This is a genomic window from Neobacillus mesonae (assembly GCF_001636315.1).
In the GTDB taxonomy this organism is placed as follows: domain Bacteria; phylum Bacillota; class Bacilli; order Bacillales; family Cytobacillaceae; genus Neobacillus; species Neobacillus mesonae.
Window position 1 is genome coordinate 4,172,084 of the sequence record NZ_KV440949.1, and the last position, 57,671, is coordinate 4,229,754.

Consider the following 57,671-nt stretch of genomic DNA (forward strand, 5'->3'; position numbering starts at 1 on the left):
TTATTACGAGAAGGGAAAAAGTAATTCGTATCTTTCCAAATACCCAATCTGCCTTTCGATTGGTAGGTGCCGTTCTAATGCAATATCAGGAGGCCTACTCCATGAGGAAGACATTAATTAATAACTAATTTTGCTTTATTTTTCGACTCCACTTCCATCATGGGATGATCACATATCCGGGAAGGGCTGTCAAAGTGAAAAGCCTTTGACAGCCCTTCCCGGATATGTAGAAGAAAAACCATGGAAGTTTCGTCAAAAAAAATGAAAGGGTATGGATAGAGAATATAAAGGAAATAAGTTGAAAATAATTGCCTTTGATTTTACACAAAAATCAGGACTTGACTCATAGAGGTCCTCAATGAACACGAAATCGTGAAAAAAAGCGGAAGAAGTGATCATAGAGGTATTCAATGAACACGAAATCGTGAAAAAAATCGGAAGAAGTGACCATAGAGGTATTCAATGAACACGAAATCGTGAAAAAAAGCGGAAGAAGTGCACATAGGATTCCTTAAAGGAATACCAAAAGAAAACCGCTCAATTTGAATAATCAATGAGCGGTTTTCTTTCGATAGATCCTATTAATTTTATCTTAAGTTAAACAAAATAGCTAAATCTGCCTTTACCACAAAGACGATAGTATTTTTTTAGAATTCTAGTAATTGCTCTTCTAGACCTTACCACTTTACACCAATTATAAATCTCCGTGGTTGTCACTCTCCTCTCCGGAAACAAAATCTTAAATTCCTCCACACAACGTATTACCGCGGACTCCACACTATCCTCGAGTCCACACTTACAACACCTTAATTTCGTATCACCATCTGCCTCCATAAACTGGTGACAACAAGCGGAAAGAACCCCTTTTATCGTTCTGTCGTAGTCATAATTTGGTTTTGCCGTGAAAGGGTAATCTCCCAAATCCAGCGAAATTAACAGATCCGCCAGCTTTTCATGGCCGCTGTTTAATTTTGTCGGTATTTTATTCAATGTTTGCATAAATCGTACTATCTGGGTTGGAAAAATAATCGATGGGTTTTGTGGAGCCTGGTACATTGTAAGTTCTGAGTTTATATAAACTAGATACGCTTCAACATTGAAGTGAAATCCGAGTTCTTGGAGCAATTGGCGGAACATAGTTTCGCAACGCTGCAATTGAATATAAGGATCTTTAATAATTTTTCCGGTTTTAATATGCTTCAGATTCTTAGATTCAAATTCGTAATCACCTTCGTAATTTTTTACATCGACGAGGTAAATAGTTTTTTGAAAAATAATCAAGGTGTCAATCTAAAAAAAGTGGTTGTCTATTTTTAGCAGCAAACCGTTGATGACGATACATTCACTCTCAAGTTTCCCCGTCAACTGATCGAACTTAACTTCACCTTCAAATCCTTTCGCTAGGCTAAAATAATTCTTCCAATCTTGATCTGACAGCGTCATCCTGCTATTTAAAGACTGCAAAACAACTAATTCCAGTGGTGTTTGGCGCGACTTTCGAGGTTCTGGCACTCCCCGTCACCATCCTTAGAACATTATTAAAATCCTAAACATATTTTATAAAAAGGAGCCTAAACCTGCGTACATAATAAATGAAATTTTTGTTACGTTTTCAAAAAAATAGATATTAAACCTTCAAGATACTTAGTAAAATAATATTAAACAGGTGAGTGAGGTGCTCTATATGATAATTGTGACAACTGATGCAATACCAGGCAGGGAAATAAGAGATATAATTGGAATGGTTAAGGGAAGCACGGTTCAGTCAAAGCATATTGGCAAGGATTTTATGGCAGGCTTGAAAACGATTGTTGGCGGCGAAATTAAGGAATATACAGATATGCTGAATGAGGCCCGGGAAAAGGCAATTGAAAGAATGGTGGACGAGGCCAGAAATACCGGAGCTAATGCCATTGTGGGGATGCGGCTGCAATCAAGCTCGGTCATGCAGGGAGCATCTGAAATTATCGCTTATGGAACAGCAGTTTGGATTGATTAATTTTTTGAAAAATGGGAATTGACAATTACAAAAACTGGTGATAATCTAACAAGGTAAGAAAAAAAAGGAAATGGAGGGTTACGAAATGATGAAACTTATGAAAATGCAGCCAGCAACTGAATATGGAAACGTAACCTGTTCAGAAGAATTATCCTTTTAGGTCTTTCATGTGCTTACAATAGATGACTTAACACAGGTTGCGTTCCTTTGTGATGCGTAACGTGTGTTTTTTTGTCTCTTTTTTTAGGGTTTAAGGTGAGGCATACTGCACATTTATGGCGGTATGCCTTATTTTTTTCTATAGAAAAATAGGGGAGGAACAACAAATGACTCAAATATCCGTTATTAGATTAGCACAAAGCAATGTGGAGATAGAGGGCGGATAGTTTTTACAAAAGGGGGAATGACAGCATGTTTTCGGTATTAAAGAAATTAAATTGGTTTTTTAAAGAAAATAAGCGGCGTTATTTAATTGCCATCCCATTACTAATTTTTGTCGGCTTAATCGATATTCTGCCGCCGAAATTGATTGGTATGGCGATTGATGATATTCACATTGGCGGGATGACGGAGAATAAAATTTGGTTCTACTTGGGACTGCTTTTGGTCATCATGCTATCATCTTATGGTATTAGTTACATTTGGCAATATTTGTTATTTGGCGGAGCCTTTCTAGTGGAACGAAAACTGAGATCCCGGTTCGTTCAGCATCTGCTAAAAATGACGCCGGCCTTTTATGAAAAAAATCGTACCGGGGATTTGATGGCCCGGGCGACGAATGATTTAAAAGCAATCTCGATTACTGCTGGATTTGGGATATTAACCTTGGTGGATTCCAGCGCGTGGATGCTGACGCTGCTGTTAACAATGGGATTTTTAATCAGTTGGAAACTGACGCTGGCAGCAATTATTCCGCTGCCAATCATGGCTGTTCTGATGCAATTATATGGGAAACGAATTCACACCCGTTTCATGCAAGCCCAGGATGCCTTTGGTAAATTAAACGATAATGTACTGGAATCAGTTGCCGGCGTAAGGGTAATTCGCGCCTATGTGCAAGAAAATGCCGATAGCAGCCGCTTCCAGAAATTAACCGAAGATGTTTTTCAAAAAAATATGAAAGTGGCTGTGATTGATTCTTTATTTGATCCTACCATTAAAATTCTTGTGGGAATCAGCTATTTAATTGGTCTTGGATATGGTGCCTATCTCGTTTTCCATCAGACCATTACGTTAGGGAACCTCGTTTCGTTTAATGTTTACTTAGGGATGCTGATTTGGCCGATGTTTGCGATTGGGGAATTAATCAATGTCATGCAGCGCGGTAATGCTTCACTAGACCGCGTGAATGAAACGTTAAGCTATAAAGAGGAAGTTGCCAATCCGTCAGAACCAACATCGCTTAGTACTGCAGATAAAATTAACTATCAAAAGGTGACCTTCCGTTATCCATCCTCGAACTTTGACAATCTGATAAATGTCGATGTGACGCTTTACCAAGGGCAAACTTTGGGGATTGTCGGGAAAACAGGCAGCGGCAAGACTACATTTATCAAGCAATTATTACGTCAATATCCGCTTGGAAAAGGAGATGTTGCCATTTCGGATGTTTCGTTAGAGGAACAAACGCTTGAACAAGTGCGGAGCTGGATTGGCTATGTACCACAGGATCATGTCCTTTTTTCAAAAAGCGTAAAAGAAAATATTTTATTTGGCCATAAAGATGCAAGCGAAACTGAAATGGAGAGAGCAATCGATTTAGCGGCATTCCGAAAAGATTTGGAAATGCTTCCTGAAGGGCTGGAAACACTTGTTGGTGAAAAGGGAGTAGCTCTTTCCGGGGGACAGAAGCAGCGGATTTCGATTGCCCGTGCCTTAATCAAGAACCCGGAAATTCTGATTCTTGATGATTCCTTATCGGCGGTTGATGCCAAAACGGAGAAAAAAATCATTGATAATATCCGTCAGGTCCGCAGCGATAAAACAACAATCATAACCACTCACCGAATGTCTGCGGTTCAGCATGCAGATCATATTATCGTTCTTGATGAAGGGAAAATCATTGAGGAAGGGACACATGAACAGCTGCTTGAGCGAAGCGGCTGGTATAAGGAGCAATTTATCCGCCAGCAAATTGAAAATAAAATGGAAGAGGGGGTGTCAGTATGAAGACAGGGAGACGATTGTTTCAATATGCCTTAAATTATAAAAAGATCATAATTGCTGCATTGCTTATGTTAACAATTGCTGTTGGGACTGATTTAGCCGGCCCGTTCATTGCGAAAAATATTATCGATAAGCATATCCTTGGAATTGAATCGGTCTGGTATGAAACTTCCAGCAGTAAAAATGCTGCAAATTTAAACGGCAGCTATTATAAGCGGGAGGAATATTTTTCTCCGAATGAACAAAAAGGGAATCAGGTACGAATTCTGCAAGTCGGCACAAAATTCGTGTTTACCGAAGAAAAGATCACATTTGACGGGAAGCGGACTTTAAATAACGAAGTGCTCACGATAAGCAAAGGTTCAAAAAAAGCAACATATCATGTGCAAACCTTGAAGGGAAATGAACAGCTGCGTTTTTACCAGCCGGAGATCCCTGGGATTATTCAATTGTTATTGATCTATTTTGGTTTATTGGTCGTCTCCGCCTTTTTTCAATATGGTCAAAGGTATCTTTTGAAAAATTCGGCTAACCGGATTATTCAGAAGATGCGGGAGGATGTCTTTAATCATATCCAGAGGCTGCCAATCAACTATTTTGATAATCTGCCCGCTGGCAAGGTGGTTGCTAGAATTACTAATGATACGGAAGCGATCCGCGAATTGTACGTGACCGTTCTGGCCACATTTTTCACGAGTGCTATCTATATCACCGGTATTTACGTCGCGTTGTTCATTCTAAATCCAAAGCTTGCGGCTATTTGTTTATTACTGCTGCCGATTCTTTATGTTTGGATGCTGGTGTACCGGAAATTTGCCTCGAAGTATAATCGTGTCATTCGCTCAAGAAATAGTGACATTAATGCAATGATTAATGAATCGATTCAAGGAATGAACATTATTCAGGCGTTCAGCCGGGAAAAGGAAACGACAGCGGAATTTGAAAAGCTAAATAATGAGCATTTTACTTATCAAAATAAATTGTTAACGCTCAATTCTTTAACCTCCCATAATTTAGTGGGAATCTTACGAAACTTAATTTTTGTCGCGTTTATTTGGTATTTTGGAGGACTGTCGCTGGTTCCATCTGTAGTTATTTCACTAGGGATGCTGTATGCCTTTGTTGATTATATTAATCGTTTGTTCGAGCCTGTACAGGGTGTGGTAAACCAGCTGGCCAATTTGGAACAGGCACTAGTTGCCGGAGAACGAGTTTTCAAGCTCATGGATGAACCGGGGGAAAATGTTAGTCTAGAGCGGATTCCCCGGATGAAAGGGAATGTTTCGTTCGAAAATGTCTCATTCGGCTATAAAGAAGGCGAATATGTTTTGAAAAATATTAATTTTTCCGCTAAACAGGGGGAAACGGTTGCTCTTGTTGGTCATACCGGCTCTGGAAAAAGCTCCATCATGAACCTGCTATTTCGCTTCTATGATTGCCAAAAGGGGAAAATCATCATTGATGGCAAGGATATTGAATGTGTTCCAAGGCAGACACTGCGGAACCACATGGGAATTGTGCTGCAGGACCCGTATTTATTTACTGGTACAATTGCATCCAATGTAAGCTTAGATGACCCGTCAATTACAAGGGAAAAAGTAGAGAAGGCATTGAAGGATGTTGGGGCGGACCGTGTCTTTAAGAATTTGGAGAACGGATATGATGAGCCCGTGATTGAGAAGGGAAGTACCCTCTCAAGCGGCCAGCGCCAGTTAATTTCATTTGCCCGGGCATTGGCGTTTAATCCCGCAATTCTGATATTGGATGAAGCGACCTCAAGCATTGATACGGAAACGGAAGCTGTGATTCAGGAAGCAATGGAGGTACTCAAGAAGGGGCGTACGACCTTTATCATTGCACATCGATTGTCGACGATTCGTAATGCCGATCAAATTCTCGTGCTAGACCGCGGGGAAATTGTGGAACAAGGTACGCACGTTGAATTAATGGCATTAAAGGGAAAGTATTATCAAATGTACCAGCTGCAGAAGGGCGGTACGGAATTAGCAGGTTAATTGAAGGAGTAGTGACTTTTTTTAAAGATTCACAAAAAGTTCATTTTTCTAATTCATAAGTGTAATTTATATCACAAGAAAAAATCACCTTCCGTGATAATGTAAAAATGTTTAACATTTATCACAAATGAGGTGTATTTGAAATGACCGATTATTCAATTGTATTGGCAATTGGAAGTGTGCTAATTCTTGCTTATTTCATTGGATATACGCTTTATAATCACTAAAAAAACTGCAGACAAAACGTCTGCAGTTTTTTTAATCGAAACATTTTTTAATAAAGTGGCAGGGTTTGGGTATATATAATGGAGGGAATGTGAATTGGAGGGTGAATGAATGGATAACTTTCGGATAGAAATGGATACATTAGGTGAGGTTAAGGTGCCTGCCGACAAATTTTGGGGGGCACAGACACAAAGAAGTAAGGAAAATTTTAAAATTGGTTCGGAAAAAATCCCGCTAGAGCTCATTTATGGTTTGACCTATATAAAAAAGGCTGCCGCCAGCGTCAATTTTCAATTGGGAAAGTTAAGTGAAACAAAAAAGAAGGCTATTCAAAAGGTTTGTGATGATATTTTAAATAAGGATTTCGACCAGCATTTTCCGTTGGCGGTCTGGCAAACCGGGAGTGGTACACAGGCTAATATGAATGTGAATGAGGTTATTGCCAACCGGGCCAACCAGTGGCTGACGGAACAGAATATAAATGAGCGTTTACATCCGAATGATGATGTCAACATGTCGCAAAGTTCAAATGATACATTCCCAACGGCGATGCATATTGCTGGGTATATAAAAATCGTGGAAAATCTGCTTCCGGCAATTGAAGAACTGCGGAATACATTTCGCGAAAAAGAGCAGGCATTTGCTAAGATTGTCAAAATAGGCCGAACACATTTACAGGATGCGACGCCGTTAACACTTGGCCAGGAAATCAGCGGCTGGCGGTTTATGCTTGAGAAGAACGAAACTATGATTACGGAAGCGATGGACCATCTGCTGGATTTAGCCATTGGCGGAACGGCTGTTGGAACAGGAATTAATGCGGGACCGGAGTTTAGCACTAGGGCGGCGGAAGAAATTGCGAAACTAACTGGCTATCCGTTTCGTTCATCAGAAAATAAGTTTCATGCTTTAACTAGCCATGATGAAATTGTTCATGCACATGGGGCTTTGAAGGCTTTAGCTGCTGATTTAATGAAGATTGCCAATGATGTCCGCTGGCTGGCAAGCGGTCCAAGAAGCGGGATAGGGGAATTGACGATTCCGGCAAATGAACCGGGAAGCTCCATCATGCCCGGCAAAGTGAATCCGACCCAAAGTGAAGCGCTGACAATGGTCGTCTGTCAAATATTTGGTAATGATGCGACAATCGGTTTTGCTGCAAGCCAGGGGAATTTTGAATTAAATGTGTTTAAACCGGTTATTATTTATAATCTTATCCAATCAGTTCAGCTGCTAACTGACAGTATCAGATCCTTTAATGATCACTGTGCTGTAGGAATCGAAGCAAACACCGAGGTAATTAGCAAACTGGTGCAGCAATCTTTAATGCTGGTTACAGCACTAAATCCACATATCGGTTATGAAAAAGCTGCTGAAATTGCTAAATTGGCGTTTAAAGAAAACAGTACGTTAAAGGAAGCGGCGATTAAAACGGGGTATTTGACGGAAGAAGAGTTTGATCAATGGGTTCAGCCTGAAAAAATGGTATAAATCATAAAGTACAAGTGCCAGTTCGGCGAAGTTCCATGCTTGCGGGAACATGAAAGCCCCCTCGAAATTGAGGGGGCTAAGCCATATTATTAATTTGTTTTAAAAAGGGGTTGCTTATTAACGTTGGAATCCGCCAAGCTGAGATTCAGCCATTGATACTAAACGCTTAGTGATTTCTCCTCCAACAGATCCGTTAGCACGAGAAGTAGTGTCTGCGCCAAGATTTACACCAAACTCTTGAGCGATTTCATACTTCATTTGGTTAAGTGCTTCTTGTACTCCTGGTACTAATAGTTGATTAGAGTTGTTGTTGTTAGCCATAGTTGAATAACACTCCTCTGTTTAGTTTGGGGTTAGTATGGAATTGAACCATATTGGCTTTTAACCTTGCCCTTAAGGCCTAACCCATGATAATAAGATTTGGCTGGATGAACCGGAGTTGCACCGGTCATAACCCTAGCTTGGCTTCATCCAATGTTGTAAGTGGTTTTTTGTAATTGCTGTTTTGCTGTTTGTAATCTTTATTATGGATAAATTGGCCTTACTTATTCGAGAGTTTGCTTAGTAATTTATTCCATTACATTAGCAGGAACAAAGTGACGCAAACTATGAAAAACATTAAAAAGGGTGAAACGAATGTCAATATGCCCAGTTTGTAATGGCTTGCGGGACGTATCCTTAATTTGCTCCAATTGCGGGGAACCAATGCTGGAAAGCGGCCGGCTAATGGACTATTACGATGATTACAGCCCATACATGGAAATTGATTTAATGAAACTCGAAGATGGATATCCTGATACATATGCAGGTCACAAATGCCCTCATCTCTATCGCTGCCCACGTTGTCAACAGGATGATGTAATCTTCATCAAAGAATAAAAAAGGGTGTCAGGCCCATGTGAATTTTTCACATGGTGCCTGACACCTGTTAGGTCTATTATGGGCGAATTCTTACTTCTGAATCTGTGTCGAAGAAGTGTGCTTTATTTAAGTCGAAAGCAAGTTCAAGAGTGTCGCCTGGTTTAATGTCTGCGCGTGAGTCGAGGCGGGCTACAAAATCTTGGTCTCCAAGAGTAGAGTAGACCATTAGTTCTGCCCCTGTTAATTCAGCAACATCGATTTTGGCATTAATTTTAGTGCCTGTTGACGCAGCGATAAATACTGGCTCGTCATGGATATCCTCTGGGCGAATGCCAAGAATGATAGTTTTGCCGACATACCCTTGTTCACGAAGGAATTTCATTTTTCCTTCCGGTACGGCGATGGCTGTTTTTCCAATGACAAACCTGCCATCTTCAAGTTTACCATTAAAGAAGTTCATTGCAGGTGAACCGATAAATCCGCCTACGAAAACATTTTCCGGCTTTTCGTAAACCTCTTTCGGAGAACCAACCTGTTGAATAATTCCATCCTTCATAACGACCAATCTTGTCGCCATTGTCATCGCTTCAGTTTGGTCGTGAGTTACGTAAATTGTTGTTGTATCCAAACGGCGGTGAAGCTTTGCAATTTCAGCACGCATTTGTACACGAAGCTTTGCATCAAGGTTTGATAATGGCTCGTCCATTAAGAATACTTTTGCATCACGAACGATAGCACGTCCTAAGGCAACACGCTGGCGTTGACCGCCGGATAATGCTTTTGGTTTACGTGTTAAATAGGCTTCTAAGCCAAGGATTTTTGCTGCTTCTTTCACACGGCGGTCAATTTCATCCTTTGGAAACTTACGCAGCTTCAATCCAAATGCCATATTATCATAAACAGTCATATGCGGATATAACGCATAGTTTTGGAATACCATTGCGATATCACGATCTTTTGGTGCAACATCATTCACACGTTTACCGTCAATAAAGAAATCACCTTTAGAGATTTCTTCAAGTCCGGCAATCATCCGTAATGTCGTTGATTTTCCGCAACCAGACGGACCAACGAAGACGATAAATTCTTTGTCTTCGATATGAAGGTTAAAATCAGATACTGCGGTTACCTTATTATCATAAATTTTATAAATATGGTCTAATTTTAATTCAGCCATTTTGCATGCCTCCCGTTAAGTTGTTAATCACAGTTTAACGGAAAAGGCCCAAAAGCAATATAGACACGTTGCACAAAGATTGAAAGCGCTGTTTTGGGCATATTGTCATTTTGTCTGATATTCAAAAATAAGGCAGGCCAGGAAAACTGTAAAGGCACCGTAGAAATCCTTTAAGTTAATTCCAGTTTTTTCAGTGAATTTATCAATTCGGTATTGCAGGGTATTACGGTGAATATATAATTTTTTTGATGTCAGGCTGGCATTTAAATTATTTTCAAGAAAAATTTTGATCGTCGAAAATAACTCAGTGTCAGACTGGAAAAGCTCCAATATTTCAGTATTGATCTTTTGAATTAATTCTTCAGGCAAATGATAAGCGATATAGGCAGGGAAAATTCGTTCATAGGTGAAAATGGTTGTTTCCGTTAATTGTGCCATCCCGAATGCAAAAAATTCGCTCTCTTTTCTAAATAAGGAAGGGAGGCGGCCGGATAACGTATAGGGCTTTCCAATATAAAAGGATATTTTTGCATACAAATCTGTTTCTAATGTTTCTGACATGGAAAGCAATTCATCTTCGCTTAAAGAAATATGTTTTGTGTCTTCAATGACAATGCCTTTATTACGATTTTCCCAGATAATGTTGACTTCTTCGCTAAAAAAGCCAGTTAACGCTGCCTCAATTTCAACTTGACTGAGCTCATCAGTATGAATATAAAATTGTATAAAGCGTAATTCTGATTGTATTTTTTCTGAGGGCTTTGGCCCATCCATGAGTAAAAAATCATACCATTTTTGGGCTAAGGTTGAATTATTTACATTTTCAGTATCGATAAATGTGAATAATGATTTTAGCAATTTTATTTCCTGGTCATTTATAGTGGATTTTAAAATGCCAATCCACTCGTTTTCGGCCTCATGATAAAAAATATAATATTGATCCGATGGATTTTCAGGAAGATTGGAAAATGTAATGGAATTTGGATAATAATTCAGTAATTTTTTTAACATGATTATTTCCCCGCTATTATACTATTTCTTACAAACAAGCTTTGTTTGTTACAAAGGCGGTTTGCACTTTCCTTATTATAACAGACATAAAAAAACTGAGCCTTTTTTTGGCCCAGTAAAGGAATATTTATTCGGCTTCATGTGGAGGCTCTTCTTCTCTTAAGTCGCGGGCTTCCTCGATATTCGTGGTATCGTGGCGCATATGCACCGAGCCGCCTGACATGCCTTCATTAATCATTCTATCAATGTCCATATAGGCAACATCTCTGCCTTCATACATGGAACCTTGTTCTGTATTGTTCTCCTTATTTTCCTTCATTGCCATCATCCTTTCCTTACTGATAATGTTAGTGTATGGAAAGGTGCAAATTTCATTCAGAAAGAGTTATTCATAAACATGGTAAAGCATGAGTTCGTGGATTTGGCTTGTAAGCGACTGTAAATCTGCCGGTTCAGGTGTGCCTGTTGTCCATTCGATTTTCCCTGTTTGATGATAGATCCCCGTATATCTTTGTTTTTTAAAGTAAAAGGAAATATGCCAGCCGGGAATATTTTTATTTTCAAACAATGGTTTAAATTGAAAATGTGTAATCATGCTCATTATCCCCCTAAAGTAAACATCTATTATTAGCTTACCTTTTTAGAGGAATGATTTAAATATTATTTTTCGTGAGTTCAAGAAATAAATGACATAGACTGTCTATTTTCCCGGCTTCTATTTCCGGCTCGTCAAAGCTCATTGGTTTAGAGTTAACTTCGTAAATATAATATTTCCCCGTTTTGCTGATACCAGCATCAATCGAAAACTCACCAAAGAAACCGAAATGCTCCGATAAAATCCTGCCGATAGGGGAAATGATCGATTGAAAGAATTCTTCATGTTCAGCAGACTGTAAAAGCTCATAGGGGAGGAGCCTCCCGCCGGATGGTATATGGGTTGTAATTTCCTGTTCTTGAGATTGGCGGATGCCGACTCCTGTTATTTGATATTCATTCCCACTTGCATGAGCCAAAATCCGAAAATCAAACCGCGAGCCATTATATTCAGCAGAATCAATTGCCTCCTGAGCCAGGTATGGTTTTCTTAATAGCCTCTCTTTCCATTCTTTCCAAAATAAATTAAACGTTTCATATGATTCCTTTTTCTTTCGTCCCTCCACTTGAACCAGCAAGGAGGGACTTTCGGTCAGCCGGAAAATCCCTTTTCCCCTTGATGAACTGGCTGGTTTTAGATACACTGAATGATGTTTTTTCACCAGCCGAGTTAAGTCTTGTTTGTTCTTTATTAGGACGGTTTCTGGTAAAAAGCGGTTAATTTCCGGCTGGTCTTTGAAACATTCATAAAGCTCATATTTATCAATAAAACAAGGGTTAAAGAAAGGGATATTCTTTTCTTTTAAAACCTTAAAAAAAATTTGGACTTTTTTTTGCTGTTCTGCTGTTCGAAACGGAATTCGGTTATAGACAAGATCGGGGTAAGCAAATTGCTTCTTAACCCAGCTGTTTTTTTTAGGCAAGTATAAGTAACCTTCAATACCTTCTTCTCTAACCCCCTCGATGGTAAAAACAAAGCTTATTCCACCTAGTGAAATAAGCTTTTGCTGCAGGCTTCGAAACAACCGGCTGTTACCGGCAATGGCACCGTCAGCTTTTTGTGCGGTTAAAATTCCAATCAGCGGTTTGAATTTTTTGTTCATTTGTATAGTTCCTCTGGATGCAAGAGTGCTTTTTCGGCTAAATATACAGCGAAGGCAATGGATAATTTACGAGTTAATAAATCAAAAGCACGTAAATCAGGATGGCTGAAAATTGATCTCCCCGGTTTAGAGTTCGCTTCAAAAAGCCAAACATCTCCGTTGCGATCAATCCCTAAGTCGAAGCCGATTTCGCCGATAATTCCTTCTGTATTTAGTTCTAATGCTTCACTTAATTGAAGCGCAGCATCTTCTAGTTTTTTCGTATATTCTTGAGATAGTTCCTTGGAGAAAATTTCCTCCATTGTTTTGATTTCGCCACCGCTGCGTTTATGGGTCGTAACGCTGCCTGCTCCTGAAACCTTCGCGGCAATTGCGCTTACCCGCCAATTTCCGTCTTCATCCTTATTTGTGTGAACTCGAAAATCCACTGCACGCTGGTCAATTCGAAGTAAATGAATTCCTTGTTGGACCACCATCCGGTCAAGGGGCTGACTGGCAAATACGATTTCGAATAATTTCTCTAAGCTCGGAAATTTTCGTAAGCGATTCACATCATCTTTTTCCTGATACCTGCAATAATAATCATTTGTACGCTTATCAAATATGATTTGATGAATGCCAAGGCCGAGGCTGCCGTTTTTCGGCTTCATATATACGTGACCGTATTTTGACAGCATTGTCTCAATATGTGAGAAGCTGATAAAAGGATGTGTTTCGGGCAGATAGTTTTCTACGGAACTAACTTGCAGCAATCTTTCATATATATCGAGCTTATTAAAGAAACCAGGATTGTACCAGGGAATTAAATACTCCTTCTGCAGCCGCTCTTTGACTTTTTTTAGTTTCGGATTATTTTCACTGCGGCGGTTTGGCAGCCGGTCGTAAATAACATTAGGAAAGGGCACTTTATATTTCAGCCATTTGCTTTGATGGATGAAATACCCTTCGATTATACCTTGTTCCCAATCGATATGCTGTTCACCAAATACGAAGGTAAGCGCACCGACAGGTTTATTTACTGACAACAGCTTTGAAAAAAATAAGGTTCTCTCTCCAATTGGCTGTACTAAGGTCGAGGTAAAACCGGAAGTGAATATACCGACAAGCGGCCCAATTGTCAAAACTTCATTTTCGATAAAAGCATGCAGCGGCAAATGAAGGTTTGGGAATAGCAGTACTTTTTGAATACCGTTGCTAATGACAATTCTGTCATTTCGATCGGGATGAGGGTAGAAATCAACCGCCATGGATTTGGAACCAAAAGCAATTCTTTTTATCGCCTTATCCTTTATCAGTGACTTTGGACAAAAAACGATCATCTGGTCATTTGGAGCAACCTCAATGAGATAACGTTTTCTCATAAATGCTCTTCCTTTCATGTTTTTCCGTTCCATAAAGGTGTTTGGCATAAAAAAGTGGAGCATGATAAAGTGTTTCTTTTAATTCCGGCGATGTCTGTAATACTACCTTTCTTCCCGGCTTGGAATTGAGGTCTAGAATCCAGATGGAGCCGTTTTTTGCGATGCCAATATCAATGCCAATTTCAAATAGTGAAAGGAATTGATCTTCCAGCAGCTGCGGCAGTTTACCAAGGATATAGTCTAATTCAGAACAGATATAATCAGCTGCCTTAGGGGGGATGGCGGCGAGCCATTCGGTAAAAGTTGTTGCCGTACCGCCGGCGCTTAAGTTTGATAAAATTCCTCCAGTACTGCCAATACGGATTCCTCTGCCACGTTCACCCCAATTTCCCTGCTCGTTTTTTTGCAGAAGGATGCGGATGTCAAACGGCTGCAATTCTTGATTGAACAATTCAAGATAAGGCTGTAAAAGATATTGTTTCGATGTTATTAATGGTTTTAGCCATTTTAACAGCTTGACTTTATTGGGGAAAATTCGGGATATTATCTGCTTTTGTTTTTCAGTTTTGACATGAAAAGTTTTGTCGTTTTTCTTTATATAATAAATGCCATGGCCTTGTGACCCGTTAATCGGCTTTATAATGATTTTTTCCTTTGTCTCCAGTTCTTTAAAGATAATGTCGGGGCCGGAAACAGCTTGAGTAGGCGGCAAATACGGTGCTAGTACAGTGTCCTTTAAAGATTGGTATAATTCCAGTTTGTTCGGCAGGCCATAACCTAAAAAGGTTATGTCATTTCTGCTTTTTAGCCAAGAGACAATGGGCAGGCATTGTTTTGAATGTTCATCATCACCGTAAAAACAGCGGTCATACAGGATAGAGGGAATCGGGAACTCGTCATCCACCCATTGATTTGATTTAGGGTCAAATTTTTTGCCATACACTCGCTGTGTATGCGGGTTAATTTGTGATGGGATAAACTGGAAACACTCCATTTCAAAGGTTTTCGCCGACTTGGCAATCTCCGTAAGATAGGAAATCTCACTATCCGGGGTTAATGTCATAATTCCAAAAGCAATCATTTATCCAACCTCTCCTTCTGGATTCAAATCAAAGACAAGCGTTGTGCAGAATCGGACGATTGCTTTTGCTGAAGGCCTGATTTTTTCTTGGTTCTCTTCAAATGATTTAGAAGGTTTCGAGTTTACTTCTATTAACCATGGCTTTCCATCGATGTCCACACCGATATCGATCCCCAGTTCACCGAACATTCCATGTGTTTGGGAACTGATGGACGCGGCAATTTTTAACGCTAAATCTTTAATTTCTGATAATACTTTTTTTCCTTGCTTAGCATCAAAACATGTTCTTAATGCATCTAATGGGCGAATCAAGGTCCCGCCCCTTGCTAAGTTAGAGACAAATTCTTGATCAGCACCAATCCTCGCAACAATTGAAGTGATATCCCACATTAAAGGATGTTTTTTATGGCATAGTACCCTGAAATCCATTGTTCGAAAATCTTTAGTCATAAAGGGGATCCCTTGCTGGACGATATAAATTCTGTTTTGCAGGATTGGTTTTAGGTGCTTATATATGTCCTCAAGAGAATAATATGTTTCCGGCTGTTCATGACCGCCTGTTAATGAAGCTCGGTAAGTAAAACGGTTTTCATTATCTCTGATTAATTTAATTATATTTTTGCCTTGGCTGCCGTGGATTGGTTTGATAAACAAAGTTTCGTATTTTTGGGCAAGCTCGATTAAATTTTCCTTCGAAAAGATTTTTGTTTCGGGAATAGCCTTCTTTAGAGGACTTTCATTGTGAATCTGATCATAAACCTCCCATTTAGAAAGAAAACGGTCATTAAATAATGGGATCATCAGCAGCTCCAGATCTTGGCGAAATTCCTGAAATGAAATCTTTTTTTCTAGAATACGCGAATGGATTCGGTTATAAATGACATCAGGCAATGGAGGTTCAACTGAAATCCATTTCTCTTCCTGAAAGTAATATCCCTTCGTTAAAAAATTTTCATAGGAAAACACATAAAAAAAACCGCCATTCCCAGAAATTACGTGATGAAGCTCCTCACAGAACTTATGGACTGACCGAAAATTCGGCTCGTCATTTTCTTTTAAATGAAAATTTGTTAACAGCCCAACCACTGGCCCGAGCTTAAGAGTTTGGGAGTCAGGTTGAAAACTAGCTAGAAACCTGTAATTTTGGACTGGAAGACGAAAATTACTCATTACGTTTTCCGGTAAAATAATTTCATTTGTTGGAATATCAATGGGTTGAATATTCATGATAATGCTTGTTTTCCCAATCTCGATGGAAATATTTTTGCTATCACTAATATTTAATTGCTTCATTAGTTTCTTAGATATTTGCATAAGCTGATCATGCGGATTTGCCGTTTTCCTCATCGTAACTGTAATTGGAATTAAGGTAAGGGACATAAACATTCCTCATTTTTAAGCTTTGCCTATAGGCATTCGTTGATATAGTAATGTATGTTAAAGCAGGATAGAAGGTGATTTGAACATTCTCGCTATTTCCTGAATAATTTGTTATAGTTGTTAGGATTTCTCAATTTAAAAGGAGTGACCGATTATGGCAGTGAATTTATATGATTCCGCTTATTCATTAGAAAAAGCAATTCGTGAGAGTGATGAGTATTTACACTTAAAAAGAATGTATGACGAAGTAAATGCCGACCCGGCAGCGAAAAACATGTTTGATCAGTTCCGGCAAATTCAAATGAACCTGCAGCAAAAACAGATGATGGGCCAAAATATTTCCGAGCAGGAAGTTCAGCAAGCGCAAGCATCCGTTGTACAGGTACAGCAAAATGAAAAAATCTTCCGTCTCATGGAAGCTGAGCAGCGGATGAGCATGATTATTAATGAAATTAACCAAGTTGTCATGAAACCATTATCCGAGCTTTACGGAGAGATGCAATAATCGATTGGACTGCTATTTGTTTTTACGCGGAAACCATCATGTTGAACAAGGACTGTTCTATAAACCGGTGAAAAAACATAAAAGTGTTATATAGGAATTTCACCAAGAACAGGGGGCAGCAAGATGATTTATCGCTTACTTGCGTTAAATATTGATGGAACGCTTCTTCAAACAAACGGGAAGATCCATCGGTCCACAAAGGAAGCCATTGAATACGTTCAACAAAAAGGAATATATGTAACCCTGGTTACCTCACGCAGTTTTCCATCGGCAAAAAAGGTCGCGAAGGCATTAAAAATAAAGGCTCCGCTCGTAACCAATCAAGGGGCTTATATTGCCAGCTCCGAGGAGAAGCCAGTATTTGTAAAGCGAATTAATGAGAATCTGACATATGATACGGTTCGCTTTTTCGAAGCGCTGCCTTGTCAAATCCGCCTCGTCCACGAGCAATTCTCATTAGCTAACAAGTTCAAGATTCATAATGATCTGTTAGCTAAGACGGTATTTACTACAGGTGATCCAATGTTTTATTCGCAGCAGTTTGTCAATTCATTAAGTGAATATTTGCATGAGAATCCGGTAACTCCTTCCAAAATTGAAGTATATTTTGAGGCAGAACGAGACTTAAAAGATGCAAAAGAGGCGCTGGAAAAGATGTATACTGAAATTGAAACAATTGAGCTTGACCCATTGCGATTAGACATCGTTTCAACAGGTGCCTCCAAGCTCAATGGGTTAACGTATCTAGGCAGCCAGCTCGGTATTAAACTGCGGGAAATGGTGTATATTGGCGACGGTCTTGACGATATCCCGTTGATTGAAGCAGCGGGGCTTGGTGTCTCCATGGGTAATGCCCCATTTCCGGTGAAAAAGGCATCGGATTGGCTAACCAGATCGGAAAATGAACATGGTGTGGCCTATATGGTGATGGAGCATTTTAGAAAGCAGCAGCCAATCGAATTTTTACGGAAAATGAAAATTATAAAGCGTTAAATATATACCGGTACGACAGGCTCTAATATGCTTGTGGTACCTTTTTTTGGTGAATAATTTCCACTATATTGACCTTATTTTTACGATTCTGTACACTAAAGGAAGTTTAGTTTGAAAAGGTGATAATATTTGCGTATTTCTATACTAGGATTAGAGGATGAAAGATTTAAGCGCCCGCTTACACTGATTGCCAATTTATTTTTTGAAGAGTCGCAGCTTGTTATGTCGGTTGATGAAGCGGCGGACTTGCAGATAAAATTTGTCTTGCAGGCTGATGAGGCGGCCATTTCCGTAGCAGCTGAATTACTTGATCAAAATGAAGCTGTTTGTGTTTCGGACTATCAAAAGGAAATGCAGCCTTTCGAGTCGGAAAAAGAGCGTTTTAAACAAATTAAAAATGCCGTTTCCCATGCGTATTTAACGGTTCTGCAGGATTTTACCGGGATCACGCAGAAATGGGGCATATTGACAGGTGTCAGACCGACAAAATTGCTTCATAAGAAAATTCAGGAAGGTATTCCATTGGAGACTGCCCACCAAGAGCTGAAGGACGATTACCTGATTACTGATGAAAAAATCGAGCTGATGCAGCAAATTATCGACCGCCAATTAACAGTTGTACCTGATCTGTACTCGCTTGAGCGTGAAGTGAGCATTTATATCGGCATTCCGTTTTGCCCGACTAAATGTGCCTATTGCACCTTCCCGGCCTATGCGATTAATGGCCGGCAAGGTTCGGTGGATTCTTTCTTAGGCGGCCTTCATTACGAAATGCGAAAAATCGGCGCCTGGCTGAAGGAAAAAGGGATAAAGATTACGACGGTCTACTACGGTGGCGGGACACCGACGAGCATTACTGCTGAAGAAATGGACATGCTGTACGAGGAAATGTATGCCTCCTTCCCGGATGTTTCTGAAATTCGCGAAATTACCGTAGAAGCCGGCCGGCCTGATACGATTTCTCCGGAAAAATTGGCCGTGTTGAAAAAATGGAATATTGACCGGATTAGTATTAACCCGCAGTCCTATACACAGGAAACATTAAAAGCCATCGGTAGACATCATACCGTTGAGGAAACGATTGATAAATACCATTTGGCCCGGTCAGCGGGAATGAACAATATTAATATGGACTTGATTATCGGACTCCCTGGTGAAGGAGTAGCCGAGTTTACCCATTCATTGGCGGAGACAGAAAAGCTCATGCCGGAATCCTTAACCGTGCATACTTTGTCATTTAAGCGTGCCTCAGAAATGACGAAGAACAGGGATAAATATAAGGTGGCCGACCGTTTTGAAGTTGAACAAATGATGAACCTTGCCCAAGACTGGACAGCTTCCCACGGCTATGTCCCTTATTATTTATACCGTCAAAAGAATATTCTCGGTAATCTTGAGAATGTCGGCTATTCTATGCCAAACCAAGAAAGTATTTATAACATCATGATTATGGAGGAGCAGCAAACGATTATTGGGCTTGGCTGCGGCGCTTCAAGCAAATTTATCGACCCAGTAAGCGGAAAGATTACCCATTTCGCCAACCCGAAGGATCCCAAGTCATACAATGACAGCTTTGAAGCCTACACCGATGAAAAAATCAAAATTCTAGAAGAGCTCTTTTCAGAAAAAGGATCCCCTGCTTGATTGATGAGCGGGGGTTTTGATTTGAGATGGGAGTGGATTTTTTGCGACTGAACAAAAAAGAGAGTCCAGGGTCACATAAAAGCTTCTACGCGACCGGGCACATGAAAAAAGAGAGCGCCGAGTAGCATAAAGAGCGTCTATGCGACCGAGCCAGAGAAAAAAGAGAGCGCCGGGTAGAGTAGAGAGCGTCTATGCGACTTAGCCAGAGAAAAAAGAGAGCGCCGAGTAGCATAAAGAGCATCTATGCGACCGAGCACGAGAAAAAAGAGAGAGCCGGGTAGAATATAGAGAGCGTTTATGCGACCAAGCCCAAGAAAAAAGAGAGCGCGTGGTAGAATAGAGAACGTCTATGCCACCGAGTCCAAGAAAAAAGAGAGAGCCGGGTAGAATAGAGAACGTCTATGCGACCGAGTCCAAGAAAAAAGAGAGCGCCGAGTAGCATAAAGAGCATCTATGCGACCGAGCCAGAGAAAAAAGAGAGCGCGTGGTAGAATAGAGAGCGTCTATGCGACCAAGCCCAAGAAAAAAGAGAGAGCCGAGTAGCATAAAGAGCATCTATGCGACCGAGCACGAGAAAAAAGAGAGAGCCGAGTAGCATAAAGAGCATCTATGCGACCGAGCACGAGAAAAAAGAGAGAGCCGGGTAGCATAAAGAGTATCTATGCGACCGAGTACGAGAAAAAAGAGAGCGCCGGGTAGAGTAGAGAGCATCTATGCGACCGAGCACGAGAAAAAAGAGAGCGCCGGGTAGAGTATAGAGCGTCTATGCGACCGAGCCAGAGAAAAAAGAGAGAGCCGGGTAGAATAGAGAGCATCTATGCGACCGAGCCAGAGAAAAAAGAGAGCGCCGGGTAGAATAAAGAGCGTCTATGCGACCGAGTCTTAGAACAGCGTTTGAATAGCATCTATACGAATTTAGTAAACCTTCGATTCTACATCATAATTTACTCAAAATAAGTCCATTTACCATACCCCATTTGCTTATAATGTTGTTTTAGAATCCTACAAATCATCTTTTTCGACTTTACAATCCCGCACCACTCATAAACCAAACTAGTAGTAATCCTAATCCCCGGAAAAAGTATAATCAACTCCCGTACACTCCGCAAAACAGCGGCATCCACCAATTCCTTGTGCCCGCAAGTTTTACAAACAATAAAATTCCCCTCCACAGTAGTAGACAGTAAGTAACACAATTTACACATGATCATCTTTTTGAGCTGCTCAAATTCATAGGCCGGCAGCTTCATATTAGATGACACCGGTTTATGGAGAGAAATTAGTTTCCTTGCTAGATTCTCGTGCATTTTTGTTAATCTGGATGGTATTTCGTTTAGTTGTTTCATCAGACGATTGACTTGTGTTGGGTAAATAATGGGATAGTCTCGCGGTGCTTGCATGAGGGTAAACTCGGGGTTGATAAAGACAAGGCGGGACTCAACACGAAAATTAAATCCTAGATTTTTGAGGAGCCGTAGAAATAATGATTCACATCGCTCTCGTTGAAGCAAAGGGTCGGTAAGGATATTTCCGTTTTTACTATACAGTTTCCCATTTTCATAGTAATAGTCATTCTCATAGTTTTTAACATCAAAAAGATGTATAATTCCTTCGAATATTAAAGTCGTATCAATTTGAAATTCGCTGTCATTTACCTCAAGCAGCAGTCCTTTAATAACGATCCCATTGTTTACTAATCCATCGGTCAGCAGGTCAAACTTCAACTCACCTTCAAGACCTTTTTCAAGCTTGGCATAATTCCATTGGTCATGCTCGGATAGGTCCATTCGCGCATTTAACAATCGTAAAGTTACTAACTCACTTGATATCGGGCGAGGCATCGTAGTAATAGGCATAAGCCCACCATCCTTTTAAAAAATTTAGCTCCTATTGCCATTCTATAAAAAAACTATGGGACAATTTATGAACCTTTTGTTACATTTTCGGTACCAGCCCCTCGTCACTAAAATTGTTCTTAATAAAGGAATCATCCTCCATGATGTCGAATAATTTAATGGACTGGGCTCATAGAATACTATGAGTTTAAAACGCTTTCATTGAAGGAGTGGTTATAGCGATGATGCAAACACCTTTAACGATGACACAAATGATGAAAAGAGCAGAAATGTTTTTTCCGAAAAAACAAGTTGTTTCGAGGACAGCAAGCGGAATCCATCGTTTTTCCTACAAACAAATGGCGGAAAGGACGAGGAGGCTTGCGGACAGCCTTACAAAACTAGGAGTCGAAAAAGGCGACCGGATAGGAACGCTTGCATGGAATCATCACCGCCATTTAGAAGCATATTTTGCGATTCCTTGTATGGGTGCGGTCCTGCACACCATTAATATCCGGCTTTCACCCCAGCATATTTGCTATATCATTAACCATGCGGAAGACAAAGTTCTTCTCGTAGACCCAGACATCCTGCCGTTACTTGAAAAATGTGCATCTGAATTACATTCTGTCAAAGCATTTATCGTTATGACCGATGACAAAGAGCTCCCAGAAACTACACTCTCACCTATTTATCACTACGAACAACTTTTAACTGAATCAGATCCTAATTACAGTTTCCCAGAAGACATCAATGAAAATGATCCAGCCGGAATGTGCTATACTTCGGCTACTACTGGAAATCCAAAAGGAGTCATTTATACACATCGCGGCATTGTGCTGCACAGCCTGGCACTTGGTCTTGCGGACGGAGGCGGCATAAGTGAGAGGGATGTCGCGATGCCGGTAGTACCGATGTTCCATGTTAACGCATGGGGGATTCCTTTTGCCGCCGTATGGTTTGGGACCACTTTAGTCCTGCCTGGACCGTATTTTACGCCAAAATTATTGGCGGAATTGATAGAAACAGAAAAAGTCACCATAACCGCTGGGGTGCCGACCATCTGGCTCGGTTTATTAAAAGAGCTTGAAGCCGGCTCCTATGACTTGACCAGCTTACGAGCTGTTTTATGCGGCGGCTCGGCAGCTCCAAAAGGTATGATAAAAACCTTTGAACAAAAATATAACATTCCATTTAAGCACGCTTATGGGATGACCGAAACGAGCCCGCTTGCCCTCATCTCGACGTTAAAAAGTTACCAAGATAAGCTGGATCCAGAAGAAAAGCTGGAAATCCGATCGAAACAGGGGACACTTGTACCTGGTCTGGAGTTGAAAATAATCGGTAAAGATGGCGAAGTTGCATGGGACGGTAAGGAAATGGGAGAGCTAGCATTAAGGGGGCCATGGATTGCCTCGGAATATTATAAAGATGAACGGACACAGGATGCCTTCCATGATGGCTGGCTCTATACCGGCGATGTCGTCACGATTGATGAAGAAGGGTTTGTCAAAATTGTCGACCGTACTAAAGATTTAATTAAGAGCGGCGGTGAATGGATTTCATCTGTTGATTTGGAAAATGCCTTAATGGCCCATGAAGCGGTATTTGAAGCAGCGGTTGTAGCAGTTCCGGATGCGCAGTGGCAGGAACGCCCAATTGCCTGCGTCGTGTTAAAGGAGGGTTTTAAAGGAAAAACGACTAAGGAAGATTTAGTTGAATTTCTCAAACCGCAGTTTGCGAAATGGTGGATCCCAGACGATATTCTTTTCCTCGAAGAAATTCCAAAAACATCCGTCGGAAAATTTCTGAAGCGGACATTGCGTGAACAAGTACAAAAAGAAGTGCAAAAATAAGATGGATAGAAAGGACAAAGGCTGCCGCCTTTGTCCTATAAAACTATTATAAAATGTTTGTATGCCTGTCTTTGATATCATATATAATGGAAATGAAAAAAATAACGGGGGGGATTACGAGTGTCAATCAATTTTGTAACCGATAAGGTTATTGTGAAGGTAGACGGCCGTGTCGCGAGAGTGGAATTGAATCGACCGGAAACGTTAAACGCTATGGACGTTGATATGATCAAGGGGCTTGTTTGCAGATTGAAGGAAATTGGTGAAGCGGATGATGTCGATATTGTTGTTATATCTGGCAAGGGCAAAGCTTTTTCAGCCGGCGGCGATATTAAAACAATGCTTTCTAATTCAGACCAATCGGCGTTTTATCCAGTGATGGATTGCATCAGTGAACTTGTGTTTACCCTTTACAGCCTTCCCAAGCTGACAATTAGTGCAATCACGGGAGCAGCAGCTGGATTGGGGTTTAGTTTAGCGCTGGCAACTGATTACATTATCGCTGATAAAAACAGCAAACTGGCTATGAATTTTATTGGAATTGGTTTAATTCCTGATGGCGGGGCACATTTCTTTTTAGAGAAAAGATTAGGAGAAACAAAAGCAAAGCAAGTTATTTGGGATGGTAAAATGCTAACTTCCGAGGAAGCGCTTTCGATGGGGTTAATCCAGGAAGTCGCAGATGGGGATCTAGAGGAAGCGGTACATAAGAAAGTAACAGATTGGCTGAGCCGTCCTGTGCAGGCAATGATTAAGACGAAGAAGATTTTAGCGGAAAAGAATCGACCGCAATTATTAAAACTTCTGGAATTAGAGAAATACGGGCAGCAGAAAATGCGTGAAACACAGGATCATCAAGAGGGAATTAAGGCATTTATAGAAAAAAGAAAACCAAACTTTATTGGAAAATAATAAATGTGAAAGGGCGCATAGGGATGTATGCGCCCTTTATTTTCTATCAAAAAGCTATGGGTGAAACAGTAATAGCTTACCGCTCGGGGAAGTACAGCGGTGAGTCTTTTCCAATAAGTTTTTCTCCGTTAAAAGCTTTTCTCCTTGTGCCTTTGCTGCCTCGTCATTTTCAGCATGGAAGGATTCATCGATAATTTTTTCTCCATTTGCTTCAAATGCTGTTAGTTTATACGTTTTCATTTTTACAGCCCCTTTTGTGAAAAAATTTATTACCAATATTTTTGCATAATTCTTTAAATTGTGCAAAAGAGAAATCCAAACCATAATATGGTATATTTGTAGGTGGAAGGAAGGAGTGAGAGGATTGGTTTTAAAACTGAGGCATGTCACAAAAAGGTTCGGGCAATTTACGGCTGTTAACGACCTTTCGTTAGAAATACCGGAAAGCGAAATATTTGGATTTTTGGGGGCAAACGGGGCCGGGAAGACAACCACGTTCCGAATGATTTTAGGGCTGCTTGATCCAAGTGCCGGGGAAATCAGCTGGGATGGGCTCCCGCTTAATTACTCAACTAGCCATCTGGTGGGCTATTTGCCTGAGGAAAGAGGATTATATCCCAAATTAAAGGTTCGTGACCAAATCGTCTATTTATCGAGATTAAGAGGAATGCAAAAAAAAGAGGCTCTAAAGGAATTAAGATTCTGGCTGGAAACGTTTAAAGTCCCAGAATATGAGAATAAAAAGGTGGAGGAGCTGTCAAAGGGAAACCAGCAAAAAATCCAATTTATTGCTGCCGTAATACATAAACCACGTTTACTTATTCTTGATGAGCCGTTTAGCGGTCTTGATCCGGTAAATGTTGAACAGCTGAAAAATGCGGTATTAACATTAAAGGAGAATGGAACCACGATTGTATTTTCAAGCCATCAAATGCATCACGTTGAGGAACTCTGTGAACATCTGTGTATTATGCATAAAGGAAAACCGGTAGTCCACGGGTCGCTTAAAGAAATTAAACGGGCATTTGGGAAGAAGAATCTGCTAATCCATGCAGATTTCAATCTCGAATCATTAAAGGATTTTCCAGGTGTTGTTAAAGCAAAGCCGACAATGGAAGGAATCCTTCTGCAAATTGAGGGTGAAGAAGTGGCGGAAAAGATCTTAGAGGAAATTGTCGGAAAAGGATTCATCCGTAAATTCGCCTTGGAGGAGCCGTCTCTGAACGATATTTTTATCGAGAAAGTAGGTGCGACGTATGAATAGTTTCTGGATTATTCTATTCCATACCTACCTAAACAAACTGAAGAGCAAATCATTTATCGTCACAACGATTTTGACGGTCGTTATTGTCTTGGGACTAACAAATATCAATAATATTATTAATCTGTTTGACAAAAACGGCGGAAAGGAAACTGTTGCCGTCCTTGATGAAACAGGGAAGCTTTTTGAGCCTTTTCAGCAGCAAATTGCCGTGATTAATAAAGATATTAAACTAGAAAACTTTAAAGGCAGTGGGAAAGAGGCAGAGCAAGCGGTGAAAAACGGCGATTTTGCCGGTCTTATCGAGCTTCAATATAACCAGGAGCAGCTGCCGGAAGCCGTCTTTAAGGCAATGAGTATTGCGGATTCTTCGCTTTTTACCGACCTTCAGGCGGGGCTGCAACAGTTAAAGACAATGATTGCCGCTTCCAAATTAAATTTGACCGAGGAGCAGCTGCAAAAACTATACGAACCAGCCGCATTTGAAAAGATTGCATTAGAGAAAAATGCGAAAACAGAAGAAGAGCTGAATCAGGCTAGGGGCCTAGTATACGTGCTGCTATTTATCATTTATTTTTCGGTCATTATGTATGCCAACATGATTGCGATGGAGGTGGCAACAGAAAAGTCATCAAGGGTAATGGAGATCTTAATTTCAAGTGTCTCGCCGATTAAGCAGATGTTTGCAAAAATCTTGGGAATTGGTTTACTAAGCTTAACGCAGCTAGCGGTGTTCTTGCTTGTCGGATATTATTCGTTAACAAAAAATATGGACTCGTTAGAAGATGGCTTCTGGGGCGTTTATGGCTTTGGAGATGTGCCGCTTGCGACAATCGTTTATGCGGTTGTATTCTTTATTTTAGGTTATTTCCTTTACGCTACACTAGCGGCATTTCTTGGGTCGCTTGTCAGCCGTATTGAGGATGTCCAGCAGATGATTACCCCGATGACGTTATTAGTTGTGGCAGGATTTATGATTGCGATGTTTGGGCTCGGTAAGCCGGATGCTTCATTTATTACGATTACTTCCTATATTCCGTTTTTTACGCCAATGATTATGTTTCTAAGAGTTGGTATGCTGACCATACCTGTTTGGGAAGCAGTATTGGGAATTGCCATTTTAATTGGCACCATTATTGTACTTGCCATTTTTGGTGCGCGTGTATATCGAGGCGGAGTATTAATGTATGGAAAGTCCAACTCCTTTAAAGATATAAAAAAAGCCCTTCAATTAACGAAAAAGGAATAAATGAAGAAGCCTCTGCGAAAAGCAGAGGTTTTTTTATAAGAACGTGCATTCGTATAGGCAAAATGCTACAATATAGAAAAGAACTGATGAGAGGAATTTTTTATGAAAAAAATTTCGTTTATCCATGCTGCTGACCTGCACTTGGACAGTCCAATGATCGGCTTAAAATCATTGCCGGAAGCTATTTTTACAAGAATCAAAGAAAGCACCTTCACTGCTTTAAAACGAATTACCGCCGCTGCCATCGAACAGCAGGTGGACTTTGTCATTCTTGCCGGTGATCTTTATGATGGGGAAGACCGCAGCCTTAGGGCCCAATCTCGCTTTCGGACAGAAATGTTGAAGCTCAAAGAAAAAGGAATTCCTGTTTACGTGATACATGGGAATCACGATCATTTAAATGGTTCATGGGTTGACCTCGGGATGCCTGAAAACGTTCATGTATTTGGCGGTGAGGTAGAAACAAAGATTTTACATACGAAAGATGGTGCAGTTGTTCATCTATATGGTTTTAGCTATCCAACCCGAAATGTATTTGAGAGAAAAATAGATGAGTACCAAAAAGTAAATGGGGCTGATTTTCATATCGGCATTCTTCACGGCAATGAAGGTTCCGGAACTGAACATGATAACTATGCCCCTTTTTCCGTTAAGGACTTGAAGGCAAAGGGCTTTGATTATTGGGCGCTTGGGCATATCCATAAGCGTGCGGTTTTAGCGGAAGACCCGCCCATTATTTATCCCGGTAATATTCAAGGCAGGAATAGAAAAGAGATGGGAAGCAAGGGCTTTTATCATGTAAGTTTAAGTGATTTTGAGACCAAAATAACGTTTCTTGAATCCTCTGAAATTGTATGGGAGGAAGAGGAGCTTGACGGTGCTTCAGTAAAGACCTTTCATGAAGCCGTTCAATTATGTCAAGAAGTAATGAATAGAATTCGTAAAGAAAGAAAAGCGGCACTATTGACGATTTATATGAAAAATATTGAATTAGAGGATTACAAGAAATTAAACGGATTAAAGGAAGATCTCTTAGAGCTTTTGTTGGAAAACGAACAAGAGGAAGAATTCTTTGTCTGGCTAGTCGACTTACATATATCCGAAAGTAAGCAGTTGAATAAAGAACAATTGAAAAACGAGACAGGCTTTTATACGGAGCTTTTTCGAACTGTTGAGCAGTATGACGATGTTGATCATGCCCTGGCGCCAATCTATGGACATGCATTAGGAAGAAAGTATGCTGATATATTCTCCGAAGAAGAAGCCAAGGAGCTAATTAACCAAGCAGAGAGATTATTACTTGAATTATTAAATAAATAGAGAGGAGTGAACAGTACTTTGAAAATTATCGGACTGCATATATATGGTTACGGCAAATTAGCAGATGTGGTAATTGAAAATTTAACCGATTTTCAAGTTTTTTATGGTGAAAACGAGGCTGGTAAATCCACGATTATGGCTTTTATTCATGGGGTTTTATTCGGCTTTCCGACAAAACAGCAATCGGAACTGCGCTATGAACCGAAACACCACTCCAAGTATGGTGGTAAGATTAGAGTTTATCATGAAAAAACGGGGTATGCCGTGATCGAACGGGTAAAGGGAAGGGCTGCCGGTGATGTGACGGTTGTAATGGATAACGGGACAATCGGCGGAGAAGAATTGCTGAAAGAATTACTTCATCATTTTGATAAAAGTCTGTATCAGGCTATTTTTTCATTTAATCTGCATGGTCTGCAAAATATTCATCAAATGAAGGGTGAGGAGATCGGCAAATTTCTTTTCTCTGCCGGAACACTAGGAACAGAGCGTTTGGCAAAAACGGAAGCTATACTCCAAAAGGAGATGGAGTCCCGTTTTAAGCCAAGCGGTAAAAAACCAACTTTGAATGGGAAATTACAAGCACTTCATGAGCTGAATTCGGAATTAAAAAAATCCGCAGCCAAAAATAAGGAATACGAAGATTTAGTTAGAAAAGGCGGGATGCTGCAACAGAAAATTGACCAGCTAAATAGTAAGCTTTACGACAATCAGATTCGAAAAGAAAAGCTGAATGAATGGAACCGCATCGAAACCCTTGTGAAGGAAGAAAAAATGATAAAAAAGGAATTGAGCGATCTGGGGGAGTTTGCCGAGTTCCCAGTGAGAGGAATTGAACGGCTGGAAAAGATAAACCAGCTCATCCATCCATGCAAAGCAAGGTTAAGCAGTATTGGGGAAAGTATAGAACAGGTAAAGCAGGAGTTACCTCGTATGAACCCTGATTCCTTATTTCTTAAAGCTGAGCCAGAGCTTTTGCCGCTGCTTGATCAAATTCCTATTTATGAGCAATTGCAGCTTGAAATGCAGCAATATGAAACAAAGCTTGCCGGATTTGAGGCAGAACTTTCGATGATAAAAGAGAAACTCCATTTGAGGCTAAATGAAGAAGAGATTTGTTCAATAAATACTAATATTTATATGAAAAATCAGGTGGAAACCGTATCGCAGAGAACGAAAAAGCTCTCCGAAATAAAGGAAGAATTAGAGAAGCAATACCAAGAGGAAAAGACTTCTTTAGAACAAATTGAAAAGGAAATTAGTCAAACGAAAAGCCTTTGTCTATCAGAGCAGAAAAGAGCTCATCTAGAGGAACAGGCTGCTGTTAAATATGACAAGAAGGGCCTTGAAGAGGAATTAAAGAATACGAGGGAAAAAATTGAATTCTGTCAAATATCCCTAGATCGAGACAATAATGCAAAAAGCGGACAGAAGCTACAGTATGTTATTATATTCGCGATTCTAGCTGGCCTAATTGTTTACGGCGGGCTGACAAAACAGTGGGAAATAGTAACTATCGGATCGGCCGGTGCTGCCGTCATTGCCTTTTTCATGCTCCAAAGCAACAGGGAGGGTAAAGAAAAAAAGGGAGCGCAGTCACTTGCCAACTTGAAGGAAACAGAAAAACAAATCATGCAAAAGCTGGATTCCGCAAAATTTTTCGATTTGGCGAAGGCTGAAGAACAATTGGAACGCGACCAGGAACTAAGAGAAGAGCTAAAAATATTAACTTTTAAATGGAAACAACAGCAGGTGCAATTTGATAAGGTCATTAGCAAATTCGAAGCCTGGGAACTTGAATCCGCTGAAAATAAGAAGAACCTTGTTTCTTTAAGTAAAGAGTTAAACATTCCTGAAAATATGGCTAATTTATTTTTACTTGAAGCTTATCAGCTGATTGAACAATATAAGTCTATTGTCCGTGACAAACAACAGCTTAATCATAGGCTACAAGAAGTCAATAAGCAGCTGGTAAAAATCGAAACAGGAATAAATGCTTTTGCGGATTATCATTTAAGTGAAAAGGGCATAAGTTTGCAGCAATCGGCTTATTTATTACGAAACAAGCTCAAAATGGAACACGAAAAGCATATTAAAAGCCAGGAAAAAAAGAACAAGCTGGCCGAACTGGAGAATGATTGGAAACAAACACAGAAGGAACTTGAACACTTAAATGATGAGCATCACAAGTTAATATCTTCCGCAAATGCCAATTCGGAACAGCAATTTTATCAATTCGGGGAGATAGCAGCAAAAAATCAGAAGCTTCAGGAACAACTCGAGGCGATCCAAGGACAGCTGCAATATTCCATTTTATCCGAACAGGAACGAGATCGCTTCCTCGGCCAGCATTTGAATGAAGGGACGATGATTGAGGTAAATAGAGAAACACAGCAGATAAATCATCAATTAAATACGCTTCAGGAGGAACTGGCTGCTGTCAAATATGAGATTCAAATATTAGAAGAAGGCGGGGTATATTCCGATCTGCTGCATCAATTCAAACAGAAAATGTTTCAATTAGCGGAGGATGTAAAAGAGTGGGCGGTTTTTTCAATCGCACAGGATATTCTTATGAGGACCATTGATACGTATAAAAACGGCCATTTACCAAGAATGCTGGTTAAAGCCCAGGAGTATTTAGTTTTTCTTACAAATGGCAGATACAATCGAATCCATCTAAATCCAGCAGGGATTGGCTTTTTGGTGGAACGACAGGATCATACAATTTTTGAAGCAAATGAATTAAGCCAAGCTACAACAGAACAACTATATGTTGCGATTAGGCTTGCACTGGCGACAACATTATATGAAAAGTATCAGTTTCCGATTATTATTGATGATAGTTTTGTCAATTTTGATACAGGGAGAACAAAGAAAGTGATTGAGTTGTTAAAAAAGCTTAAAGGTAATCAAATTCTGTTCTTCACATGCCATGCACACTTGCTTCCGTTATTTGCGAAAGAAAATATCCTGCTGTTGGAAAAAGATGCTGTACAGATAATTTCATAGGCTTAAAGATCGATATGTTATACTCTAATTATGGGAAAGGGCGTGATGAGGTTGGCAAAAGGAATTGCTTATCATGAAGTTGGGGAACAAATTGAATTGTTTTTCTTAATAAAAAGCTCAACTAAGGGAATTGCCAGTAATGGGAAACCATTTTTAACCTTAATTCTCCAGGACAAGAGCGGTGAAATTGAGGCAAAACTGTGGGATGCTGGTGAAGAGGAAGAAAAGCTTTATGCGGCCCAAAATATTGTGAAAATTGTTGGTGATGTCCAGAACTATCGGGGCAAGAGCCAATTAAAGATTCGGCAGATTCGCAGGTCGGGTCCGATGGATGGTGTCAAGCTTGAGGACTTTCTTGAGACGGCGCCGCTTAGTCAGGAAGAGATGGTCGGTAAACTGACGCAATATATTTTTGAAATGAAAAATCCGAATATCCAAAGGATTACCCGTCATTTAATCAAGAAACACCAAAAAGCATTTTTGGAGTATCCTGCCGCAACTAAAAACCATCATGAGTTTGTCTCAGGATTAGCTTATCATGTCGTCAGCATGCTGGACTTGGCAAAGGCAATTGCTGGGCTGTATCCAAGCCTTGATAAGGACCTCTTGTATGCTGGAATCATTCTGCATGATATGGGCAAGGTAATGGAGCTATCAGGACCGATTTCTACAGTCTATACGCTTGAAGGGAACCTCCTTGGCCATATTACGATTATGATTAATGAAATCGGTAAAGCTGCCGAAGAATTAGGGATATCTGGTGAAGAGGTATTGATTCTGCAGCACCTGGTTCTAAGCCACCATGGGAAGGCAGAGTGGGGTAGTCCAAAGCCGCCTTTGATAAAGGAAGCGGAGATCCTTCATTATATTGATAATTTAGATGCAAAAATGAACATGCTTGACCGTGCATTAGAAAGAGTCAAGCCTGGTGAATTTTCCGAGCGAATCTTCGCCCTGGACAACCGTTCATTTTATAAACCAGCCTTCCATAAATAGAGATAACCTTTATAGGTTGTCTCTTTTTTTGCATATTTTCAATTTGTAAATCATATGATGATACAAAAATGTGGACAACCACTTTGAAAGGGGAAAAGACATTGACGCTTCCAATTTGGATATATGCAGTTGTGGTTGGTATTGTCATAAGTGCGCTGATGGCGATTAAAACAGGAAGAGAAGAAAGACAGCTTGAAATGGAAAACATCGAGCTCGAAGGAGAAATCTATATGAAACGCTTGGAACGCGAAAAAGAAATGCGCCAGGAATTAAAAGCAACCGGTGAATAATAAAAAGCGAAAGCGCCCGAATTAATGGGCGCTTCCGTCATTATTATTGACCGGCTGGAGTTGTTGTTTGTGGTTTTAAAGCATCCTTTAAGTCTTTATCCGAAATCTTCACATTTGCATCCTTGATTTCTCGTTCCATTGCCTTACTAATATCTTCATTCGTTAATTTAGAGGATTTTACGTCATATTCAATTTCTTTTTTCATTTCATCGTAAGGTTTTTTCTCAGCCTTTTCTGTTACTTGAATGATATGGTATCCGAATTGTGTTTTCACTGGAGCACTAATCTCGTTTACCTTTAAAGCATAAGCTGCTTTAATAAAGTCTTTGTCATATTGAGCCGCATTTTGGTTATTAATTACACCTAAATCACCGCCGTTTTGGGCAGAGACAGTATCAGTGGATTCTTTTTTCGCAACGTCATCAAACTTTTTGCCGGATTTCAGTTGTTTTTCTACATCGTTGGCTGTTTTTTCATCCTTGACAAGGATATGACGAACCTTAATTTCTGGCTTGTAGTTATCATAGTAATCCTTTAATTCTTTATCAGTTACTTTAATGTCTTTCATTGCCGCTTTTTCTTGCAGCATGCCAAGCTTTAAAGTGCTCTTTAGATCTTCTTCACTTTTATAGCCATATTGAGCAAGGGCTGTTTCAAAGTTGGTGCCAAGATCCTTCTTAAGCTGTTCAATTTTTTCGTTCACATCTTTATCGGTTACTTTGTACTTTTTCGAAAGAACTTTTTCGTATACAAGCTGCTGCAGCGCTTGGTCTCCGACTTTTTCCTTCATTGCATTGTAAAGTTCTTCTTGTGTCACATTTCCTGCTTTACTCTCAACTATCGTTTCAGAACCGGATTGGTTACATGCACTTAATGCTAAAACCCCTCCAGCCAAAGATAAGGCTAAAATCCATTTTTTCATGCACAAATCTCTCCTACACTGTAAATTCTATGGGCGGCTGTCCATATCCTTTACTATAACATAAATGGTAACCACTGCAAAAAATAAACCACCAAATTACGCTTATAAAAATGTTAAAAAAGTATGAATGACTTTTCCATTAAAAATAAGGAAAGTGCCTAATCGAAATGGAGACCGGATGAATAGTATATCTTAGAAAAGAAAAAGGAGGTTATAAAATGAGTGGTGGAGTTGGATATGGCGGAGGCTTTGCGTTAATCGTTGTGCTTTTCATCCTATTAATTATCGTGGGTGCTGCTTGGGTTTGGTAATGTAAAAAAGCGATGAGAACTCCTCATCGCTTGTATTTTTTTTTGGAAATTTATTATTCCCAAATCGGAAAGATTATGTATATAAAATTTCCAAATAAGAAGAAATCAAAAGAATTGTAATTAGAACATTAATGGTCCGAAAAACTTTATGCTGCCGTTCTTCCGGAATTTCCTTTTGAATACATAAGGAAGTAGTCAGTTTATTAACATAGAACAATATAAAAATGGCAAAGACTATAAAAATGGAGATCATCATGGATTCCCTCCTCGAGACATGGTATCCTTTTTAAGATACCAAATATTAAGTAAAAAAGATAGTCATAAAATATAGAAGAATAATAGGCATTTTGCTCGATGGCGATAAATACTTGATTGTTTAGGTTTACTGCCATTCAAGCTTAGTAAATAATGATATATGGGATCAAAAGTTGGAAAAGAGGGATTCGGATGTGTGAATGGAATGTCCAATTGATGATGGAAAAAATTCAACTGCTTGAATTTCACCAGGGGCTATTATTAAAGTTAATTCAAAAACCGAATTTGAAATTTTATAGGATCATTGTTGAAAACGGAATATCCAAACAGGAAATGGAAATGTTTTTTAAGCTATGCGAAAAACTTAGTCAAAAATTAGAGGAACAAAAAGCGGAAGGGTTTGTTTATTTCTATCCGCTTCTTGTCGAATTTCGAGCCTCTTTACCTGCTGGAATGGATATGACTGAGGTCATACAGGCATGTTTAATTCAGAAGCTATACGAGCCTCTTTTTCAGGAATTAACAAAATACATATAAAGGTTCTTAGATCAGTTCCTGTTCTGTTTTTTCCTGTTTTTTGAGTGTTCCGTCTTCTTCAACGAATCTGTTTTCAATATTGTTGAAACAGCGTTCAAAGATTTCCATAAAATCGTCGCCATAAATATTGCGGACAATAGCCATCATTTCAATAATTTCAGGAAACTTCCCATATAAATCTCTTAGAGGCATTGCACCGGAAAAGACAGCGTATTCATCCGGTTTGTATGTCTCCATTAATTGAAGCAGAATTTCTTCTCCTTCAGAAGTGAGCTGAATATATGTGTTCCGCTTATCATTTTCCTTTTTGGAAAATTTCAGCAATCCTCTTTCTTCTAATTTTTTTGAAAAATTAAAAGCTGTCGAGACATGCATAACCCCGAATTTAGCCACATCCGATATGGAAGCTCCATTTAAATGGTAGGCAATCCATAAAATATGATGTTCATTGATATTTAAATCAAAGGGTTTAATCCATTGCTGCCAATCTTTTTCAATTGATTTCCATAAGGCCTTACTTAATTGTGCCATTCTTTGACTAAAAAGCATCGCTTCCTTCATCGAATATTGTTTCTCTGTCATCCCCATTTTCACCTACTTTTTTATTTCTCTACTATCATTATGCCAATAAAATAAAAATTAATAAAGATGTTAATTAACAAAATTTTTAGAAATTGAAAAATTTCTATATTGAAATTTAATTTTTTACTAAAAAGTGCGTTTATTTTTTACATGATTCTTTAATTCATTGCACCTTGCTCATAGGAATGGACGGTTTATCATATAAATAGTTACAGCACCAAAGGATTTTGAATCCTGGCAGAGGGGGCTGCAAATTGAAATTTATAACCGTGTTGTTTTTTATACTGTGTGTGATCCTATTTCTAGGATCAGGTAAATACTTTGCTGATGTAAAAAGACCTGGTGTTTATCCGCCAAAGCAAATTTTAAAGTCTAGAGCTCTTGTTTGTGCCTCTGGAGGAGGAATTTGCCTTCTCATCGCACTAATGTTTTCTTACTTTTCATAATAGTCTAACATAATTAATTTAAGAAAAGAACCCTTAAAGGGTTCTTTTCTTAACAGCCCCATGCATTATTTCTGGATCACGGAACCTGATGATATTTTTGTTCTTTTGAAGATGGATTGTGCAACTGGATACACAATAACCATTACGACAGTATTAATAACGATAGCAGGTAAGACACCTACAGCAAATATTGCCGTAAACGGACCTGGCAGGCCAACAATGAAATAGGCAGCAGTTAAAAAGACTGTACCTGACACCAATGTTCCGACAGCCGTTAAAATGCCGACACTGATAATTGAGTATCGGAATTTTTTTAATGCCAAAAATAATCCAAAGAAAACTAAGGCAGTAATCGGCTTATCAATTATGTTAGGAATTTGGCCGCCAGGGAATGCAGTAGTTAATGCTGTCAAAATTCCCGTTACAATTGCCATAAGCATCACACTTTTAATTTCTGGGACAAGTATTATACCTAAAAACATCATTGCAAGCATCATATCCGGCTTAATTGAAAGGGAAGCAGGCATGATTGTATGCAGGACAACCCCAATCCCCGCTAAAAGTGCTAAAATTACCAGGTTTTTCGTATTCATTTCTCATCTCTCCTCTGCTTTTCTCGAGCTTTTGTTTCTCCTGCAGTGCTCTCACTGCCTGCAGCGAAAAACTTAACCTCATTATAGCATATTAATATAATGTTAATAAAGGTGTAATTTTCAGAAAACTATTTTTGAAGGTGTTGGGCAATATCAGCTGCCATCTGGCTTAGCATTTGCGGTGTATAGTCGCTTTGATTGTTCTTCCAAACCGCCCCGAAGCCATCCCCTTTTCCATAGCGCGGGATTAAATGGACGTGAAAATGGAAAACAGTTTGTCCGGCTTTTTCACCATTATTATTAACTAGGTTTAATCCGACAAGTTCAAATTCTGTTTTTAAGGCATTAGCAATCGTAGGCACGACTTCGAAAATATTTTTTGCGATTTCCGGTGTTAATTCATACAGATTTTCTTTATGTACCTTTGGAATTACCAGCGTATGTCCTTTGGTAACCTGACTGATATCCATAAATGCAACCACATGTTCATTTTCAAATACTTTGGAGGAAGGGATTTCTCCATTAACAATTTTACAAAAAATACATTCACTCATGTTTTACACAGCCTTTCATTATAGTTTTGTCTCATTTTACCACAAATCTATCCATCCAATAAAGGCGGTAAGCAGAGCTAAACTATACTGAATTTATAAGTGGAAAGTTATTATAATTTCCGAGTTCTAAAAAATGGGTTATAATGCGGCGCTCCGCCCCTTTTCATCACAAGAAAAGAGCAGGATCCGCATGGAATCCCGCCCTCTTGAAGGGGAACTGCTTCAAATTCGACGTTCAATTAGGAATGTTTCTTTGATAAACACCTCATTTGACAATTTAGTGTTTGGTTAAAGAATCATCATTGTTCAAGCTGACCATCCCCTAAATGTTTTTATCGGTTACCTTACCTATAAAAACGGACGATGTCTGCGATAAACACCTCATTTGTTAGGTTATTTACCAAAACTGAGTGGTGTTATAGAACTCATAATGGTTTTCCTGCACATTGTACAATACAACCATCCCCTTGTTATGAAACGTTTTTAGAAGCTATTCTGGATTGAAACGAATATTGTCTTTTGTAGACACCTCATTTCAAGTTTGAGATGAATTTCTTCATCAAGTGAATTTCCCCTTCGAAGATTATGATGTCCGCTTCATAGCAATATATACAAAATTTACGATAAAAAAGTGAAATTCTATTTTTATTAACCACAATTTGTTAAAATAACAATAATCATGCTATGGAAGGACGTTGTACATGGCTTTATTGTCAATTGAAAATCTTGTTGGAGGCTATACAAGAAACCCCGTTCTAAAAGATATCTCCTTTGAAGTTAAGGAAAAGGAATTAGTTGGCTTAATCGGCTTAAATGGAGCTGGGAAAAGCACAACCATTAAACATATTATCGGTTTGATGGAACCTCATCAAGGATCGATAAAGATTAACGACAAAATCTTCACAAACGACAAAGAGGCATATCGCAGGATGTTTACATTTGTACCGGAAACACCTGTATTGTATGAAGAACTGACCCTAGAGGAGCATTTACGTTTAACCGCAATGGCTTACGGATTAGATGAAGCAGCCTATAAAGAACGAATTTTTCCTTTATTGGAGGAATTTCGGATGGAAAAACGGCTAAAGTGGTTCCCGGCGCATTTCTCCAAAGGGATGAAGCAAAAGGTGATGATTATGTGTGCTTTTCTTGTGCAGCCATCGCTTTATATTGTTGACGAACCGTTTGTCGGGCTGGACCCGCTTGGCATCCAATCCCTTCTTGATTTGATGAAAAAAATGAAGGATAATGGCGCAGGCATTTTGATGTCTACGCATATTCTGGCAACCGCGGAAAAATACTGTGATCGCTTCGTGATTCTTCATGATGGTAAAATCAGAGCAAAGGGAACCCTTCAAGAATTAAGAAACGAGTTTGGAATGCCGGAAGCATCACTTGATGACCTTTATATCCAATTAACAAAGGAAGAAAAATATGTTTGATGATAAGAAATTGTGGAGAGACAGGGCTGGGAACCGGCTTAAGGATTTAAGCAGGTATTTAAAATATATTTTTAATGGGCATCTTGTCATTGTATTATTATTTCTCATCGGAACAGCTGCCTTTTATTATCAGAAATGGATTGAGACACTTCCGGCGAATTTTCCAGCTGAAGCGATTCTGGCTGTCATCCTAAGTCTATTTCTTACTTATAGTCCCGTATATAATTTTTTACTTGATGCAGATAAAGTCTTTCTAATAGCAGTGGAGGAGAAATTAAAAGGCTATTTTCTGCGCTCTGGCGGGGCAAGTATTGTGTTTCAAGGATACATTCTGTTAATGGTGCTTGCGGTACTGATGCCGATGTATGCTCATGCAAAAGCAAATGGGTTCAAGTTATTTTTACCCATATTAATCGTGCTAATAGTGGTTAAATTGTGGAACTTGGCGGTAAAATGGCGGATTCTATATTTTGTCCAGCTGTCTGTCCAAAGATGGGACATGATCGTTCGTTATTTTATTAATCTAACCTTTACATATTTACTGTTAAAACAAGCCAATGTCATGATTCTTCTTATCATTGGAATCGTTATGCTGCTTTATTTCCGTTATTTTTACGCACGAACAAGGAAAATGGGGTTAAAGTGGGATGTATTAATTGAGCAGGAAGAAAAACGGATGGCTTCCTTTTACCGGCTTGCTAATATGTTCACGGATGTGCCAAATATTAAGGATACGGTTAAGCGTAGAAAATACCTAGATGTATTGATCAGCCGTATTTCATTTTCGCAGGACCAAACTTATATGTATCTGTTTTCCCGGGCTTTTCTCCGTTCTTCTGATTATCTTGGTCTATTTGTCCGATTAACGGTGATCGGTTCACTGGCAATTTATTTTATTTCTTTCGGAATGGGACAAATATTGCTTAGCGTGTTATTCCTGTATTTAACCGGTTTTCAATTACTGCCGCTTTACAGACATCACCAAAACAAGCTGTGGGTCAGCTTATATCCTGTTGGTGCTCAAGTGCAACAGAAGTCGTTCCAGACTTTGCTAATAATTATTTTATCAGTTGAAGCGGTTATTTTTGCATTGCTTATCCTTATTAAAGGCGAGGCAGCTGCCGCATTACTTGACCTGCTGGCAGGATCGATCTTCAATTGGCTGTTTGTGTATGTATATAGTAAAAAACGTTTAAAGGATTAATAAGATCCCCTTTCAGTGATGAAGGGGATTTTTTATCAAAAAATTAGGCGGATTTCTTGGTCCTTTCGCATAATTATAGCTAAGGGGTGTAAACGATGAATGAGTATGAATTGAAGGTATATGATGAAGTTGAGGATTGGAAGCGGAAGTTAACTAGACGCTCGGGAATGATGAAACGACTCTCGAAAAAGGCACAGGTTAAAGTGAATGAGTACATTCCCGACAAAGTTCACCAAATGATGACTGACAGCATCAAGGCAATGGTGAAAGCGACGTTATTCGGCTCACAATTGACTACTAATCATAATCAAGCCCTGGGTCTTACTTTGGAAGAAAAGGATGAACTCGTTCGGAAAAAAATCTCCACCTATCAGAAAACAGCGATTGTGGAAGGAGCCGGTACAGGTGCAGGAGGAATTTTGCTGGGTTTGGCGGATTTCCCGCTGCTGCTCTCAATTGAAATGAAATTTTTATTTGAGACAGCAGCTATTTATGGTTTTAATACAAAAGAGTACGAAGAAAGGTTATTTATTCTCCATGTTTTTCAGCTGGCTTTTTCAAGTGATGAAATCCGAAGGCAAACGCTTGAGGATATTGAAAAGTGGGAGAGCCGTAAAGAGCAGCTTGTGGAAATGGATTGGCGAAAGTTCCAGCAGGAATACCGTGATTATATTGATCTTGCAAAAATGCTCCAGCTTGTTCCGGGAATCGGGGCGTTTGTTGGTGCGTATGCAAATAACAATATTCTAAAAACACTTGGTGAAACCGCCATGAATGCTTATCGCTTACGGCTATTGCAAAAAGCCCCTGAACTGTAAACCGTTCCGGGGCTTTTATTTCAGATTAAAAACATTGCGGCTATTGTGGTTACTATGAGTCCGATTACTACGGGGACAAGATTCCGTCTTGCCAGCTCAAAGGGGTCGACATTACAAATAGCGGCAGCAGGGATTAAGGCCCACGGGATAAGTGTTCCGCCTCCGACCCAGATTGCGGCTATTTGTCCTAAGGCGGTCAGCGTGGCGGCGCCTTTGCCGATAGCAACAGCGAATAAACCTGCTACTGAGCCGGCTAAGGAAATACCGGAAAAACCGGATCCATCCAGCCCTGTGATCGCTCCAACAATTGTTAAGGTGACAGCTCCGACGGCTTTACTTAACGGGACGATATTGGCCAGGGCAAGACCTAAATCATTGACAATTCCATGCGAGGCTTTCGGTAAATATTCGCCAATAATTTTTGTAAAACCCTCATCGCCTAAGTAGAAGAATGCGGCAATGGGAATAACCGGACCAAATACTTTAAAGCCAAATTGAAAGCCCTCAATTAGAAATTGGGTTGTTTTTTCAAGCCCTTTGCTTTTGTATCCTGTTAAAGAGATAAGCAGAAGAATTATGATGGAAGTTCCACCGATTAATGCAGTGGCATCTCCACCAGTCAAATCAAGGATAGACATGGCCGCGACATCTGCTGCAAATAATAATGGCACTAATACCGCAAAGAAATGTTTTTGACTAATGGATAGAAGAGCCTGCTCACTTGGGGTTTCCGCTGAAGAAACAGGCATAACCTCCGTACTTGCTTTTAGTTTTCCCTGCTTCATATCGCGCTGCAGCAAATAGAAGGCAGTAATAGTTGTGACAATTCCCATGATAAAGACTAAAGGGACACTGGCCTCAATTACATCTGAGATGGGAATCCCTGCTGCATCTGAGGTTAACTTGGGAGCTGCTTGAATGACAAAATCTCCGGATAAAGCAATCCCGTGGCCAAACAGATTCATCGCCATGGCGACGCCCAATGCCGGAAGTCCTGCACGAATCGCCACAGGAAGGAGAACCGCTCCTAATAGAGCGACCGCCGGCGACGGCCAGAAAAACCAGGAAATCATCATCATCAGAATCCCAATGGTCCAATAGGCCAGTGCTGGTGTACGAATCAGCTTTCTGAACGGAGAAATCATCACATCATTGATTCCCGTTTTGGTTAAGGTATGACTCATTGCAACAATTATGGAAATGACGAGAATCGTCGACAATAATTCGGTAATCGCATAGCTAAAACTATTAAAAATGCTGCTTATAGAATCACTTAAACCGCCTGTTGCAGTAATCGCAATTAAGAAAATCCCAACAATACAGACAATGGTCGTATCTCTTCTCATCACCATAAAGCCAATAATAAGAGCAATAAAAACCACATATATCCAATGAAGAGCAGTTAACTCTACAACCATTCACTTTACCCCCTTTCTACACCCGCTAGGCTATTGCCCCAAAGGATGTAATATTAGAATATGAAATCCATAAAAAAACGGTGTCAGGCACTCATGTGAAAAATTCACATGGTGCCTGACACCGTTATTCGGTAATCATATATTCGCTGGTGTAAGGTGCGCTTTCGAAGATTTTTTGTTGTCCGCTGCTGATGGTGTTTTGGTGGTCTGCGAGAAAGTTTGCCGGTGAGCTTTGCCATTTTTCATAATCTGTCTCGTTTTCCCAAACACTCATAATGATGTACGTATTGGAGGTTAACGGGCGAAGGACTCTTAATGCAATCAATCCGGAAACGTTTTTAAGCACTACCCCCTTACCTTTCATTTGGTGTTCAAATAACGGACGTCCTTCTTCCGTGACCGGGATATTATTCATTATGGCAAATCCTTCATTTGGTATTTCGCCGATGGCCTCAATCGCCTCATATCTCCGTGGAGCGCTGAATACCGTTTTTCCTGCTGTTTCATGAAGTAACAAGGCACCATTCTGGTTTACCATCATTACCATTTCCCCAGGATATTTGTTTTCAATCTTTTTTAAGAAATCAAACGTACCTGTTGTCATATAGACATTCACAAAATCATCCCCTTAGTTTAAGCTATATTTATTATTATTCCACTGGATTTGCCGAAAAAACGACTTTTTTTTGACAGTTTGGGTTGTTTACTATACACGAATAGGAATAATCGCTATAGTGGAGACAGTATGCATATGTAAGTTTTTAAAATTATGCTATATATATTAAAATGAATAGCAGACAAGTCTTGAAAGGTGGACTGTATGGAATGACAAAACAAATCAATGAAACATTTTTAAAAGCGGCAAAAGGGGAGAAGACAGACCATGTACCAGTTTGGTATATGCGCCAGGCAGGGCGTTCGCAGCCGGAGTACCGTGAAATTAAAGAAAAATATTCTTTATTTGAAATCACACATCAGCCTGAGCTTTGTGCTTATGTAACCCGTCTTCCGGTTGAACAATATAATGTTGACGCCGCTATTTTATATAAAGATATTATGACACCGCTTCCTGCAATGGGCATGCATGTTGAAATTAAGGGCGGTATTGGGCCGGTAATCGACAATCCGATACAATCTCTTGCTGATGTGGAAAAATTGGCAGAAATACATCCTGAGGAAGATATTCCTTACGTTTTAGATACAATCAAATTATTAACACAAGAACAATTATCCGTTCCATTAATCGGTTTTTCGGGAGCGCCGTTTACATTGGCAAGCTACATGATTGAAGGAGGGCCATCAAAGAACTATAACAAAACAAAAGCATTCATGCACTCGGAACCAAAGGCTTGGTTTGCGTTAATGGACAAATTAGGCGATATGGTGATTACATATGTGAAAGCGCAGATTGGTGCCGGAGTAAGAGCGATTCAGATTTTCGATTCTTGGGTCGGCGCTTTGAATGTGGAGGATTACCGTTACTATATTAAACCGGTAATGAATCGAATCTTTACAGAATTACGAAAAGAAAATGTTCCATTAATTATGTTTGGTGTTGGAGCCAGCCATTTGGCTTTGGAATGGAATGATCTGCCGCTGGATGTTGTCGGCTTAGATTGGCGTCTGCCGATCTCTAAAGCAAGGGAAATGGGCATCCATAAAACGGTTCAAGGCAACCTCGACCCGGCCATTTTACTTGCACCTTGGGAAGTCATTGAAGAAAAAGCAAAGGCCATTTTAGATCAAGGTATGGCAGGGGGCGGTTATATCTTTAATTTAGGACACGGTGTGTTCCCGTCTGTGAAACCCGAAACATTAAAGCGATTAACAGCCTTTGTTCATGAATATTCGGCTTCCAAACTTGGCCGCTAAGGTAGTGTGTAAGTTTGTTCATTGGTAAACCGGCTTTTATTTTGGCAAAATAAAAGAGTTATTTAAGTAAGGGTCACGAAGGTGCATTCGTGTAATTTGCTGTGCGCTGGGTGACCCTAGTAGAATTTTTAAAGGGAAATCAAACAGATTTTAAAATGAGGTGCAAGAAATGACAAAAAAGAAAATGGGTCTCCTCGTAATGGCTTACGGTACCCCATATACTTCAGATGATTTAGATCGTTACTATACACATATCCGCCATGGGCGAAAACCATCCCCGGAATTAATTGAAGATCTCCGCAGCCGTTACGAAGCAATCGGCGGAATCTCACCACTTGCCAAAATTACCCTCGAACAAGCGGAAAAGCTGGAAGAGCATTTAAATACAATTCAAGATGAAATTGAATTTAAAATGTATCTTGGTTTAAAACACATCAATCCGTTTATCGAGGATGCGGTTAAACAAATGGTTGAGGATGGGCTTGAAGAAGCTGTCAGCATTGTGCTGGCGCCGCACTTCTCAACCTTTAGTGTGAAATCGTATAATGGCAGAGCGGAAGAAGAGGCGGCAAAATTAGGCGGCACACTGAAAATCAAAACGATTGAAAGCTGGTATGATGAGCCGAAATTTATTTCTTATTGGGCCGATGAAATCGGTAAGATCTTTCAGCAGATGCCGACGGATGAGAAAGAAAATGCCGTGTTAATCGTTTCTGCCCATAGTCTGCCGGAGAAAATTCTTCAGTTTGGCGACCCATATCCAAAGCAGCTTAAGGAAACGGCTGATTTAATTGCCAAACAAGCGGATATTAAGAATTACGTGATTGGCTGGCAAAGTGCAGGAAACACTCCTGAACCGTGGTTAGGACCGGATGTTCAGGATCTAACAAGGGATTTATATAACGATCACCACTATCAGGCATTTGTATATGCTCCTGTAGGTTTTGTCTGTGACCACCTTGAAGTGCTTTATGATAACGATTTTGAGTGCAAAGCGGTAACTGATGAATTAGGTGTACGCTATTACCGCCCGGAGATGCCAAATGCAAAACAGGAATTTATTGATTTATTAGCAGATGTAGTTTTGAAAAAACTCAATGATTAATAATTTGTAAGGGAAACAGTAGAAGAAGGTGACATCCGTGGCGGAAGAAAAACAGAAGGTTGTCATAATTGGGGGAGGAGCTGCCGGATTAACAGCGGCATACTATCTTCAAAAGGAAATCCGAGAAAAAAAAATGCCAATCGAACTCAAGCTGATCGAAGCATCCCACCGGCTGGGGGGGAAAATGCAGACCGTTATAAGAGATGGTTTTACAATTGAGCGGGGTCCCGACTCATTTTTAGCAAGAAAGACAAGCATGATTCGGCTGGCACAGGAAGTGGGAATGGAGGGGCAGCTCGTTCACAATTCTACAGGAAAATCGTATGTCATGGTGAATGAAAAACTATATTCCATGCCGGGCGGTTCTATAATGGGAATCCCGACAGAAGTTGGTCCGTTTATCACAACCAATTTATTTTCAATCCCCGGAAAGCTGAGGGCAGCTGCCGATTTTATTTTACCGCGTTCGGAAAGCGGAAAAGATCAATCCCTGGGAGAATTTTTTCGCAGAAGATTGGGTGATGAAGTGGTTGAAAATTTAATTGAACCACTGTTGTCCGGAATTTATGCCGGTGATATAGACCAAATGAGTCTGATGGCTACTTTCCCGCAATTTTATGAAGTCGAGCAAAAATACCGCAGCCTGATTATTGGTATGAAAAAGACGAAATCGGCAATATCGAAGCAGCCCGTCAGCAAGCCCCAATCCAAAGGTGCTTTTCTTACATTCAAAACCGGACTGCAGTCATTTGCTGAAGCGATTGAAGCAAAATTAGATTCGAACATGATTCTCAAAGGTCACCGGGTAGAAAAAATCTGCCGGGTGAATGGACATTACGAAATCTATCTTAATAATGGGGAGACAATTGAAGCGGATAGCATTATTGCGGGAACTCCCCATAAGGTCACACAAGGAATGTTTTCGGATTATCGCTTTTTTGACCCATTAAAATCTGTACCGTCCACATCAGTGGCCACCGTTGCTATGGCTTTCCCGGAGGAAGCAATTAAAAACGATATTAATGGGACAGGTTTTGTTGTTTCTAGAAGAAGCGATTATTCCATTACAGCTTGTACATGGACACATAAAAAGTGGGTTCACTCCGCACCAAAGGGTAAAGTTTTGCTCCGCTGTTATGTAGGACGAGCCGGCGACGAAACAATCGTTGACCTTTCAGATGACCAAATTATTAAGATTGTTCTTGATGATTTAAAGAAGACGATGGATATCACGATGAATCCCGATTTTTCCGTTGTGTCGCGCTGGAAAAATTCGATGCCGCAATATACGGTTGGCCATAAACAACGGCTTGCATCCATTTTAGAACATATGGAAGCAGAACTGCCAGGCGTTTTCCTAGCCGGCGCTTCATACGGAGGCGTAGGAGTCCCCGACTGTATTGACCAAGGAGAAGCAGCCGTCCAAAACGTCTTGGAGTATTTAAAAAATAATCGTTGATATTTTAACCCCTGTTGATTGTGGCGCAAATCAACAATTAGAAGCTGTTACTAAAATACAGCTTCTTTTTTATTTCTTTTTTTACTTGCCAATAGAAGAAAATGGAGTTATACTCTAAAAGTATTAAATGACTAAAATGTTCAAATGGTCATACGCAAGATTATCATAAACAGATAATCTTTATTTTTTAATAACTAATGACCAAATGGACGATTCAGTCAAAAAAGTTCCAAGGAGGTTTAAATATTGAAAAGCGGCTTGTTTAAGCAAGAAATTTCGACGATTATTAAAAATAAAAAAATCTTAATTCCAATTATCGCTGTCTTGTTTATCCCGGTACTATATGCCGGCTTGTTTCTATGGGCATTTTGGGATCCATATGGAAAAATGGATCAGCTGCCTGTAGCGATTGTCAACAGTGACAAAGGAGCCGCCATGGACGGAGATCAACTGCAGCTTGGCGACGACTTAGTTAAGAAATTAAAGGAAAGCAAGGATTTTGACTATCAAATCGTGAACAAGCAAGATGGCTATAAGGAGCTAAAGGATCAAAAATATTATATGCTTATTGAAATTCCAAAGGGTTTTTCCAAAAATGCAACAACGCTAATGGATAAAAATCCGAAGAAGTTGGAATTAATCTACGTTCCTAATGAGGGGTTTAACTTCCTTTCCGCTCAAATTGGCGGAACGGCGGCAGAAAAAATCAAGACAGCCGTTGCTGAAAAGGTAACCGAAACCTATGCGGAAACGATTTTTGATAAAATCTCCGAAGTGGCCGATGGTTTTCAGCAGGCAAGTGATGGTGCCGCAAAACTGAGTGAGGGTTCAAAGGGTTTGGATAAAGGCTCGAAGGATTTAAATGACGGGCTGGCGACATTTGCCGAGAAATCAATTGAATTTAAAGACGGAATCAAATCGGCGGATTCAGGCTCGAAAAAACTCGCTTCCGGTTCAAAAGATTTGTATGCAGGGCTTGAAACACTGGCCCAAAAATCAATTGAATTCAATAATGGAATGCAATCTGCAGATTCTGGGGCAAATAAGCTGGAAACCGGTGCAAAGGATTTGGATTCCGGTCTTTCGACGTTAGCTAAAAAGACCGATGAATTTAACAATGGAATGCAATCTGCCAATTCTGGAGCTAATGAGGTAGCAGCGGGCAGTAAAAATTTAAATGACGGACTTGGACAGCTGCTGGATGGACATAAGCAGCTGGAAAATGCCTCAACACAGCTTGAAGACGGCGGAAAACAATTACAAAGCGGGATTCAAGAGGCTAAAGCAGGCATTAAAACAATGAATTCAGAAGTGCCAAAGCTTGTTGATGGAACAGCACAACTTCAGGCAGGAGCAGAGAACCTTTCCGGAAAATTAACTGCCTGGCAGGATAAATCTGCTGAAGCGGCAGCCGGTGCTGAACAGTTAAACCAGGGGGTCACAGCCTTAAAAGCGCAGCTTACACAAATGCTGCCATTATTAGAATCATTACCTGAAGCTAAAAAGGCTGAACTTGTAAAAGCATTAAATGATTTAGAATCCGGCAGTGCAGATTTAAAAAATGGAACACAAGGACTATCAACAGCAGCAGGGCAGCTTTCCGCAGGAGCAAATGAACTATCCGCAAAGCTTAATGTAGTCAACAATGGGCAAAAAAGCTTACAGGATGGAATTGCAAGACTTTCAGAGGGCAGCCAATTGTTAGAGGCCGGTGCTGATAAGCTTGTCAGCGGACAGAAAACCTTTACTGATAACATGAACGTGTTTGGGGAGAAATTTACGGAAGCAAAGACTGGTGCAAATAAACTTGCAAATGGATCGAATGAGCTGGTAAATGGAATGAATCAGCTTGTGGATGGTTCAAATGCATTATCAGCAGGGGCAGGTCAATTAGCCTCCGGTTCACATACCTTAAAAACCGGCGCTTATGATTTATTAAGTGGTATGAATAAACTTGCTTCGGGATCTAGTGCATTGTCGTCCGGGGCCGGGCAAATTGCTTCCGGTTCTAACGATTTAAAGAACGGTGCGGCTGATTTATCCGGTGGAATGTCTAAATTATCTTCTGGTGCCGATGCGATTACCTCTGGTGCAGGGAAGCTGGCTGATGGTTCTGACCAGCTGAAGGATGGAACTAAAAAGCTTTCTGACGGCTCAACTGAATTAGCGGATAAGCTGAAGGACGGGGCAAAAGAAGTGTCTAAAGTTCATGCGGATGATAAGACATATGAGCAGATGTCACAGCCAGTCAAACTTGATACGGAAAAAGTAAATCACGTTCCTAACTATGGAACAGGGTTTACACCGTACTTCTTGTCATTAGGCTTATTTGTGGGGGCCCTTTTATTATCCATTGTCTTTCCTATGCGTGATCCGGCAGTTAAGCCGGCAAATGGCTTCAATTGGTTTATCAGTAAATTTGCCATTTTGGCTGTTTTGGGGATCATTCAGGCGTTAATTGCCGACATCATTATATTAGGTGCATTAGATCTGCATGTGCATAGCGTACCTAAGTTTATCTTATTCTCGATTATTACGAGTTTAACGTTTATTTCTTTGGTTCAGTGTTTTGTTACGGTTTTCGCCGATGCTGGCCGCTTCCTGGCAATATTGGTGTTGATTTTCCAATTAACAACAAGTGCTGGAACGTTCCCGCTTGAATTAATCCCTAATTTCTTGCAGCATTTTAATGCCTTGCTGCCAATGACGTATACCGTTTCAGGATTTAAGGCAGTGATTTCAAGCGGTGATTACAGCTTTATGTGGCATAATCTAACAATTCTATTCACTTACATTGTGGTCTTTGCTTTATTAACCACAACGTACTTGACGATTAGACATAAGGCCAAATTTAAAACAACAGTGGAGAATTAATAATGGGAAAACCAGCCGGTCTAATTTGAAACGGCTGGTTTTTTCTTGTTTAATTAGATTAACTGGTTTTGAATAAGCATTTGGAGGGAAAACGATGAAACTTACTATCATTGGGCCATGGGGCGGTTATCCAAAGCAAAATGCCGCAAGCGCCGGTTATTTGCTTGAGCACGAAGGTTTTCATTTATTAATTGACTGCGGCAGCGGTGTTCTGTCGAAACTGCAAAATATTCTACCGCCGGAAGAACTTAATGCGGTAGTTATTTCACATTATCATCCTGATCATATTGCAGATATAGGTGTCCTGCAGCATGCCCGATTAATCCAAGGTTTTTTGGGAAAACAGTTTCCGGCGTTACCAATATACGGGCATACTTTCAATGAACATGAATTTACGAAACTTACTTATAAAAATATAACAAAAGGTGAGGCGTATGAGCCCGGCCAAAATCTTTTCATTGGTCCGTTTAAAATATCCTTTTTAAAAACAGACCATCCGGTGCCTTGTTATGCGATGCGAATTGAGGCAGATGGGAAAACAATGATTTATACAGCGGACAGTTCTTTTAAAGAGGAATTTATTGATTTCAGCAAAGGTGCTGACTTATTACTATGTGAATGTAATTTCTTTGGGAATCAAAATGGGAAAGCTGCAGGGCATATGACCAGTATCGAAGCTGGCCTCTTTGCCAGTAATGCCCAGGTAAAGCAGCTGATTCTTACGCACCTGCCTCATTACGGGCAAATAAACGATTTAATTACTGAAGCATCCTCCAAATTTCCTGGTATAATAAAGCTGGCGGCAGAATTTGATACTTACGTACTATAAAAGGGGGCTTTAACATGTTGTTTATCGATAACAAAGGAATTACGGACCCAAGGATTAATCTGGCTATTGAGGAATATGCATTAAAAAATCTTGATATAAATGAAACTTATTTTTTATTTTACATAAATGAACCTTCCATCATAATTGGTAAAAACCAAAATACGATTGAAGAAATAAATACGGATTATGTAGAGAAAAACGGCATCCATGTGGTAAGACGGCTATCTGGCGGCGGGGCTGTTTATCACGATCTTGGTAATTTGAATTTTAGTTTTATTACGAAAGATGACGGCGAGTCTTTTCACAATTTCCGCAAATTTACCGAGCCGGTTATTGCGGCCTTGCAAAAATTAGGGGTAAATGCGGAGTTAAGCGGCCGTAATGATATTGAGGTAGAGGGAAGAAAAATTTCCGGGAACGCACAATTTTCCACAAGAGGAAGAATGTTTACCCATGGGACCCTATTACTCAATTCGGAAATGGAAAACGTCGCATCTGCCTTGAAGGTTAAAAAAGAAAAAATTGAATCAAAGGGAATAAAATCAGTCCGCAGCCGCGTGGCTAATATTTCGGAATTCTTATCAGAAAAAATCAGCATTGAAGAATTTCGCTCCTTCTTGTTAAAGAATATCTTCGAAGGACAGGAAGAAATCCCTGAGTACGTGTTAACCGAAGAAGATTGGCGGAACATTCATGAACTTTCTAAGGAAAGATATCAAAATTGGGATTGGAATTATGGTAAATCGCCAAAATTTAATTATCAGCATTCCCATCGCTTTCCGGCAGGTACTATCGATGTTCGGCTTGATGTTAATAAAGGATTCATTGAAAACTGTAAAATCTACGGCGATTTCTTTGGCGTCGGAGAAGTAAGTGAGATTGAGGAGAGGCTGATGGGGATTCGCTACGAAAAGAGCGATATTGAAAAGGCACTATCTGATATCACTACCACTTATTATTTTGGAAATATATCGAAAGAAGAATTTATTAATTTAATATACTAATGACGTTCCTAATAAAAGCACCTGGGTCCAGGTGCTTTTATTTATTAGTGTTTTTTCCTTATTTTCGGAATTTTTTTATACTTATACTTGAATAGGTTAATATCTTTCAATATAATATATTTAGAAAATTTTTTATAATTAAATGAATGAGTATTCATTCATCAGAGGGGAGCGAGTTTATGAATCTTTCATCACAGCTTCACGAAACAGCAAAGGCATCAGCTGATAAAATTGCCTATTACTTCTTAGATAAGTCTTGTACTTATGCTGAATTAGATGGGGCAATCACAAAATTTGCATCAGGTCTTGAAAAACTAGGGGTAAAACAAGGGGATCATATCGCATTATTATTAGGAAATTCGCCGCAATTTGTTATTAGTTTATATGGCGCATTGCGATTAGGGGCAACCGTTATTCCTATCAATCCGATTTACACTGAAGATGAAATTGGTTACATCCTCAAAAATGGAGATGTAAAAGTAGTTGTCGGGGTCGATTTGATGATTCCGCTTGCAGAGAAAGTACATCGTCTATTGCCAAAAGTAGAACATTATATTATTTGCGAAACAGAACAAAATGACTATAAAGAGAAGATTGTTGAAGAACTTTCAGTATATTCAAAAATGAAATCGTTTACAGAGGTTATAACCTCCGGGGACATAAGCTTCCAGGGACCAACGCTCGAAGATAATGACACAGCTCTGATTCTTTACACCTCGGGTACAACCGGAAAACCAAAAGGCGCCATGCTGACACATAAAAATTTATACAGCAATGCAAAGGATATTGGTGATTATTTAAAAATTAATCATGATGATAGAGTTATTACCGCATTGCCAATGTTCCATGTGTTCTGTTTGACGGTGGCGTTAAATGCGCCACTTTTAAGCGGGGCTGCTATTTTAATCGTTCCAAAGTTCAGTCCGAAGGAAATCTTCCGCCTGGCTAAACAATACGAAGCTACCGTTTTTGCAGGGGTGCCGACAATGTACAACTTCCTATATCAATATTCGGACGGGAATGCCGAGGACTTCAAATCATTTCGCCTATGTATTTCCGGAGGCGCCTCCCTGCCGGTAGCATTATTGCAGAATTTTGAAACGAAATTTAATGTCTTGATTTCTGAAGGTTACGGCTTATCTGAGGCATCACCGGTTACATGCTTTAATCCGCTTGACCGTCCGCGAAAGCCCGGCTCCATCGGCACAACGATTCTGAACGTTCAAAACAAAGTCGTTAATGAACTCGGTGAAGAGGTTCCAGTTGGTGCAGTTGGCGAATTGATTGTGCGTGGGCCGAATGTGATGAAAGGATATTATAAAATGCCAGAGGAAACAGCTGCAGCAATAAAGGACGGCTGGCTCTATACCGGTGACATGGCACGAATGGATGAAGAGGGATATTTTTATATTGTCGACCGGAAGAAGGATTTAATTATTGTTGGCGGGTATAATGTGTATCCGCGTGAGGTTGAAGAGGTCATATATAATCACCACGACGTTGTAGAGGCTGCGGTACTTGGTAAACCGGACCCGAATCAAGGGGAGGCAGTCTGCGCCTATGTTGTGAGGAAAAATCTTGAATTGACTGCGGAACAGCTGTTAGAGTATTGTAAGGAGCATCTCGCAAAATATAAGGTACCATCCTCTATTGAGTTTTTGGAGGAACTTCCCAAGAATACGACCGGCAAAATTCTAAGACGGGCGTTAAAAAAGCAAGTGACACATAGTTAAATAAAATTTTTGAAAAAGGCAGGCATTTGGCCAGCCTTTTTCGAATTTATTTAACGAAAAGGAGTGGTGTTAATGGAGCAAATTTTGTTAGATGTTACTAATCACATCGCAATGGTGACAATTAATCGGCCTGAGTCACTTAACGCTTTTAATTATGAAACATTATTGGAGCTGGAAAACAAAATAGCCGAAATTCGCATTCATCCAGTCATAAGGGCAGTAGTTTTTATCGGAGGTGGTGAAAGGGCTTTCAGCGTAGGCGCTGATTTAAAAGAGCGGAAGAATTTGACGAATGAACAGGTTAAGCGGAATCTTTATAAGATTAATGAGGTGTTTTGTGCCATCGATCAGCTGCCGCAGCCAACGATTGCGGCAATTAACGGATTTGCGTTTGGCGGCGGAATGGAGCTGGCTTTGGCCTGCGATTTCCGGATTGCGGCCAAAGAAGCGGTTATGGGACTGACAGAGACCAGCCTGGCAATTATCCCCGGTGCTGGAGGGACACAGCGGCTGCCGCGGTTAATTGGACAGGCTAAGGCATTGGAATTGATTTTAACGGCACGGAAAATGTCTGCTGATGAGGCTTTTTCCTATGGGGTGTTGACGAAGGTAGTGGGACGTTCTGAGTTGATGGGGGAAGTTTATGCCCTTTGCTCGCAATTGCTGGCAAATGGTCCTGTGGCACTGCAGCAGGCGAAATTTGCCGTCAAAAACGGCTTGAATGCCGATTTAAGCACCGGACTGCAAATTGAGCGCAAAGCCTATGAGGTGACCCTCCCAACTGAAGACCGGCTCGAAGCGCTAAAAGCCTTTGCGGAAAAGAGAAAGCCGGTTTTTAAGGGGAAGTAAACTGATCAAGCACCGTTTAGCAGTAAATTTCTATCTCACTAAGAGGCTGGCATATTGTCAGCCTCATTTTTGTGTTCTAAATCCTCGCTTTTTAACTAAACTAAGTATAAGAGGTTGTACAAAAGGGGGGACAAATAATGGTGCGAAAAATGGGGTTCTATGCGGTTTTGGCATATGTCCTTTATGGACTGTTTTTTTATTGGTATTTTTTTCAGCTTCCTGAACCGAAGCTGCCGTTTGAATATCAGGGAACAAAAGCCGACCCAACGACATTTTTAAATGGCCGGGAACTTATGTTAACGGAAGAATATTCGAAAATTAGAAATCTGTTATTTTTCTTAAGTACGCCATTCGAATGGCTTTTCTATTTCCTGATCTTATTATTTGGTTTTTCGAAGGCATTCAAAAGATGGGCGGAAAGCTCGACGAAGTACAAATTTCTTCATACTGCGATCTACCTTTTCTGGTTATCACTTTTTGCCTATATCGCTACCTTTCCGCTGAGTTATATTAGTTATTCTTTGTCAAAAACGTATCATATTTCAACCCAGAGCTTTCCTGCTTGGATGAAGGATGAACTGATTGATTTTTGGATTAATTTTGGGACATGGCTGATTATTGTACCTGTCTTATATTGGTTGATGAAAAAAAGCAAAAAACGCTGGTGGCTGTATGGATGGCTTTTATCGGTTCCATTTACATTATTTATGATGTTTCTTCAACCCGTCGTCATTGATCCGTTATACAATGACTTTTACCCGTTGAAAGACAAGCAGCTTGAAACAAAAATATTGGCGATGGCAGAAAAGTCTCACATTCCGGCGAAACATGTTTTTGAAGTTGACATGGCGGAAAAAACAAATGCCCTGAATGCCTATGTGACAGGAATTGGGTCGAATGCCCGAATTGTTCTTTGGGATACGACCTTAAATAAATTGAATGATAACCAAATTCTATTTATCATGGCTCATGAAATGTGCCACTATGTGGAAAAACATATTTACTGGGGTATAGGCGGGTACCTGCTGCTATCCCTGCTTGGCTTGTATTTAACATACCGATTAATGAATTGGACCGTGAAACGATATGGTAAGGAATTTAAAATTCCCGATGTCAGAGATATACGTTCACTTCCTTTATTTTTTATGATCATATCTATGCTAATATTTGTATCCAGCCCATTTACGAATTTTGCCTCTCGCTATCAGGAAACAAGGGCCGATCAATATGCGATTCAGATGACAAAAAATCCAAAGGCAGCAATTTCATCATTCCAGGAGTTAACGCGTTCCGGATTAAGTCAGGTGAATCCACCGCTGCTAGTGAAAATTTTTCGATATACCCACCCGTCGATGCTCGACCGTATTTCTAAACTTGAGGAATATGAAATAAAGCAGCGAAATAACGAATAAAACAATAAAAAGGCTGAAGACAATGGATTTGTCTTCAGCTTTTTTATGGGGGCAACTGCTGTTTATTCAAGTTCCAAAACGTTTGTTAATTTCCTTAAGCTGTCCGGTTAATCGCAGAAATGATTTTTTGTCTCGATGGTCAATGGCCGTGTCAATTTTCTTTAATAACTTTTCTTTTTCAACAGTTAGCTGGATTTCTGATAATAGCATTTCGATATACAGGTCTTGAACGAAATTCTCTCTCTTCTGGTTGCGTTTCATAGCAGCAATTTTCATTAATTCGGCATATGACTTTTCTTTCATGAAAATCACCTCTGTTGCTTTTTTTAATTATATGGGGTTTTCGAGATATTATCATTAATATTTGGAACTTTCTAAAGGTAATTTTTCATGAGAAGATTTTGTGAATATTTTAGTAACAATTAGAAAATTTACAGAAATTTAGCGGTAAAAGTGGTAAGATGTGGTGGGAAAATTATTATGAAAAGGAGTTGAATAGTTTGAAGGAGCTTGAATTCTATGAAATCAATTCATGTACCATGTTTATAATGCCTGTTGATTATGGTGGTAAAGTCTTTTCCAAAGTCATGGAGGTCGACGATGAGTTCTTATCACCTCTTAGGCCGGTTGACCTTATTAAAAAAAATTGCTCTTATTTTGGGGTAAGCTTTGAAAGCAGGAAAAAAGGTACCACTGAATTAATTGGTTATACAAGGAAAATTCCAATTGTCATTGAGCCGGCGAATCATCTTTTCTTTTTCCCGACAACATCGCCTAATCGTCCCGAATGTGCTTGGATTGCTCACGAGCACGCAGAGAATTTCCGCCGTGTCGGACCGCAGCAAACGCTCATTACTTTTAGTGATAAACAATCACATGTCTTCCAAGTTTCATTTGGAACGGTTGAAACACAAATGTTAAGAACTGCGTTATTAAAAAGCAAGCTGCTGCAAAGAATTGAAGGTAATCAAAAAAAATCATTTTATTTACACGGTCCAAAATTATCAAAGGCATCCGAGAACTTTAGCGACTATGGAAATGATAGTTTTCCGAAGGGTCAGAAATAATTGTTTATCATTTTTAGCGGCTTAGCGGGACAGGTGTTTTTTCAAAAAATAAGTTTCCATTAGCTCTTGGACCTTATTGCGGATTCTTGGATTAAAGTAATTATGATTTTCTTCATAACCTTTATAAATAAACAAATACATTGTAAAGGCATCGTCCCGTTTTGTTTCAATAACTTTGAGCTTATTCTTCTTCATATATTGCTTTGCCTCGCCCAATTCCCTCTGAACATCTTTCATTGTTTCTTCAATTAATTCTAAATAAGGCTTTTTTAGTTTAAAAGGGCTGTTCTGAACAACTGTTAAATCACGATTTAAGATTATTAACACCATCGGTAAATAGATGGCCTTTTCCATTATATCGCGATCATGCTCTGGAATTCGGGTCATGGTATAATTTACACCTCGCAATGCGAACTAATGTTCTTATTATATTTTACAAAAAAGAAATAATAAATGCAATACCGCTTTAATTTCTCATAAAACCTGCCAATCCCTCTTTTATAAAAGGGGGCTTTTTTTTATTGGGAAAGTTTCTCTAAATAGATAGCTCCCAATTAGGGGAAAATGAATAAAAAAAGAAACCTTGTAAACCAAAAATTAGTCGAATATATAGTAAAATAAAAATACAATTGGACGGATGGGTGATAAAATGCGGTCAGAAAGACATAAAGGAAAAAAGAAAAGACGATGGAGGTCCATTCTGCTTGTTTTTTTACTGCTGGTTTGCGCTGGAATAGGCTATTCCTACTTTCAGTATAAACAAGGGGTAAATCAATCATTAAAAAAGATGGATCAAAATCCTTCAAAAGTTGTTTACAGTTTTGAGGGCCAAAAGGATCAATATGGAGATACAAATATTCTGATGCTTGGAAGCGATGCGCGAGGTAAAGAAAAATCCCGTTCGGATACAATTATGATAGCCCATTTTAATGAGGACAAAGGAACATTTAAATTGACTTCGATTATGAGGGATAGCTATTTGGAAATACCGGGCCATGGAAAGCACAAAATTAATGCCGCTTTCGCCCTCGGGGGTCCGGAATTAATGCGGCAAACCATTAAACAGAACTTTGATATTGACCTGCAGTACTATGCTATTGTTGATTTCCAGGGCTTTGTGCAGTTAATTGATGAAGCTTTTCCAAATGGTGTAGAGATTGATGTGGAGAAAGAGATGAAGAAAAATATTGGTGTGAAATTGGAGCCGGGGCTGCAAAGATTGAATGGGAAACAATTACTCGGGTACGTCCGCTTTCGACATGATGCCATGAGTGATTTTGGACGTGTAGAACGCCAACAAAAGACAATCAAGGCAATAAAGGATCAGCTAAGCGGATTACAAACTATTGCCAAGCTGCCTAAATTAATCGGTGTTGTAAGTCCATATGTCAATACGAATATGAAAACATCAGATGTTTTATTTATGGCGAAGGATTTTCTGTCGGAAAAACGGGGTACTATTGATACATTTAGAATCCCAGTTGAAAATAGCTTTACCGAACCCCGTGTACAAGGGGAAGGTCTTGTGCTCGATATTGACGTTGAAAAAAATAAAGAAGCCCTTCACCAATTTATTACAAAATAAACTAGAAATGGAGGCGCATTCGTGCTTGACTTATTGTAGGGTGGAGAGCGAAGCGTCTCGCCGCTAGGGCGCTGGAGCTAGACATTTCTTGAAGTAGAATGTATAAAATAGAAGTAAAAAGAGGAGAAAACGGATGGATTTTGAATCAATTAGAGCTTGGTTTACTATTGATAATATGATGAATCTGATACAGGATTATCGTACTCTTGGACCGATACCTGGTATTTTACTGACCATGGTTGAAGCCTTTTTGCCGTTTCTCCCTTTATTTGTATTTGTTATGGCAAATGCCAATGCATTTGGACTCTGGATGGGCTTTTTGTATTCTTGGATGGGAGCTTGCATTGGTGCTATGCTGGTGTTTACACTGGTCAGACACTATGGACAAAAAAAGCTTCTAGCATTTTTGCCCCGGCATCGGCAGGTGCGAAAGCTGATGAACTGGGTAGAGCACCACGGTTTT

General features: G+C 39.8%; 56 protein-coding genes (1 of these 56 cut by a window edge). 34 read left to right on the forward strand and 22 right to left on the reverse strand.

The genetic code is table 11. The annotated features are described in order from the left end of the window. Positions 1-128: transposase (locus tag A6749_RS28155; protein ID WP_180321140.1), on the forward strand; the 128-nt coding region annotated here is incomplete at its 5' end. A gap of 469 nt (positions 129-597) precedes the next feature. On the opposite strand, the gene A6749_RS19475 is transcribed toward A6749_RS28155, so the two are convergent. Beyond that, positions 598-1,281 carry a nuclease-related domain-containing protein gene (locus A6749_RS19475; protein WP_161487159.1) on the reverse strand — a complete coding sequence of 228 codons (684 nt, stop codon included), beginning with the start codon at positions 1,279-1,281 and terminating at the stop codon, positions 598-600. Between the two features lie 9 nt (positions 1,282-1,290). Next, a complete protein-coding gene (locus tag A6749_RS27785; protein WP_084797905.1) occupies positions 1,291-1,512 on the reverse strand; it encodes a hypothetical protein in 222 nt (73 codons plus the stop codon). A 172-nt stretch (positions 1,513-1,684) separates the two neighbouring features. On the opposite strand from A6749_RS27785, the gene A6749_RS19480 reads away from it, so the two are divergent. The 4 genes from A6749_RS19480 (at position 1,685) to fumC (ending at position 7,896) form a co-directional block, all read left to right on the forward strand. Beyond that, a complete protein-coding gene (locus A6749_RS19480; protein WP_066394536.1) occupies positions 1,685-1,999 on the forward strand; it encodes a YbjQ family protein in 315 nt (104 codons plus the stop codon). A gap of 411 nt (positions 2,000-2,410) precedes the next feature. After that, positions 2,411-4,168 (forward strand): ABC transporter ATP-binding protein, encoded by a 1,758-nt coding sequence (locus tag A6749_RS19485; protein WP_066394542.1) that lies wholly within the window; start codon positions 2,411-2,413, stop codon positions 4,166-4,168. Further along, on the forward strand, positions 4,165-6,180 hold the full coding sequence (locus A6749_RS19490; protein ID WP_066394549.1) for an ABC transporter ATP-binding protein: 2,016 nt from the start codon (positions 4,165-4,167) through the stop codon (positions 6,178-6,180). Before A6749_RS19485 ends, A6749_RS19490 begins: the two co-directional genes overlap by 4 nt. A 336-nt stretch (positions 6,181-6,516) precedes the next feature. Continuing rightward, positions 6,517-7,896: a class II fumarate hydratase gene (gene fumC / locus A6749_RS19495; RefSeq protein ID WP_066394556.1), complete on the forward strand. Its 1,380-nt coding sequence runs from the start codon at positions 6,517-6,519 to the stop codon at positions 7,894-7,896. 117 nt (positions 7,897-8,013) lie between these two features. Here fumC and A6749_RS19500 read toward each other — a convergent pair whose 3' ends face one another. Beyond that, on the reverse strand, positions 8,014-8,217 hold the full coding sequence (locus A6749_RS19500; RefSeq protein WP_066394566.1) for an alpha/beta-type small acid-soluble spore protein: 204 nt from the start codon (positions 8,215-8,217) through the stop codon (positions 8,014-8,016). 315 nt (positions 8,218-8,532) lie between these two features. Here A6749_RS19500 and A6749_RS19505 point away from each other — a divergent pair, with 315 nt between their 5' ends. Continuing rightward, complete coding sequence (locus A6749_RS19505; RefSeq protein ID WP_066394569.1) at positions 8,533-8,775, forward strand: hypothetical protein; 243 nt, start codon at positions 8,533-8,535, stop codon at positions 8,773-8,775. A 58-nt stretch (positions 8,776-8,833) separates the two neighbouring features. On the opposite strand, the gene A6749_RS19510 is transcribed toward A6749_RS19505, so the two are convergent. The 8 genes from A6749_RS19510 to A6749_RS19545 form a co-directional block, all read right to left on the reverse strand. After that, entirely contained in the window at positions 8,834-9,934 is a 1,101-nt protein-coding gene (locus tag A6749_RS19510) for an ABC transporter ATP-binding protein (RefSeq protein WP_066394572.1), read from the reverse strand. Positions 9,935-10,039: 105 nt separating this feature from the next. Continuing rightward, positions 10,040-10,945, reverse strand: coding sequence for a PucR family transcriptional regulator (locus tag A6749_RS19515; protein ID WP_066394575.1), 906 nt, complete (start codon positions 10,943-10,945; stop codon positions 10,040-10,042). A 127-nt stretch (positions 10,946-11,072) separates the two neighbouring features. Beyond that, positions 11,073-11,264: a hypothetical protein gene (locus A6749_RS19520; protein ID WP_066394582.1), complete on the reverse strand. Its 192-nt coding sequence runs from the start codon at positions 11,262-11,264 to the stop codon at positions 11,073-11,075. Between the two features lie 66 nt (positions 11,265-11,330). After that, complete coding sequence (locus tag A6749_RS19525; protein WP_066394595.1) at positions 11,331-11,540, reverse strand: YheE family protein; 210 nt, start codon at positions 11,538-11,540, stop codon at positions 11,331-11,333. Between the two features lie 58 nt (positions 11,541-11,598). Continuing rightward, entirely contained in the window at positions 11,599-12,642 is a 1,044-nt protein-coding gene (locus A6749_RS19530; protein ID WP_066394599.1) for a YheC/YheD family endospore coat-associated protein, read from the reverse strand. Beyond that, positions 12,639-14,003, reverse strand: a complete 1,365-nt coding sequence (locus tag A6749_RS19535; protein WP_066394603.1) for a YheC/YheD family endospore coat-associated protein — start codon at positions 14,001-14,003, stop codon at positions 12,639-12,641. Before A6749_RS19535 ends, A6749_RS19530 begins: the two co-directional genes overlap by 4 nt. Continuing rightward, positions 13,981-15,084, reverse strand: a complete 1,104-nt coding sequence (locus tag A6749_RS19540) for a YheC/YheD family endospore coat-associated protein (RefSeq protein WP_066394605.1) — start codon at positions 15,082-15,084, stop codon at positions 13,981-13,983. Before A6749_RS19540 ends, A6749_RS19535 begins: the two co-directional genes overlap by 23 nt. Then, positions 15,085-16,464 carry a YheC/YheD family endospore coat-associated protein gene (locus A6749_RS19545; protein WP_066394607.1) on the reverse strand — a complete coding sequence of 460 codons (1,380 nt, stop codon included), beginning with the start codon at positions 16,462-16,464 and terminating at the stop codon, positions 15,085-15,087. It lies immediately after the preceding gene. Between the two features lie 154 nt (positions 16,465-16,618). Between A6749_RS19545 and A6749_RS19550 the strand changes: the two genes are divergently transcribed. The 3 genes from A6749_RS19550 (at position 16,619) to A6749_RS19560 (ending at position 19,606) form a co-directional block, all read left to right on the forward strand. Then, the gene (locus A6749_RS19550) at positions 16,619-16,969 is read left to right on the forward strand and encodes a YlbF/YmcA family competence regulator (protein WP_066394610.1); all 351 of its coding nucleotides are present in this window, start codon (positions 16,619-16,621) and stop codon (positions 16,967-16,969) included. 123 nt (positions 16,970-17,092) lie between these two features. Beyond that, the gene (locus A6749_RS19555; protein WP_066394613.1) at positions 17,093-17,962 is read left to right on the forward strand and encodes a Cof-type HAD-IIB family hydrolase; all 870 of its coding nucleotides are present in this window, start codon (positions 17,093-17,095) and stop codon (positions 17,960-17,962) included. Between the two features lie 129 nt (positions 17,963-18,091). Then, positions 18,092-19,606 (forward strand): coproporphyrinogen III oxidase, encoded by a 1,515-nt coding sequence (locus tag A6749_RS19560; protein ID WP_066394616.1) that lies wholly within the window; start codon positions 18,092-18,094, stop codon positions 19,604-19,606. Between the two features lie 944 nt (positions 19,607-20,550). Here the strand turns inward: A6749_RS19560 and A6749_RS19565 are convergent. Then, a complete protein-coding gene (locus A6749_RS19565) occupies positions 20,551-21,462 on the reverse strand; it encodes a nuclease-related domain-containing protein (RefSeq protein ID WP_084797907.1) in 912 nt (303 codons plus the stop codon). A 221-nt stretch (positions 21,463-21,683) separates the two neighbouring features. Here A6749_RS19565 and A6749_RS19570 point away from each other — a divergent pair, with 221 nt between their 5' ends. Beyond that, positions 21,684-23,297, forward strand: coding sequence for a long-chain fatty acid--CoA ligase (locus tag A6749_RS19570; RefSeq protein WP_066394619.1), 1,614 nt, complete (start codon positions 21,684-21,686; stop codon positions 23,295-23,297). Between the two features lie 120 nt (positions 23,298-23,417). Continuing rightward, positions 23,418-24,209: an enoyl-CoA hydratase gene (locus A6749_RS19575; RefSeq protein WP_066394622.1), complete on the forward strand. Its 792-nt coding sequence runs from the start codon at positions 23,418-23,420 to the stop codon at positions 24,207-24,209. A gap of 54 nt (positions 24,210-24,263) precedes the next feature. On the opposite strand, the gene A6749_RS19580 is transcribed toward A6749_RS19575, so the two are convergent. Then, positions 24,264-24,449, reverse strand: a complete 186-nt coding sequence (locus tag A6749_RS19580; protein ID WP_066394624.1) for a YhzD family protein — start codon at positions 24,447-24,449, stop codon at positions 24,264-24,266. A gap of 124 nt (positions 24,450-24,573) precedes the next feature. On the opposite strand from A6749_RS19580, the gene A6749_RS19585 reads away from it, so the two are divergent. The 6 genes from A6749_RS19585 to A6749_RS19610 all read left to right on the forward strand — a co-directional run bounded on the left by A6749_RS19585 (position 24,574) and on the right by A6749_RS19610 (position 32,337). Next, the gene (locus A6749_RS19585) at positions 24,574-25,473 is read left to right on the forward strand and encodes an ABC transporter ATP-binding protein (protein ID WP_066394628.1); all 900 of its coding nucleotides are present in this window, start codon (positions 24,574-24,576) and stop codon (positions 25,471-25,473) included. After that, on the forward strand, positions 25,466-26,719 hold the full coding sequence (locus tag A6749_RS19590) for an ABC transporter permease (RefSeq protein ID WP_066394638.1): 1,254 nt from the start codon (positions 25,466-25,468) through the stop codon (positions 26,717-26,719). Before A6749_RS19585 ends, A6749_RS19590 begins: the two co-directional genes overlap by 8 nt. 102 nt (positions 26,720-26,821) lie before the next feature. Further along, positions 26,822-28,039, forward strand: coding sequence for a metallophosphoesterase family protein (locus A6749_RS19595; RefSeq protein ID WP_066394647.1), 1,218 nt, complete (start codon positions 26,822-26,824; stop codon positions 28,037-28,039). Positions 28,040-28,057: 18 nt separating this feature from the next. After that, a complete protein-coding gene (locus tag A6749_RS19600; RefSeq protein ID WP_066394651.1) occupies positions 28,058-31,051 on the forward strand; it encodes an ATP-binding protein in 2,994 nt (997 codons plus the stop codon). A 51-nt stretch (positions 31,052-31,102) separates the two neighbouring features. Continuing rightward, positions 31,103-32,047: a 3'-5' exoribonuclease YhaM gene (yhaM, locus tag A6749_RS19605; RefSeq protein WP_066394654.1), complete on the forward strand. Its 945-nt coding sequence runs from the start codon at positions 31,103-31,105 to the stop codon at positions 32,045-32,047. Positions 32,048-32,148: 101 nt separating this feature from the next. Further along, positions 32,149-32,337 (forward strand): sporulation YhaL family protein, encoded by a 189-nt coding sequence (locus A6749_RS19610; protein ID WP_174842914.1) that lies wholly within the window; start codon positions 32,149-32,151, stop codon positions 32,335-32,337. A gap of 43 nt (positions 32,338-32,380) precedes the next feature. On the opposite strand, the gene A6749_RS19615 is transcribed toward A6749_RS19610, so the two are convergent. Next, entirely contained in the window at positions 32,381-33,259 is an 879-nt protein-coding gene (locus A6749_RS19615) for a peptidylprolyl isomerase (RefSeq protein ID WP_066394665.1), read from the reverse strand. A gap of 218 nt (positions 33,260-33,477) precedes the next feature. Here A6749_RS19615 and A6749_RS19620 point away from each other — a divergent pair, with 218 nt between their 5' ends. Next, the gene (locus A6749_RS19620) at positions 33,478-33,570 is read left to right on the forward strand and encodes a YjcZ family sporulation protein (RefSeq protein WP_066394667.1); all 93 of its coding nucleotides are present in this window, start codon (positions 33,478-33,480) and stop codon (positions 33,568-33,570) included. A 73-nt stretch (positions 33,571-33,643) separates the two neighbouring features. On the opposite strand, the gene A6749_RS19625 is transcribed toward A6749_RS19620, so the two are convergent. After that, entirely contained in the window at positions 33,644-33,823 is a 180-nt protein-coding gene (locus A6749_RS19625; RefSeq protein ID WP_066401063.1) for a hypothetical protein, read from the reverse strand. Positions 33,824-34,017: 194 nt separating this feature from the next. Here A6749_RS19625 and A6749_RS19630 point away from each other — a divergent pair, with 194 nt between their 5' ends. Further along, positions 34,018-34,362 (forward strand): DUF1878 family protein, encoded by a 345-nt coding sequence (locus A6749_RS19630; RefSeq protein WP_066394671.1) that lies wholly within the window; start codon positions 34,018-34,020, stop codon positions 34,360-34,362. A 6-nt stretch (positions 34,363-34,368) separates the two neighbouring features. Here the strand turns inward: A6749_RS19630 and A6749_RS19635 are convergent, their stop codons facing one another. The 3 genes from A6749_RS19635 to A6749_RS19650 all read right to left on the reverse strand — a co-directional run bounded on the left by A6749_RS19635 (position 34,369) and on the right by A6749_RS19650 (position 36,537). After that, positions 34,369-34,944, reverse strand: coding sequence for an HTH-type transcriptional regulator Hpr (locus A6749_RS19635; protein WP_066394675.1), 576 nt, complete (start codon positions 34,942-34,944; stop codon positions 34,369-34,371). Between the two features lie 511 nt (positions 34,945-35,455). Continuing rightward, positions 35,456-35,983: a tryptophan transporter gene (locus A6749_RS19645; RefSeq protein WP_066394688.1), complete on the reverse strand. Its 528-nt coding sequence runs from the start codon at positions 35,981-35,983 to the stop codon at positions 35,456-35,458. Positions 35,984-36,111: 128 nt separating this feature from the next. Next, complete coding sequence (locus A6749_RS19650) at positions 36,112-36,537, reverse strand: HIT family protein (RefSeq protein ID WP_066394689.1); 426 nt, start codon at positions 36,535-36,537, stop codon at positions 36,112-36,114. A 701-nt stretch (positions 36,538-37,238) separates the two neighbouring features. Between A6749_RS19650 and A6749_RS19655 the strand changes: the two genes are divergently transcribed. The 3 genes from A6749_RS19655 to A6749_RS19665 all read left to right on the forward strand — a co-directional run bounded on the left by A6749_RS19655 (position 37,239) and on the right by A6749_RS19665 (position 40,001). Next, complete coding sequence (locus tag A6749_RS19655; protein ID WP_066394691.1) at positions 37,239-37,979, forward strand: ABC transporter ATP-binding protein; 741 nt, start codon at positions 37,239-37,241, stop codon at positions 37,977-37,979. Continuing rightward, on the forward strand, positions 37,972-39,183 hold the full coding sequence (locus tag A6749_RS19660) for an ABC transporter permease (RefSeq protein WP_066394693.1): 1,212 nt from the start codon (positions 37,972-37,974) through the stop codon (positions 39,181-39,183). The genes A6749_RS19655 and A6749_RS19660 overlap by 8 nt, the downstream gene beginning before the upstream one ends. Before the next feature lie 95 nt (positions 39,184-39,278). Then, entirely contained in the window at positions 39,279-40,001 is a 723-nt protein-coding gene (locus A6749_RS19665) for an EcsC family protein (protein WP_066394695.1), read from the forward strand. Positions 40,002-40,021: 20 nt separating this feature from the next. On the opposite strand, the gene A6749_RS19670 is transcribed toward A6749_RS19665, so the two are convergent. Both A6749_RS19670 and A6749_RS19675 read right to left on the reverse strand, forming a co-directional pair. Beyond that, positions 40,022-41,419, reverse strand: coding sequence for a hypothetical protein (locus tag A6749_RS19670; protein WP_066394696.1), 1,398 nt, complete (start codon positions 41,417-41,419; stop codon positions 40,022-40,024). A 124-nt stretch (positions 41,420-41,543) separates the two neighbouring features. Further along, entirely contained in the window at positions 41,544-42,035 is a 492-nt protein-coding gene (locus A6749_RS19675; RefSeq protein WP_066394701.1) for an antibiotic biosynthesis monooxygenase family protein, read from the reverse strand. A gap of 209 nt (positions 42,036-42,244) precedes the next feature. On the opposite strand from A6749_RS19675, the gene hemE reads away from it, so the two are divergent. The 9 genes from hemE to A6749_RS19720 all read left to right on the forward strand — a co-directional run bounded on the left by hemE (position 42,245) and on the right by A6749_RS19720 (position 54,556). After that, positions 42,245-43,291: a uroporphyrinogen decarboxylase gene (gene hemE / locus A6749_RS19680; RefSeq protein WP_066394703.1), complete on the forward strand. Its 1,047-nt coding sequence runs from the start codon at positions 42,245-42,247 to the stop codon at positions 43,289-43,291. A 169-nt stretch (positions 43,292-43,460) separates the two neighbouring features. Beyond that, positions 43,461-44,396 (forward strand): ferrochelatase, encoded by a 936-nt coding sequence (gene hemH, locus A6749_RS19685; RefSeq protein ID WP_066394705.1) that lies wholly within the window; start codon positions 43,461-43,463, stop codon positions 44,394-44,396. A gap of 37 nt (positions 44,397-44,433) precedes the next feature. Then, complete coding sequence (gene hemY / locus A6749_RS19690; protein ID WP_066394712.1) at positions 44,434-45,855, forward strand: protoporphyrinogen oxidase; 1,422 nt, start codon at positions 44,434-44,436, stop codon at positions 45,853-45,855. Positions 45,856-46,101: 246 nt separating this feature from the next. Further along, positions 46,102-48,729, forward strand: coding sequence for a YhgE/Pip domain-containing protein (locus A6749_RS19695; protein ID WP_236719705.1), 2,628 nt, complete (start codon positions 46,102-46,104; stop codon positions 48,727-48,729). Between the two features lie 94 nt (positions 48,730-48,823). Then, complete coding sequence (locus A6749_RS19700) at positions 48,824-49,558, forward strand: MBL fold metallo-hydrolase (protein WP_066394717.1); 735 nt, start codon at positions 48,824-48,826, stop codon at positions 49,556-49,558. Between the two features lie 14 nt (positions 49,559-49,572). Then, a complete protein-coding gene (locus A6749_RS19705; RefSeq protein ID WP_066394719.1) occupies positions 49,573-50,562 on the forward strand; it encodes a lipoate--protein ligase in 990 nt (329 codons plus the stop codon). 179 nt (positions 50,563-50,741) lie between these two features. Further along, positions 50,742-52,295 (forward strand): fatty acid--CoA ligase family protein, encoded by a 1,554-nt coding sequence (locus A6749_RS19710; RefSeq protein WP_066394725.1) that lies wholly within the window; start codon positions 50,742-50,744, stop codon positions 52,293-52,295. Positions 52,296-52,367: 72 nt separating this feature from the next. Then, the gene (locus tag A6749_RS19715; RefSeq protein WP_066394732.1) at positions 52,368-53,144 is read left to right on the forward strand and encodes an enoyl-CoA hydratase-related protein; all 777 of its coding nucleotides are present in this window, start codon (positions 52,368-52,370) and stop codon (positions 53,142-53,144) included. A gap of 137 nt (positions 53,145-53,281) precedes the next feature. Further along, positions 53,282-54,556, forward strand: coding sequence for a M48 family metallopeptidase (locus A6749_RS19720; RefSeq protein WP_066394742.1), 1,275 nt, complete (start codon positions 53,282-53,284; stop codon positions 54,554-54,556). Positions 54,557-54,622: 66 nt separating this feature from the next. On the opposite strand, the gene A6749_RS19725 is transcribed toward A6749_RS19720, so the two are convergent. Next, a complete protein-coding gene (locus tag A6749_RS19725) occupies positions 54,623-54,859 on the reverse strand; it encodes an IDEAL domain-containing protein (protein ID WP_066394746.1) in 237 nt (78 codons plus the stop codon). A gap of 197 nt (positions 54,860-55,056) precedes the next feature. On the opposite strand from A6749_RS19725, the gene A6749_RS19730 reads away from it, so the two are divergent. Beyond that, the gene (locus tag A6749_RS19730) at positions 55,057-55,623 is read left to right on the forward strand and encodes a competence protein ComK (RefSeq protein WP_236719706.1); all 567 of its coding nucleotides are present in this window, start codon (positions 55,057-55,059) and stop codon (positions 55,621-55,623) included. A gap of 21 nt (positions 55,624-55,644) precedes the next feature. Here the strand turns inward: A6749_RS19730 and A6749_RS19735 are convergent, their stop codons facing one another. After that, positions 55,645-56,010 carry a hypothetical protein gene (locus A6749_RS19735; protein ID WP_066394752.1) on the reverse strand — a complete coding sequence of 122 codons (366 nt, stop codon included), beginning with the start codon at positions 56,008-56,010 and terminating at the stop codon, positions 55,645-55,647. 262 nt (positions 56,011-56,272) lie between these two features. Here A6749_RS19735 and A6749_RS19740 point away from each other — a divergent pair, with 262 nt between their 5' ends. Both A6749_RS19740 and A6749_RS19745 read left to right on the forward strand, forming a co-directional pair. Further along, positions 56,273-57,208 (forward strand): LCP family protein, encoded by a 936-nt coding sequence (locus tag A6749_RS19740; RefSeq protein WP_066394754.1) that lies wholly within the window; start codon positions 56,273-56,275, stop codon positions 57,206-57,208. 133 nt (positions 57,209-57,341) lie between these two features. Further along, positions 57,342-57,671, forward strand: partial view of a TVP38/TMEM64 family protein gene (locus A6749_RS19745; RefSeq protein WP_066394761.1) — the 5' portion only. It continues 327 nt past the right edge of the window; 330 of the gene's 657 nt are visible here — the first part of the coding sequence; it begins with the start codon at positions 57,342-57,344; its stop codon lies off the right edge, out of view.

Excerpts from the sequence above, each read along its gene's own strand:
- A6749_RS19540 (WP_066394605.1), bottom strand. The coding sequence starts at position 15,084 with ATGATTGCTTTTGGAATTATGACATTAACCCCGGATAGTGAGATTTCC.
- hemH (WP_066394705.1), top strand. The coding sequence starts at position 43,461 with ATGACAAAAAAGAAAATGGGTCTCCTCGTAATGGCTTACGGTACCCCA.
- A6749_RS19525 (WP_066394595.1), bottom strand. The coding sequence starts at position 11,540 with ATGATTACACATTTTCAATTTAAACCATTGTTTGAAAATAAAAATATT.
- A6749_RS19705 (WP_066394719.1), top strand. The coding sequence starts at position 49,573 with ATGTTGTTTATCGATAACAAAGGAATTACGGACCCAAGGATTAATCTG.
- A6749_RS19715 (WP_066394732.1), top strand. The coding sequence starts at position 52,368 with ATGGAGCAAATTTTGTTAGATGTTACTAATCACATCGCAATGGTGACA.
- A6749_RS19720 (WP_066394742.1), top strand. The coding sequence starts at position 53,282 with ATGGTGCGAAAAATGGGGTTCTATGCGGTTTTGGCATATGTCCTTTAT.
- A6749_RS19670 (WP_066394696.1), bottom strand. The coding sequence starts at position 41,419 with ATGGTTGTAGAGTTAACTGCTCTTCATTGGATATATGTGGTTTTTATT.
- A6749_RS19505 (WP_066394569.1), top strand. The coding sequence starts at position 8,533 with ATGTCAATATGCCCAGTTTGTAATGGCTTGCGGGACGTATCCTTAATT.
- A6749_RS19545 (WP_066394607.1), bottom strand. The coding sequence starts at position 16,464 with ATGTCCCTTACCTTAATTCCAATTACAGTTACGATGAGGAAAACGGCA.
- A6749_RS19570 (WP_066394619.1), top strand. The coding sequence starts at position 21,684 with ATGATGCAAACACCTTTAACGATGACACAAATGATGAAAAGAGCAGAA.
- A6749_RS19490 (WP_066394549.1), top strand. The coding sequence starts at position 4,165 with ATGAAGACAGGGAGACGATTGTTTCAATATGCCTTAAATTATAAAAAG.
- A6749_RS19620 (WP_066394667.1), top strand. The coding sequence starts at position 33,478 with ATGAGTGGTGGAGTTGGATATGGCGGAGGCTTTGCGTTAATCGTTGTG.
- A6749_RS19535 (WP_066394603.1), bottom strand. The coding sequence starts at position 14,003 with ATGAGAAAACGTTATCTCATTGAGGTTGCTCCAAATGACCAGATGATC.
- A6749_RS19590 (WP_066394638.1), top strand. The coding sequence starts at position 25,466 with ATGAATAGTTTCTGGATTATTCTATTCCATACCTACCTAAACAAACTG.
- A6749_RS19710 (WP_066394725.1), top strand. The coding sequence starts at position 50,742 with ATGAATCTTTCATCACAGCTTCACGAAACAGCAAAGGCATCAGCTGAT.
- A6749_RS19665 (WP_066394695.1), top strand. The coding sequence starts at position 39,279 with ATGAATGAGTATGAATTGAAGGTATATGATGAAGTTGAGGATTGGAAG.
- A6749_RS19740 (WP_066394754.1), top strand. The coding sequence starts at position 56,273 with ATGCGGTCAGAAAGACATAAAGGAAAAAAGAAAAGACGATGGAGGTCC.
- A6749_RS19480 (WP_066394536.1), top strand. The coding sequence starts at position 1,685 with ATGATAATTGTGACAACTGATGCAATACCAGGCAGGGAAATAAGAGAT.
- A6749_RS19615 (WP_066394665.1), bottom strand. The coding sequence starts at position 33,259 with ATGAAAAAATGGATTTTAGCCTTATCTTTGGCTGGAGGGGTTTTAGCA.
- A6749_RS19555 (WP_066394613.1), top strand. The coding sequence starts at position 17,093 with ATGATTTATCGCTTACTTGCGTTAAATATTGATGGAACGCTTCTTCAA.
- A6749_RS19645 (WP_066394688.1), bottom strand. The coding sequence starts at position 35,983 with ATGAATACGAAAAACCTGGTAATTTTAGCACTTTTAGCGGGGATTGGG.
- A6749_RS19735 (WP_066394752.1), bottom strand. The coding sequence starts at position 56,010 with ATGACCCGAATTCCAGAGCATGATCGCGATATAATGGAAAAGGCCATC.
- fumC (WP_066394556.1), top strand. The coding sequence starts at position 6,517 with ATGGATAACTTTCGGATAGAAATGGATACATTAGGTGAGGTTAAGGTG.
- A6749_RS19550 (WP_066394610.1), top strand. The coding sequence starts at position 16,619 with ATGGCAGTGAATTTATATGATTCCGCTTATTCATTAGAAAAAGCAATT.
- A6749_RS19580 (WP_066394624.1), bottom strand. The coding sequence starts at position 24,449 with ATGAAAACGTATAAACTAACAGCATTTGAAGCAAATGGAGAAAAAATT.
- A6749_RS19500 (WP_066394566.1), bottom strand. The coding sequence starts at position 8,217 with ATGGCTAACAACAACAACTCTAATCAACTATTAGTACCAGGAGTACAA.
- A6749_RS19485 (WP_066394542.1), top strand. The coding sequence starts at position 2,411 with ATGTTTTCGGTATTAAAGAAATTAAATTGGTTTTTTAAAGAAAATAAG.
- A6749_RS19655 (WP_066394691.1), top strand. The coding sequence starts at position 37,239 with ATGGCTTTATTGTCAATTGAAAATCTTGTTGGAGGCTATACAAGAAAC.
- A6749_RS19660 (WP_066394693.1), top strand. The coding sequence starts at position 37,972 with ATGTTTGATGATAAGAAATTGTGGAGAGACAGGGCTGGGAACCGGCTT.
- A6749_RS19625 (WP_066401063.1), bottom strand. The coding sequence starts at position 33,823 with ATGATCTCCATTTTTATAGTCTTTGCCATTTTTATATTGTTCTATGTT.
- A6749_RS19700 (WP_066394717.1), top strand. The coding sequence starts at position 48,824 with ATGAAACTTACTATCATTGGGCCATGGGGCGGTTATCCAAAGCAAAAT.
- A6749_RS19520 (WP_066394582.1), bottom strand. The coding sequence starts at position 11,264 with ATGAAGGAAAATAAGGAGAACAATACAGAACAAGGTTCCATGTATGAA.
- A6749_RS19635 (WP_066394675.1), bottom strand. The coding sequence starts at position 34,944 with ATGACAGAGAAACAATATTCGATGAAGGAAGCGATGCTTTTTAGTCAA.
- A6749_RS19510 (WP_066394572.1), bottom strand. The coding sequence starts at position 9,934 with ATGGCTGAATTAAAATTAGACCATATTTATAAAATTTATGATAATAAG.
- A6749_RS19650 (WP_066394689.1), bottom strand. The coding sequence starts at position 36,537 with ATGAGTGAATGTATTTTTTGTAAAATTGTTAATGGAGAAATCCCTTCC.
- A6749_RS19530 (WP_066394599.1), bottom strand. The coding sequence starts at position 12,642 with ATGAACAAAAAATTCAAACCGCTGATTGGAATTTTAACCGCACAAAAA.
- A6749_RS19565 (WP_084797907.1), bottom strand. The coding sequence starts at position 21,462 with ATGCCTATTACTACGATGCCTCGCCCGATATCAAGTGAGTTAGTAACT.
- A6749_RS19515 (WP_066394575.1), bottom strand. The coding sequence starts at position 10,945 with ATGTTAAAAAAATTACTGAATTATTATCCAAATTCCATTACATTTTCC.
- A6749_RS19630 (WP_066394671.1), top strand. The coding sequence starts at position 34,018 with ATGTGTGAATGGAATGTCCAATTGATGATGGAAAAAATTCAACTGCTT.
- A6749_RS19725 (WP_066394746.1), bottom strand. The coding sequence starts at position 54,859 with ATGAAAGAAAAGTCATATGCCGAATTAATGAAAATTGCTGCTATGAAA.
- A6749_RS19595 (WP_066394647.1), top strand. The coding sequence starts at position 26,822 with ATGAAAAAAATTTCGTTTATCCATGCTGCTGACCTGCACTTGGACAGT.
- hemE (WP_066394703.1), top strand. The coding sequence starts at position 42,245 with ATGACAAAACAAATCAATGAAACATTTTTAAAAGCGGCAAAAGGGGAG.